This window comes from Pedobacter sp. 22163, assembly GCF_052045595.1.
In the GTDB taxonomy this organism is placed as follows: domain Bacteria; phylum Bacteroidota; class Bacteroidia; order Sphingobacteriales; family Sphingobacteriaceae; genus Pedobacter.
In genome coordinates, this window is sequence record NZ_JBQEPM010000010.1 from 173,015 (window position 1) to 230,685 (window position 57,671).

At 41.0% G+C, this 57,671-nt stretch carries 39 protein-coding genes, 1 tRNA gene and 1 pseudogene (1 of these 41 cut by a window edge); 15 read left to right on the plus strand and 26 right to left on the minus strand.

Translation table 11 applies throughout. The annotated features are described in order from the left end of the window. The 7 genes from katG to ACTJKN_RS23085 form a co-directional block, all read right to left on the minus strand. On the minus strand, positions 1–2,277 hold the full coding sequence (gene katG / locus ACTJKN_RS23055) for a catalase/peroxidase HPI (protein WP_440828054.1): 2,277 nt from the start codon (positions 2,275–2,277) through the stop codon (positions 1–3). Positions 2,278–2,532: 255 nt separating this feature from the next. Next, positions 2,533–3,921: a serine/threonine protein kinase gene (locus ACTJKN_RS23060; RefSeq protein WP_440828055.1), complete on the minus strand. Its 1,389-nt coding sequence runs from the start codon at positions 3,919–3,921 to the stop codon at positions 2,533–2,535. After that, on the minus strand, positions 3,914–4,714 hold the full coding sequence (locus tag ACTJKN_RS23065; RefSeq protein WP_440828056.1) for an FHA domain-containing protein: 801 nt from the start codon (positions 4,712–4,714) through the stop codon (positions 3,914–3,916). Before ACTJKN_RS23065 ends, ACTJKN_RS23060 begins: the two co-directional genes overlap by 8 nt. Before the next feature lie 127 nt (positions 4,715–4,841). After that, positions 4,842–8,945, minus strand: coding sequence for an FtsW/RodA/SpoVE family cell cycle protein (locus ACTJKN_RS23070; RefSeq protein ID WP_440828057.1), 4,104 nt, complete (start codon positions 8,943–8,945; stop codon positions 4,842–4,844). Then, positions 8,932–10,377, minus strand: a complete 1,446-nt coding sequence (locus ACTJKN_RS23075; protein ID WP_440828058.1) for a PP2C family protein-serine/threonine phosphatase — start codon at positions 10,375–10,377, stop codon at positions 8,932–8,934. Before ACTJKN_RS23075 ends, ACTJKN_RS23070 begins: the two co-directional genes overlap by 14 nt. Before the next feature lie 94 nt (positions 10,378–10,471). Further along, positions 10,472–11,425, minus strand: a complete 954-nt coding sequence (locus ACTJKN_RS23080; protein WP_440828059.1) for a hypothetical protein — start codon at positions 11,423–11,425, stop codon at positions 10,472–10,474. Positions 11,426–11,470: 45 nt separating this feature from the next. Further along, the gene (locus ACTJKN_RS23085; protein ID WP_440828060.1) at positions 11,471–12,814 is read right to left on the minus strand and encodes a serine/threonine-protein kinase; all 1,344 of its coding nucleotides are present in this window, start codon (positions 12,812–12,814) and stop codon (positions 11,471–11,473) included. Positions 12,815–13,294: 480 nt separating this feature from the next. Here ACTJKN_RS23085 and ACTJKN_RS23090 point away from each other — a divergent pair, with 480 nt between their 5' ends. Further along, positions 13,295–13,885 carry a GIN domain-containing protein gene (locus ACTJKN_RS23090; protein ID WP_440828061.1) on the plus strand — a complete coding sequence of 197 codons (591 nt, stop codon included), beginning with the start codon at positions 13,295–13,297 and terminating at the stop codon, positions 13,883–13,885. A gap of 181 nt (positions 13,886–14,066) precedes the next feature. On the opposite strand, the gene ACTJKN_RS23095 is transcribed toward ACTJKN_RS23090, so the two are convergent. From ACTJKN_RS23095 to ACTJKN_RS23105, 3 genes are read right to left on the minus strand one after another with little or no spacing between them, the layout of a single operon-like run. Further along, a complete protein-coding gene (locus tag ACTJKN_RS23095; protein WP_440828062.1) occupies positions 14,067–14,486 on the minus strand; it encodes a cupin domain-containing protein in 420 nt (139 codons plus the stop codon). Between the two features lie 19 nt (positions 14,487–14,505). Further along, complete coding sequence (locus ACTJKN_RS23100) at positions 14,506–14,934, minus strand: RidA family protein (protein ID WP_440828063.1); 429 nt, start codon at positions 14,932–14,934, stop codon at positions 14,506–14,508. A gap of 57 nt (positions 14,935–14,991) precedes the next feature. Beyond that, positions 14,992–15,903, minus strand: a complete 912-nt coding sequence (locus tag ACTJKN_RS23105; RefSeq protein ID WP_440828064.1) for an alpha/beta fold hydrolase — start codon at positions 15,901–15,903, stop codon at positions 14,992–14,994. 159 nt (positions 15,904–16,062) lie between these two features. Here ACTJKN_RS23105 and ACTJKN_RS23110 point away from each other — a divergent pair, with 159 nt between their 5' ends. Both ACTJKN_RS23110 and ACTJKN_RS23115 read left to right on the plus strand, forming a co-directional pair. Next, a complete protein-coding gene (locus ACTJKN_RS23110; RefSeq protein WP_440828065.1) occupies positions 16,063–17,475 on the plus strand; it encodes a sensor histidine kinase in 1,413 nt (470 codons plus the stop codon). After that, positions 17,475–18,203: a response regulator transcription factor gene (locus ACTJKN_RS23115; protein ID WP_440828066.1), complete on the plus strand. Its 729-nt coding sequence runs from the start codon at positions 17,475–17,477 to the stop codon at positions 18,201–18,203. Before ACTJKN_RS23110 ends, ACTJKN_RS23115 begins: the two co-directional genes overlap by 1 nt. Before the next feature lie 170 nt (positions 18,204–18,373). Here ACTJKN_RS23115 and ACTJKN_RS23120 read toward each other — a convergent pair whose 3' ends face one another. Continuing rightward, positions 18,374–18,841 (minus strand): Lrp/AsnC family transcriptional regulator, encoded by a 468-nt coding sequence (locus ACTJKN_RS23120; RefSeq protein ID WP_440828067.1) that lies wholly within the window; start codon positions 18,839–18,841, stop codon positions 18,374–18,376. 199 nt (positions 18,842–19,040) lie between these two features. Here ACTJKN_RS23120 and ACTJKN_RS23125 point away from each other — a divergent pair, with 199 nt between their 5' ends. From ACTJKN_RS23125 to ACTJKN_RS23155, 7 genes and pseudogenes are all read left to right on the plus strand, one after another. Next, positions 19,041–20,087 (plus strand): PLP-dependent cysteine synthase family protein, encoded by a 1,047-nt coding sequence (locus ACTJKN_RS23125; RefSeq protein ID WP_440828068.1) that lies wholly within the window; start codon positions 19,041–19,043, stop codon positions 20,085–20,087. A 28-nt stretch (positions 20,088–20,115) separates the two neighbouring features. Further along, a complete protein-coding gene (locus tag ACTJKN_RS23130) occupies positions 20,116–20,565 on the plus strand; it encodes a protein-disulfide reductase DsbD domain-containing protein (protein ID WP_440828069.1) in 450 nt (149 codons plus the stop codon). Positions 20,566–20,581: 16 nt separating this feature from the next. Beyond that, entirely contained in the window at positions 20,582–22,231 is a 1,650-nt protein-coding gene (locus tag ACTJKN_RS23135; RefSeq protein ID WP_440828070.1) for a protein-disulfide reductase DsbD family protein, read from the plus strand. 141 nt (positions 22,232–22,372) lie between these two features. Beyond that, positions 22,373–25,306, plus strand: coding sequence for a M16 family metallopeptidase (locus ACTJKN_RS23140; protein WP_440828071.1), 2,934 nt, complete (start codon positions 22,373–22,375; stop codon positions 25,304–25,306). Positions 25,307–25,536: 230 nt separating this feature from the next. After that, the gene (locus tag ACTJKN_RS23145; protein WP_440828072.1) at positions 25,537–26,304 is read left to right on the plus strand and encodes an SDR family NAD(P)-dependent oxidoreductase; all 768 of its coding nucleotides are present in this window, start codon (positions 25,537–25,539) and stop codon (positions 26,302–26,304) included. Positions 26,305–26,380: 76 nt separating this feature from the next. After that, a complete protein-coding gene (locus tag ACTJKN_RS23150; RefSeq protein ID WP_440828073.1) occupies positions 26,381–27,331 on the plus strand; it encodes a helix-turn-helix domain-containing protein in 951 nt (316 codons plus the stop codon). Between the two features lie 10 nt (positions 27,332–27,341). Beyond that, positions 27,342–28,133: pseudogene (locus tag ACTJKN_RS23155) on the plus strand (alpha/beta hydrolase). Positions 28,134–28,329: 196 nt separating this feature from the next. Here ACTJKN_RS23155 and ACTJKN_RS23160 read toward each other — a convergent pair. From ACTJKN_RS23160 to ACTJKN_RS23175, 4 genes are all read right to left on the minus strand, one after another. After that, a tRNA-Ala gene (locus tag ACTJKN_RS23160) sits at positions 28,330–28,403 on the minus strand. Between the two features lie 121 nt (positions 28,404–28,524). Next, the gene (locus ACTJKN_RS23165; RefSeq protein WP_440828074.1) at positions 28,525–28,731 is read right to left on the minus strand and encodes a hypothetical protein; all 207 of its coding nucleotides are present in this window, start codon (positions 28,729–28,731) and stop codon (positions 28,525–28,527) included. Positions 28,732–28,789: 58 nt separating this feature from the next. Beyond that, positions 28,790–29,446: a CatA-like O-acetyltransferase gene (locus tag ACTJKN_RS23170; protein WP_440828075.1), complete on the minus strand. Its 657-nt coding sequence runs from the start codon at positions 29,444–29,446 to the stop codon at positions 28,790–28,792. Then, positions 29,443–30,138: an HAD family hydrolase gene (locus tag ACTJKN_RS23175; RefSeq protein WP_440828076.1), complete on the minus strand. Its 696-nt coding sequence runs from the start codon at positions 30,136–30,138 to the stop codon at positions 29,443–29,445. The genes ACTJKN_RS23170 and ACTJKN_RS23175 overlap by 4 nt, the downstream gene beginning before the upstream one ends. A gap of 78 nt (positions 30,139–30,216) precedes the next feature. On the opposite strand from ACTJKN_RS23175, the gene ACTJKN_RS23180 reads away from it, so the two are divergent. The 4 genes from ACTJKN_RS23180 (at position 30,217) to ACTJKN_RS23195 (ending at position 33,358) form a co-directional block, all read left to right on the plus strand. Beyond that, complete coding sequence (locus tag ACTJKN_RS23180) at positions 30,217–30,858, plus strand: Crp/Fnr family transcriptional regulator (protein WP_440828077.1); 642 nt, start codon at positions 30,217–30,219, stop codon at positions 30,856–30,858. A gap of 320 nt (positions 30,859–31,178) precedes the next feature. Next, positions 31,179–31,787 carry a hypothetical protein gene (locus ACTJKN_RS23185; protein ID WP_440828078.1) on the plus strand — a complete coding sequence of 203 codons (609 nt, stop codon included), beginning with the start codon at positions 31,179–31,181 and terminating at the stop codon, positions 31,785–31,787. 145 nt (positions 31,788–31,932) lie between these two features. Then, complete coding sequence (locus tag ACTJKN_RS23190) at positions 31,933–32,592, plus strand: hypothetical protein (RefSeq protein WP_440828079.1); 660 nt, start codon at positions 31,933–31,935, stop codon at positions 32,590–32,592. A 139-nt stretch (positions 32,593–32,731) separates the two neighbouring features. Next, entirely contained in the window at positions 32,732–33,358 is a 627-nt protein-coding gene (locus ACTJKN_RS23195; RefSeq protein ID WP_440828080.1) for a carbonic anhydrase, read from the plus strand. Between the two features lie 230 nt (positions 33,359–33,588). Here the strand turns inward: ACTJKN_RS23195 and ACTJKN_RS23200 are convergent, their stop codons facing one another. From ACTJKN_RS23200 to ACTJKN_RS23245, 10 genes are all read right to left on the minus strand, one after another. Beyond that, the gene (locus ACTJKN_RS23200) at positions 33,589–34,353 is read right to left on the minus strand and encodes an SDR family NAD(P)-dependent oxidoreductase (RefSeq protein WP_440828081.1); all 765 of its coding nucleotides are present in this window, start codon (positions 34,351–34,353) and stop codon (positions 33,589–33,591) included. Between the two features lie 101 nt (positions 34,354–34,454). Beyond that, positions 34,455–35,294, minus strand: a complete 840-nt coding sequence (gene kduI / locus ACTJKN_RS23205; protein WP_440828082.1) for a 5-dehydro-4-deoxy-D-glucuronate isomerase — start codon at positions 35,292–35,294, stop codon at positions 34,455–34,457. A gap of 86 nt (positions 35,295–35,380) precedes the next feature. Further along, complete coding sequence (locus ACTJKN_RS23210) at positions 35,381–36,610, minus strand: DUF2264 domain-containing protein (protein WP_440828083.1); 1,230 nt, start codon at positions 36,608–36,610, stop codon at positions 35,381–35,383. A gap of 369 nt (positions 36,611–36,979) precedes the next feature. After that, positions 36,980–38,164: a glycoside hydrolase family 88 protein gene (locus tag ACTJKN_RS23215; RefSeq protein ID WP_440828084.1), complete on the minus strand. Its 1,185-nt coding sequence runs from the start codon at positions 38,162–38,164 to the stop codon at positions 36,980–36,982. Between the two features lie 20 nt (positions 38,165–38,184). Next, the gene (locus ACTJKN_RS23220; protein ID WP_440828085.1) at positions 38,185–40,302 is read right to left on the minus strand and encodes a polysaccharide lyase family 8 super-sandwich domain-containing protein; all 2,118 of its coding nucleotides are present in this window, start codon (positions 40,300–40,302) and stop codon (positions 38,185–38,187) included. A 4-nt stretch (positions 40,303–40,306) separates the two neighbouring features. Further along, positions 40,307–42,601, minus strand: coding sequence for a glycosyl hydrolase family 95 catalytic domain-containing protein (locus ACTJKN_RS23225; protein WP_440828086.1), 2,295 nt, complete (start codon positions 42,599–42,601; stop codon positions 40,307–40,309). A gap of 127 nt (positions 42,602–42,728) precedes the next feature. Next, positions 42,729–44,471: a RagB/SusD family nutrient uptake outer membrane protein gene (locus ACTJKN_RS23230; RefSeq protein ID WP_440828087.1), complete on the minus strand. Its 1,743-nt coding sequence runs from the start codon at positions 44,469–44,471 to the stop codon at positions 42,729–42,731. An 11-nt stretch (positions 44,472–44,482) separates the two neighbouring features. Further along, entirely contained in the window at positions 44,483–47,593 is a 3,111-nt protein-coding gene (locus ACTJKN_RS23235; RefSeq protein WP_440828088.1) for a SusC/RagA family TonB-linked outer membrane protein, read from the minus strand. Between the two features lie 41 nt (positions 47,594–47,634). Next, positions 47,635–49,317, minus strand: coding sequence for a RagB/SusD family nutrient uptake outer membrane protein (locus ACTJKN_RS23240; RefSeq protein WP_440828089.1), 1,683 nt, complete (start codon positions 49,315–49,317; stop codon positions 47,635–47,637). A gap of 122 nt (positions 49,318–49,439) precedes the next feature. Continuing rightward, on the minus strand, positions 49,440–52,499 hold the full coding sequence (locus ACTJKN_RS23245; protein ID WP_440828090.1) for a SusC/RagA family TonB-linked outer membrane protein: 3,060 nt from the start codon (positions 52,497–52,499) through the stop codon (positions 49,440–49,442). A 255-nt stretch (positions 52,500–52,754) separates the two neighbouring features. Between ACTJKN_RS23245 and ACTJKN_RS23250 the strand changes: the two genes are divergently transcribed. Then, positions 52,755–56,885, plus strand: a complete 4,131-nt coding sequence (locus ACTJKN_RS23250; protein ID WP_440828091.1) for a two-component regulator propeller domain-containing protein — start codon at positions 52,755–52,757, stop codon at positions 56,883–56,885. Between the two features lie 227 nt (positions 56,886–57,112). Here ACTJKN_RS23250 and ACTJKN_RS23255 read toward each other — a convergent pair whose 3' ends face one another. After that, positions 57,113–57,671, minus strand: partial view of a HEPN domain-containing protein gene (locus ACTJKN_RS23255; protein ID WP_440828092.1) — the 3' portion only. The gene runs 299 nt beyond the window's last position; only the last 559 of its 858 coding nucleotides appear in the window; its start codon lies off the right edge, out of view — the gene reads right to left on this strand; the stop codon is at positions 57,113–57,115.

The following is a 57,671-nucleotide window of genomic DNA, read 5'->3' on the forward strand; positions in this document are numbered from 1 at the left end:
TTAATTTAAATCAAAACGATCTAAATTCATTACTTTATTCCAGGTGGCCACAAAGTCTTTCACAAATTTACCTTGTGCATCCGAGCTTGCATACACCTCTGCTATTGCCCTAAGTTCTGCATTAGAACCAAATACCAGATCGGCACGGGTCGCAGTCCATTTTGGCTGACCAGTTGAACGGCTGCTTCCGATATAGAGTTCTTTATCTTCTCCGACGGCTTTCCATGCGGTTTCCATATCCAATAGGTTTACAAAAAAATCGTTAGTTAACTGGCCGGGTTTTACGGTTAAGACACCATTTTTCGAACCGTCGAAATTTGTATCCAACGCACGTAAACCACCTACCAACACCGTCAGTTCAGGTGCTGTTAACGTTAGCAACTGTGCTTTATCAATCAGGAATTCTTCAGTAGGAACCGGAGATTTTGAATTACGGTAGTTACGGAAACCATCAGCAGCCGGCTCTAAATAACCAAAAGATTCTACATCGGTTTGCTCTTGTGAAGCATCCATTCGCCCTGGTGCAAAAGGTACTGTAACTGAATGACCGGCAGCAGCAGCAGCTTTTTCTACCGCAGCGGCACCTGCCAATACAATTAAATCGGCCAGTGAAACTTTTTTGCCATCAATTTGTGCTGCATTAAATTCATTTTGAATATCCGCTAATACACCCAATACTTTTTGCAATTGTGGAGGATTATTAATGGCCCAATCTTTTTGAGGAGCCAAACGGATCCGTGCACCATTGGCACCACCACGTTTATCAGAACCACGGAAAGTAGAAGCCGAAGCCCAGGCAGTAGAAACCAGTTCGGCCACACTCAATCCTGAAGCCAGTACTTTTACTTTTAATGCGGCAATATCAGTTTCATTGATCAATGCATGGTTAACAGCCGGTATTGGATCTTGCCAAAGCAATTCTTCCTGCGGTACATCTGGGCCCAGGTAACGTGCCAAAGGCCCCATATCGCGATGGGTTAATTTAAACCATGCCCTGGCAAATGCATCAGCAAACTGATCTGGATTTTCTAAAAAACGTCTTGATATTTTTTCATAAGCCGGATCGAACCTTAAAGAAAGATCGGTGGTAAGCATCGTTGGCAGGTGTTTTTTCGATCCATCAAATGCATCAGGAATAATAGCCTCAGCATTTATAGCTTTCCATTGATGTGCACCGGCAGGGCTTTTCGATAATTCCCACTCAAATCCAAACAGGTTTTCGAAGAAATTATTGCTCCATTGCGTTGGTGTTGTGGTCCAGGTTACTTCTAATCCACTCGTAATCGTATCAGCACCTTTGCCAGAAGCGTAACTATTGTTCCATCCTAAACCCTGGCTTTCGATACCAGCGGCTTCAGGCTCTTTGCCCACGTGATCTGCTGAAGCAGCACCATGGGTTTTACCAAAAGTGTGTCCGCCAGCAATTAATGCGACCGTTTCTTCATCATCCATTGCCATGCGACCAAAAGTATCTCGGATATCTTTCGCAGCAAGAATTGGATCTGGGTTTCCATCCGGGCCTTCAGGGTTTACATATATTAATCCCATCTGCACTGCTGCAAGTGGTTTTTCTAGATTACGGGAGTGAATATCTCCATCGGCATCGTCATCAGTAACCACTACACCATGCGCTTTATGTGCGCCATCAGAACCGTGTGCATAACGGAGATCGCCACCCAGCCAGGTGGTTTCCGAACCCCAATATACCGATTCATCAGCCTCCCAAACGTCCTCACGCCCACCTGCAAAACCAAAGGTTTTAAAACCCATCGATTCTAAGGCGATATTTCCTGTTAAGATCATTAAATCTGCCCACGAAATTTTGCGCCCGTATTTTCGTTTAATCGGCCAAAGTAATCTGCGGGCTTTATCAAGGCTCACATTATCCGGCCAGCTATTCAGTGGTGCAAAACGTTGTAATCCGGCACCGGCACCACCACGGCCATCGCCCACTCTGTAGGTTCCGGCACTATGCCATGCCATGCGGATAAATAAACCTCCATAGTGACCGAAATCTGCCGGCCACCACTCTTGCGAATCGGTCATCAGTGCATGAAGGTCTGCCTTTAATGCGGCTAAATCTAAACTTTTAAAAGCTTCGGCATAACTAAATTCACCATCCATTGGGTTGGATAAGTTAGAATGCTGGCGCAAAATACTCAGTTTTAACTGCTTTGGCCACCAGTCGCCATTTCTGGTACCACCACCACCTACATTACTCTTCATGCTGCCATTATGAAACGGGCACTTGCTAATATCGTTCGATTCTTTTTCCATATATTAATTTGTTAGTGAAATCCGATCCGTTGTTAAAACTTAATCAGATTATTATAAATTTAGAGAATTGAAAGAACTAATCACAATCATTTAATTCTATAATGGAATAGTTAGAATCTATTACTATGCTATATCAGCAATTTAGGAGGATGCCAGGGCTTTGATTCATAAAATTTAACTTTATGTTAATCCTTCCTTAAAATAAAAAGGCCACATTAAGCATTAAATTTCGAAAGGTACGATGTAACTCGCTTCTCAGAATATTCCCAAAAATTTCTTCTTCTTTTTACCGTTCTGTTTCCTGGCTTTTTCTGTTGCTTTTACTTGCTGGGCCCATTGCATTTTTGCTTTCCGGATGCTGTCTTCCCTCGCTGTTTGCAGCACTTGTCTGTATTGCTGATTTGCAATTTCAAATGGTGACCGATATGGGGTTGCCGGAGAGGCTGTGATATTATTATTTTCTGTCTTAGCTAGGCTGTAAACTACAAAGGCAACAACTAAGGCACAGGCGGCAGCGTAACCTAAAAAAGCCTTTCTTGGCGCATGGATGTAATTTTCCTGGTGATACTCACCGGTAGAAGTATTGTATTTTATTCCGGCCTTCAGGGCCAGGGGTTTTAATGTGGCCAGCTCTTTTTCAAGTTTTTCGTTCTTTTGCTGTGTCTCACCATATAAGGCGGCATAACGCAGGGCTTCGTTAGGCATGGTGTTTTCTCTGTCTCTGCTGTCTTGTGGTGCCGACAATATCCCGGCAGTAACTGCCTTCTGCAGTTCCATTCCATTCGCATATCGGTCATCTGGATTTTTTTGCAGGCATCGCCCGATCAGCTCAATCAACCAGTGAGGTATCTGCATTTCCGCATGCAGAATATCATCCTGAAATTTATCTTCCAGATTGCTTTTACGCAGTAACATGGCATCTGGGATTTCCTTTTCGAGGTGTGATATCATGACCGTATTGCGGGCGGTATCGCCTCCTTCTTCGAGCGGAAAAGGAACCCGTCCGGCCAGGAGTTCATACAGGATGATACCGTAACTATAGATATCTGTTTGTAGCAGCATTTCCCCCTCATGCTGTTCCGGTGCCATAAATTCTACAGCCCCGGCATGGCGAATGCTTGTCCTGCGCTGCTCTTCACTCATAATGGCCAGGCCAAAATCCAATAGCACATAATTGGCGGTCTGCGTATTGTACTTCACATTATTGCTTTTAACATCGCCGTGTTTGACCCCAAACTGATGACAGTGTGCAAGTGCCGCAGCCAATTGTTCAGCGACTTTTAACAGTTCTTTTACGGTGAAAACTTTTTGATGCGGAGGCAATAGCAGTTCGCTAAGTTCAGGGCCTTCGATGTATTCCATTTCTATATAAGGAAAGGATCCGCTATCGGTGATCCCTGAACTGAGTATCTTCACCACATTCGGGCTGGGATGGATGTTCACCTGCTGCAGCTTATTCACTTCATTGAGAAAATTCCGGTAGTTTTTATCGCTTTCATCCTCCACGTAGATTGGCGTAGGAATGAGTTTGATGGCAGAATAAACCGGTCCCATGCGCATCCCTTTGTAAACAGATCCCTGTCCACCGGTTTTTAATGCACCGAGGTTTTGTAGCCCTTCTGTAATTGTAAAAATTTTACTCATGATGCTGCGGCTTAAAGCTAAACTCCAGTACGACCGATTCGCCTAAGATAATCTGATCTCCCTCGGCTAATTCTTGCCCGATCTGGGTAGCATGGAGCTTTACGGTCTTTTCGGTAAGCGCTGAACGCAGTTTAACCTTATTTCGGGGTGGTATTCCACCTTCATCTGCGAAGATTACAAATTTGGCTATGCTGGTATCCCATTCGATGTGCGCATGCTGTCTGCTGATGTACTTATTTCGTTCATCATCACTTTCAGATGGAAATGCAATGTGGTTGGTGCGGAAATAACCTTCATCAGACTGTGCCCTTTCATCTCTACCGATATTGTATTTTCCACCCGAGGATGTTATTTCGTAGATTGGCTGTAAAGTCTTGCCGCTAAGTGCTTTCAGGTAAGCTTTAGCCTGTTGCATAACAAAATGGGTTTTGGTTTTAACCAATAGTGCTACCGGCAGATTTTGCATTTGAACCGCGTCGTCCGGAATAGCTTCGTCGAAAGCAACTGTGAGTGACCATCCTGAGGGCAGGTCCAAAGAATAATCATCGCTAATGCGTTGTATTTCGTTTTTTAACTGATCGGGATCCTCGGTAAACACCGCAGCTTCATATACATGGCGCGCTGCAGGGCTGCAGTAGATAAAAATACCCAAACCTTTGATATTTGCGCCTTCTCCTCCCTCCGCTTTTTGCAACTCCTGTTTTATAAATTGTAGTAATGCGTGTCTGATTCCCTTCACATCATCGGGATGTTCCCCACTTGCACTTTTGAAGAGGTCGAATATCATTTTCATCTGTATGTTATGTTAGTGCTTGCTACTGTGTTATTAAAAATGTCGAGTTCAACACCTGCGTTTTTCCTCAATGTGGTGAAGATATACAACTATTGATTGATGGTTTTAGTTAAAATACTTCATTTCTTCAATTAAATTCCGGTATAGCTGCATCTTGATCATTTTTGACCGAAGGAACAATACTTTTAATGTAGCCGCCCTCTTTTAAGAACGGTATTACATGTTTGCCGGCCAGTCTTACAGCATCTGATGATCCTTTGGTAGCCTCAATGCGTATACAGACTACAATATGGCCATTGCCAGTTGCAGTCGGTGCAAAAAACACATACCAGCCATCATTAATTTGCTGTTTTTTCCAGATCCGCTCCGGCGTACCGGTTTTACCGGCTACGGCTAGTCCAAGCGTTTGCACTTTTGGACTGCTCTGTTTGATCATATACTCCTGCATCAACCTGGCGTATGCCGGATTGTTTACTAATTTCGTACCAGTTTTTATCGCCTGTGGCTGATCGCTTACTTTAAGTACAAACCTGTTTGCAATCATATTTCCATTATTTGCAATCCCGGCAGCCATTCTTGCCACTGCCGCTGGGGTTGCAATAAGTGCGCCCTGCCCCCAAGACATTCCGGAAATTCCCTTTGCCCTGGTCTTTCGGATATTGTTGGGATCATACTTTGGTTTGGTGTTAAATTCGGTCCTGCGCCAAAGCTGTTTCCATTTTTCTTCCTGTGCTGCATTTTCGCTGGGCTTATTGTAATAATACCCTCCGGCACCATGTAGGAACATGCCTGTTTTTAAGTACAGCTCGCCCATGTTTTCCTGCAGCTGCTCCTGGTTTGCAAGCTTGATGAAATAGACGTTGTTGGATTTCACCACCGCACGTTCCAGATCAATCCATCCCGTTTCATCAGGCTCGATACCTTTTGTCCGGATACGCTCCCAGGAGGCCACCTGGTATTTTTTTTCGGCAGCGGCCATGCCCAGTTTATTGAAGGATGCCATGGCGGTAATCAGCTTAGCGGTTGAGCCTGGCTGTGTGAAATTGGTAAAGCCAAGGTCAGCGGTCGTTGTCCACCCGGAAAGCTGGTTCTGTTCTGCATTGGTCATGGTTAACCGTTCCCAATCATGTATGGGTGGCAGTGGATATACGGCTGAAGTAAGGACATCACCAGAACTTGCTTCCATGATCACTACAGAAACCCGGTTATCCAATAATGAAGTGTCGCGGGCAATTGACTTTTGGATCTTGGTCTGCAGGCCGGCATCCATGGTTAATTGTACATCGCGATTTTTATTTTTAAAATCTTCAACTTCTTTGCTGCTGATTCCGGCAAGGAGTAATGGAGAAAGTGCGGCGTAATCTTTTTTCACGACCGTCATTTCCTTAACTCCCCGTACCAGGAAACGGTTTTCGCTATATCGCTTTGCAAGAACTGTAAAACTCTTTTGAGGCAGTTTAAAGCCGCGGAGTTCGGCCGCGTGTTCATAATCAGCAAAATAGCCGTTAACACTTCCGTTAAATATGCCTGAATTTGCATCACCTGTCCAAAAAAACAGTTGTTCTTCGAAAGGATAATACCGGTCTAAACGCTGATGTACCGCCGAATCGAGATTGTAATTCGGGATACCTGCACCGATGAGTTTGAAATGTTGCGCCCTCACACTGTCGACATTGCTGGTTGCCATTAAAATTCCCTTGCGGTCGTGTATGGTTCCGGCTTTTAAACGGTTCATCAATATCGCGATACGCGGATTGTAACTGAACATTCTCGCGCCGCTACGGTCGGCTACCAAGGCCGGTTGTACCACCCATTTCCGGTTGTTTAGCACATAACCCGCTACATTAGCGCCCAATAGCAGGATGCCCAAACAGGCAGCAATTAGGGCCGGTACCAGGTTTTTGTCCTGCGCTTTGGCGATATACTGCATCTGTACTTCGCTGCCCCGGACAGCAGATACCGACAATAAAAATCCGGCGGCTAAAAAATTGAGTACAAGAGATGATCCCCCATAACTTTGAAAGGGGAGGGATACCCCCGATAGCGGTAGCGCTCCTGTAGAACCACCTGCGATGAGCAGAAACTGTACAAAGGTAGATACGCCGACCCCTGCACTTAAGTAAAAGAGAAATGGTGATCCGGTTCTCCTCCCGATAATAATGGATCGGTGAAGGTACAACAGGAACAGCAGGAAGATGCACAATATGCCTGTTAATCCAAATTCTTCACCTATCGAAGGTAAGATCATATCGGTATGTGCTTCAGGAATGGTTTTGGCAAAGCCCTGCCCTACGCCCTGGCCAGTTGCACCGCCTGTAGACATGGCCCACAGGCCGTTGGCCACCTGGTCGCCGCCATAAACCTCATTATTCCAGGCATCCTGCCAGATGGCTTTGCGATCTCCCAGGCGCTGCACAGGCCCAGGGAAGACGCGGTCCAGATATGGAATCTGATCAATCGTTAAAAAAGCAGACATGATCACGAGTACCATGATGGCGGACTCACTGAGCTGCCTGCGACCAAAAAACATCAGCATACCGACCAAAAGCAAGGTAATTGCGGTGGATATCCATACATTTTCAAAAATCCATGAGGCTAATACGTACAATATGATAGCGCCTGCCATGAACATAAAATCGCCCCGGGAGAATGAAAATAGTATAATAAAGGTGAAACAAACCACCATCGCCGGACCAAGGTCTCCCAATATCAGAAATAACATGAGCGTTAACAGTATCGCCAATAGGGCAAAGGAGAAAAATGACCATCTTTTTTTCCAGCTCATATATTCACTGATCAGTTTCTCGTTTACGGCAAAAAATCCTGCAAGAAAAAAAATGATCAGATACTTCACCACTTCACTGGGCTGAAATCCGAACAGGTTTACCTTTACACCACTCCCTTCTGGCCCGGTTCCGAATAAGATAGTGAGTGCCAGTAATCCAATAGCGGCCAGGGCCCAGGGCCAGCCGTTTGCGGCTGATCGGATGTTCTTAAATAAAAGCAGGCGATAAACCCAGGTATCGGTATTGAAACGGCGCAGTTTAATGCACAGCATCAATAAGATACCTCCAAAACCCATTAGCAGGTATAAAAGGGAATCTTTAGCTAAAAAACGGTCGCGCAGCGGATCCTGCAAACTCAGCAGCATCAGGAATGATATGCCAGTAAGCATCATCACTACGGGCAATATCACCTGATCAGCAGTACTGAATTTCCATGACAGGATGAAGTGGACAAGTAAAAACCCACCAATCAGGCTTCCGCAGATGATCATAAACCACTTGTTGAATTCTTCAGGCGTTCTGATAATCAGTGATTTTTCCTTTTTGAGAATATTGAAATCCCTGGTAGAAAAAAGCTTTATCGTATGTGGCCGCTGTTCAAATGTAAAGGCAGTATTTTCATCAAGGTTTTGTACACCCTTTGAGGCGCCAAACTGAAAACCTGGTTTTAAAGGCAATACCTTGAATGCCTGGTTGCCAGGCAACTTGGCAAAAGTGAATTCTCCGGCAGTACCGGTACGGGCATAGGCAGTAAGCTGGATTAATTTCCTTTTACCGGCAGTATCCAAAGTATAAACCTTTATAATGCCATTTGCTTTTTCAGTTATATTTTTAATGGTTTCTGTCGGCTCGTCATTGTAAATACTGTCCTGCGGCAATATCATTTCTAAACGAACTAAAACACCTGGCGCAGCTTTTTTATTTTCTACGATTCTCCCACTAATATTGTGCTCGCCCATGCCGAGATTTAGCTGGGAAGAGTAAGGGCGGGGATTACTTTGCTCCTGATCGAATTTAAGCGAATCATCACCGGTATAACCAAGCAATGCCCGGGATGCCAGCACCCTTGTTTTAAATGATTTACCTCCTTTTTCATAGGCCTTATCTGCAGGTAAAAAATACCTGCGTTTATTCACTTCGCCAATGTTGTCGAGTTCTTGGCCATTAGGCGTTGCAGATGCAATGGTTTTTTCTATCAGATCAATATCTCGCCGATCTTCAAAATAGTAACCTTTTTTAAGTAGGTTGCGGATATGTTCGGCAGGTTTTTCGGCATTCAGGTTAACCATTGTACCGGCGTTTAAGCGTGGCGCAACTTCTGCAAACCTTGGCTGAATGATCGCGTATAATTGGTAGAAGAAGAGCGCGAGAACAGTTGCGGTTGCTAATATGAAGATCCGTTCCTGGGTCCGGCTAACTTTGACAGTTCCTTTATTCTGCTCCATTTTTTGAATCTGCGGTTTTAGGGGTGTTACCTTTTAGTGCACCAATCTTCATTAGTGCTGCATTTACCGGTTTCCGGTCAGGGAAGTGGATGCTATTCTGTAAGGGAAGCAAACAATTGGTAAAAGTGACATTTTTGAGTAACAATGCCTGGTTTGAAATGGCGATAGCGGTAGCGAAGCCTTTAAACTGCAGGCTGTCCAGTTTCAATAGCCTGGATTGAGACAGCATCGTTATGGCTGCACCTTTGTATCCGCTATCCGCTTGCAGCACAATGCCCTTTGCGATAACATACAAGGTGTCTTTCCGCAGGCGTAAAGTATCGCTGATGAGTACCGGACTTTTAAAAATCGAGTCAGATAGTACCAGCGTGTCTCCCAGGGCATGGTCAAATGCATCTTGTAGTAACTGCTCCTGGCTGTTTCTCACTTTTTGTTTTGGTGATGGATTTAGTGTTGAAACAGGGGCTGCTGCGTGCTGGCGCTGCAGATACAGAAATACGGTAGTGCCAAGGAGTATAAGGCATAAAATAACCAACGCAGTGAACCAATAATTTCTTTTGGGCGCTGCATGAGTTTCTGGTGGTGGATTTTCAAGCGGCCGTATGGCCTCATTTCTTTCTGCTCCTACTGCTACCTTGGCGTGTTGTGTAAAGTCTGGTCTGGTGGGTTTTACCTCTTGAGGCTTTTTGTTGTTCTGCAGCAGCACAACGGTGATGTTGTCACGCCCGCCGTTTTCATTGGCAAGCGAGATGAGATTGCCTGCTTTTTTAGCAAGTGTATCTCCTTGTAGAAGCAGGGTAGTAATATCCTGCCTGTTTACCATATCGGTCAGCCCATCACTGCATAATAAGAGCAGATCGCCCGGCAGGAAAGGAGATTGACCGGTTTCGATGTAACTCTCGTCGGTAGCAATCTGATCACTGAAACCGATCGCCTTATTAATTTCATTACGTTTTGGATGCTGCATAGCAGCGGCCTCATCCAACCTTCCAGAATCTTCCAGAAAGCCCACAAATGAATGGTCTTTAGAGATTTTGATCAGCGATCCGTCCCGGAGCAGATATAATCGGGTATCGCCAACGTGCGCATAATAAAATTGATTATTTTCAATATCCGCAATTACCATAGTGGCCACACAGGCCATTTCAGAAAGGCCTGCGTCTGTTTGCTTTTTGGCAATAATCACTTCATTTGTATTCCTGAAAGCCATGATCATCTGCGAGATTAGATCGGCCGGACGATCTGAGAATTGCATCGACATCTGTTCCGTAGCAATACTTGCAGCTACTTCGCCGCCATGATAGCCACCTACGCCATCTATTACAGCTGCCAAAATCAATTGATCGTTGGTGAGGGACTTAACAATAAAGCTGTCCTCGTTGTTGTCTCTGGATTTGCCGGTGTCTGTGAGGCCAAAAAAGTGTTTATCCATTTTTATTACGGGAATTTTTAATGTCTTTAAAATGAACGATCATCAGCGCAACGACCAGCGATAACAATAAAATTGATAGCAGTTGCGACATAAGTTAGGATTTAAATAGGTTTATACCGATTATGCCGTTGAGCAACATCCTGGAGTTCAGCGGCAAAGAAACCCATTGTGGCGAATTAATTTCGCTGCGTTGTACCAAAACCTCGTTCAAAGTAGTCAGTTCGCCGAAAGAAGCTAAATAGAAATTACCATCTGTTTTGTTATAGCGGATGTGTAGGTGCGGTGAATTGGCCCATTCTGAGGCGATCTTGAAAATATTGGAATCTTCGCGCTCTTCATCGTTACCCGAAACGATAGTATCTTCTGTTTTAATCAGGAACTCTATTTTTTTGCCCGAAAACTGCTTATCGGGTATGATGGCTTCCAGCCGGCCAAGAACGGCCTGGTCCTTGGATGGGGTCGTATTACCCTCAACATATTCCAATTGCGCATCGTATGGGATTTCCATATAGCCTTCGCTGTAGTAAGTGAAGCCCTTTAAAATATCATTGTTAATATCGAATGTCTGCGCAATACCGGTTTGTCGGGGAATGAATGTTACACGGAGATTTTCCGATTTTTGATTGTTGTCTGGCAACAATTTTCCGATAAAGCCCTTATCGCCCCTTGCGTAATCCGGATGTGATACCAACCGGAATACCCATTTTGAGCCTGATGGCTCTACATTTTTCCCGGCCTGCCGGTGTTCTCTTAAAATTGCATAGAACTTTTTGACAGTTTCCTGTACGATTAAGCCTAAAATCCCTTGTTTATTGTCTATAAATTCACGGTAATCTTCAGCGTTGAAGGTGATAATGAATTCATGATAAAAAACGATGCGATCGGCAAAAGATAATTCCCTGATGGACTCCTTAAATTTATCAACGATAAAGCTGTAGATGGTTTCCGGAGTGAGTTGCGGTGCTTTTTGGTCGCTGCTCTTGTTTTCATCGGTTAGAAACCAATCCTGAATACCTATACGCTGCCAGAAATTTGATTTTGTTTCCATAAGTAAGGGTGCCTATGTGGCGGTTAAGGGCAATTTTTTAAAAAATTAAAACTGTACAGGACTCGCTGCAGTATCGGGGTTAAGGTCTTCTGTGCTATCGGCAGCTTTATCTCTGGCTTTTTTGATCTCCGCATTAATTGCACTATCCACCGCCCGCTTTGTTGCCGCTGCTTCAGCCATCTTGCGCTGATTCGCCATTCTCCTTCTTTCCTGTGCTGTGGTATCAACTGCCGGTGGGATCGAATCGATGGTTTGAACGGCTTGCTGTGCCTGTGGCTCGCTGCGAAACTGTGAATAGCCCAAGAAAGCAATCAATCCGATAATTGAGATGATCATAAACGCAAATGCAAAATGAGGTAACAGTATACCGTTTCTTTCAGGGGCCAGCGCTGTATTTTCCAGAGCTAACACCTGTTTGCGAAGCATTTCGTTCTCCGCTTTGAGCGAATCCATAGCTTTATTGTCTATGGGTAAAACATTGCCCGATAAGCTTCCGCTAAGCACTGCTTCATGCAAGGCCATTCCATCGTTGTATCTGAGCAGAGGATCTTTCTGCAGGCATTTTTCGATCAGTTTTAGGAGCCAATCCGGAACCTGCATCTCCCGGGTTTTCTGTTCCTCGGTCCAGCTCGTGGGTAAGTTTGTCCTGCGCAGGGCAATCACGTCAGGCACTTCGCTTTCCATATGACTAATCATTACCGAATTTCGTCCGGTATCGCTATTTCCAGGCAAAGGAAAGGGAACCTCACCTCCGAGTAATTCATATAAGATGATACCATAACTGTAAACATCGGTTTGCAGAAGCATTTTGCCTTCATTTTGTTCGGGTGCCATAAACTCCACCGCACCTGCGTGCCGGATGCTACTTCTACGCTGCTCCTCACTCATAATGGCGAGTCCGAAATCCAGCAGTACATAGTTTGCTGTGTGCAAATTGTATTTAACGTTATTGCTCTTCACGTCGCCATGTTTTACCCCAAGTTTATGGCAGTGCTCAAGGGCAGCAGCAAGATGTTGTGCAACTTTTATAACTTCGCTTAGTGTAAATATCTTTTGGTGAGGGGGTTGGAGCAGCTCACAAAGGTCAGGTCCTTCTATATACTCCATTTCTATAAATGGGAAGGATCCGCTTTCGGTTATACCAAAACTGAGCATTTTTACAACATTGGGACTGGGGTTCTCATTTACCTTGAGCAACTTTGCCACCTCGTTTTCAAAATTGCGGTAATTTTTATCGTCGCGGTTCTCGGTGTATATTGGAGTAGGGATTAATTTTACTGCGGAGTAAATTGCACCGATGCGTTTCCCTTTATATACCGATCCCTGTCCGCCCGTTCGCAGCGCTCCTAAATTCTCTAACCCTTCTGTAATTGTAAATACTTTACTCATATTTCTCCTTATAACAATAATAGGAATTTTTTGTTGCCAAATAATAATTTAAATGTGATGGGGCATACACAGCCCTTCCTTTTTTTGCCGGGCCGGGAGAAAATTTCTACTGTTGCCGGCATTATCCGATTTATAACATGAGCTGGTTAAAAAAGATGATGATATCCCTAATAACGTGCCCCGGTTTCATATCTTATTTATGGAGCCATTATTATGCCAGAACGGAGTATGTAATGCAACAAGTGGTTAGTGCGATTAAAAAGCAGTTAGTCCGAACTTTTGTCGATTCAACGCTCAGGAAAGAAAACCCTGAAAATTCACAGCGACAACCGTCTTTTTGTCTCTGAATTTCTGGCGTTGGTCGATTAGCTTCCCAGGCTGGTATAATGCTGTGATTTGCGCTGAAACGTTTCCAGTGGTTGCACGTCTTAACATCAGAACAATCAATAAAAACATTATAAAAATTAAAACTCAAAGCATATGAAAACTTTATTCAAAACATTATTCGCATCATCTTTAGCATTGGCATTATGTACTTCAGCAGTATTATCAGCTAACGCAACTGAAACCATCAAACCCGTTTACGCTTCAAAAGCTTTGAGCTTCAAACGCATTCAAGTAAAAGGAAATGTAGAGTTGACGATCATCCAGGGAAAACGTACCGGTATCAGCTACGCAGATGAAAACACCGGCAAAGTTAAGGTTATGCAGAGCGGAGATGGTTTAGAGATTACCTCTTTGGATAACAGCACCGCAAAACTTACCATTTATGTAAATGAGATTTATCGCATCCATGCAATGGATAACGCTAAAGTAAAAACACAAGGTAAAATCAATGCGCAATATCTGCAGGTTTTCTTAAGCGGAAATGCATCACTAGACTTAAACTCACAGACTGAAGGCTTGTATACTGTGATCGAAGATCATGCTGATTTGACCTTAAGTGGTTCAACTGGCGACCATATGCTCGTAATGGGCAAAGGACAAAAGCTGACTATGGATAAATTCGTTGCAGCTAATACAAAAACCAGCTTAAACACGGAAAATGCACTAGCTTCCCTTAGCAAATAAAAAAAGAATTATATTTTGGTTCAGGCGGTCTGTTTACGGACCGCCTTTTTTGTTTAATCGATACAGTTCTGTTCTGGATCAATCTGAAAAAAAGAAAAATGCATGCGTTTCAACACCCGATCGATCTTATCCTTGATCTCGATATGGCAATTCCGCCTATAATTGCATATCCCCGAAATAGTTAAGGTTTCTCAGCTTTCAATGTTAATAGCGGTTTCCCTTTTACTACGATATAAGTTGCCAGTTCAGAGGCTTTTAATTTGCCAATATTCCTGGCGGAATGATTTTTTCCGGCGGGAATGAAAAGTACTCCACCTGCTTTTACTACAACAGGCTTCTCTCCCTCAATTACATATTCCAGCTCCCCTTCTAAAACATTAATAATTTCCTCGCCCGGATGTGAATGCAGGCCAAATGCCTTGCCTGGCTCAAAGTCAACACGTACCTGGATCGCTTCGTATCCCGGCACAGAAAGATCATGCCGTTGAAGATCTGTGCGCTTGATACCAGATTGTTGCGCTATTGCTTTATTTGACATTAAGCAGCTAAGCATGCCTAAAATGGCAATGATGTGTAAGAAGTAATGTTGATAGGTTTTCATTTTTTTTTGGTTTAAAGATTTATTTAGCAAGTGCTATACAATCGATTTCGATTAAAGCACCTAGAGGCAAAGCGTTAATTTGAACAGAAGTTCTGGCGGGCCTTCTTTCTGAAAGGTAACTGGTATAAATTTCATTTACCTCCTTTAACTGTGAAATATCTTTCAGATATATATTTACTTTGATCAAATCTTTCATGTCCGAATGATGCTGTTCCAATAAAATCCTGAGATTATCCATAATTTGCCTGGTTTGTGAATCCAGATCTGGCTGCAGCAATTTTGTTTTTGGATTTATGCCTAACTGGCCCGAAGCGTATAGAATCCCATTGGCAATGACAGCTTTTGAATAAGGCACATTTTCTTCGCTCAAGGCATACCTTACTACACCAGCATACGGTTTACAGGAGCAAACAGATATCACGAGAAATAGCCAAAATACAATTTTCATTTCCTTTAAGGTATTAAGACAGATGTAGAGAATAATTCTACATCTGTCTTATGATATTTACTGTTTAATAAAGCTTAAAAGTTCTGAGTTGAATTTTTCCATCTCCTCGATGAACAGTGCATGGCCGCTTTTTTCAAGAGGGACCAGTTTAGCATTTTTAAGTAGTTTATTCATTTGTTCTGCCAGGTCATAGGAACAGATTTTATCTGATCTACCATGTAAAATCAGTGTAGGTAATTGAATTTTTTTCAGGTCGGCACGCAGATCAGTATCTCTTAACGTCTTAAGCCCTTCTGCCATTGCGTAAGGCGAGGCCTGCGCCTGGATTGTTCCCAACCACGCACCATAACCTGGCGCAACACTTGTCTGGTTTGCGGGAAAAATCTGCCCAAAATTAGTAAGCAATTGTGGCCTGTCGGTGTTATTCAATTTGATTAAACCGTCTACGTCTTCTTTTGTCCAAAGCCCGAAGTTAAAATCCGTTCTTTTTGTCCATATTGGAGCAGCTGCTCCAAATAAGGCCATTTTTGATACATGCGCGCCGTTGTACTTAGCTACATAATGAATCACTGTTGCCCCACCCATCGAAAATCCACCAATTGTGGCATTTTTGATATTTAATTTATCAAGAATAACTTTGATATCATCGGCAAAAACATCGTAATTGTATTTGCCTCCCGGTTTGTCTGAAAGGCCAAATCCCCGTAGCGTAATGCCGATTACCCTAAAGCCTTTTTCTACAAAATAAGCATACTGATACTCGTACATGGCATCGCTTAACGGCCATCCGTGGATCAAGATTAAAGGCTGCCCTTCACCCAGGTCGGTTACGTGAAGTTTTACATTTTTCTCAACTTCTATGTATTCCTCACGCCCATACGCAGCTGCAGGCCTGTTTGTTTGTCCGTAGGCAATAACGCTAGTCAATAATGTGATCAGCAATCCGATTGTTGAAGTTAAATTTTTCATTTTTATAAATAATATTTAAGAATCGTTAATAATGGCAATATGGTTTGCCCTTATCAGTCTGCAAATTTATCCGGCACTTCTTGTAAATCCTGTTAATGAAATCATAACGAAATGTTAATGGAACCAGACCGCTTTAATTTTTTATTATTTTAGCGCAAAATGACCGAGCTCAAAAAGTATCAAACGACTGCCTTCACGGGGTTTATCATCCTTGTTGGGGTGCTGCTGTACCTGATTTATAATACGTTTGAACTGAAGAACAAGCAATATCAGGTCGATTTGAAACAAAAGCTGAAACAGTTTTACTTAAAAAACGTCAGCAAGGAGAGTATTTATGCCGGAGGGTTTTCGCTCCTGGACAGCTATCTCGTTAAAAATATCGAATCCTTAGAAAGTGAATATCTTAAATCCGGTTCCATAAAAAACCAGTACACTGATTCACTTCTTGCAATGATGTTTGAGGAGTTACAAACCAGAAATCCAACTGACTCTCTCATACAAGAGATAAAAAAACAATATAAACTGGATGATCAACTTGAATACCTCATTGTCATCAACAGCATCAGCCTGCGGTTCAGCGATAACAAGCCAATCCCTTTATATCACTATCAGAAAAAATATTCGTATCTAAAAGCAAATCTACAGTCTCCACAGGGCTACATCGTTAGCGGAAAACTTAAGTCTCCCAAACCACAAAACATAGTCACTTCAATGTCCATGGGGCCATCCAGTCCTTATTCCTATGATATTACTGTCACTTTCTTTGCCGATCGCATTGACAGACAAGCTGAAATCTTTAAAAGTGCTATTCCGGTTTTATTGCTTACGCTGTTCGCATTACTGTTAATCTTTTTTGTTTATTATTTTACATTTAAAAGCTGGTCTAAACAAAAAAAGATATCAGACATGAAATCTGATTTCATCAACGGCATTACCCACGAATTCAACACTCCTATTTCGACAATTATGGTTGCGAATCGGGCTATACAGAATGAAAAAGTATTTAAAAGCAAAGAAAGTATTACTGAATTTACTGAAATCATTGCAAGACAGACCAAGCAGTTACAGACCTTGTTTGATCAGGTGATGGACATTACCCGAGTAAATACCGAAATAGAAAAAAAAGAGGTTATTTTCTGCCAACTTTTAGCTGAGGTAATACAGGACTACCGTGTTAAAACGAATGATAAAAATCTCTATTTTTACACTCAGGGTATAAACAACGAAACGCAGGTATGCCTAAATAGATTCTGGGTTACGACAATGTTATCTAATATCTTCGACAACGCTATAAAGTACAGTGATAAAACGCCTAAGGAAATACATATCACCGTTGATGGGACACCGAATGGTTTGAGGATCAGTATAAGAGATAATGGAATAGGAATGGAAGAATACACAGTTAAACATCTCTTCGACAAGTTTTACAGGGGCAAAAATCCTGGTCGGGAACATGTTAGCGGCTTAGGCCTTGGCATGTATTATGTGCAGCAATGCATCCAGATCCATAATTGGAAGTTGGAAGTGCAAAGTAGCATCGGACGGGGAAGCGAAATTTTAATTGTGATCTAATGTCGGCCGTAAAGAGAAAACTACTTTATGTGGAGGATGAAACAGATCTGGGTAATGTAACCCGACAGTACCTTGAACTGATGGATTTTTCGGTGGATTGGTGCTGTTCCGGAGCAGAAGCTATTAGCCTATACCAAAAAAATCACGCTGATTACAATCTGGTTATCATAGATATTAAACTTCCCGATATTGATGGGTTCGGGGTTGCTGGAAAAATCAGGGAACGCAACCCCGATGTATACTTTCTTTTTCTTACCGCACGCAAAGAGAAACCCGACAGGATGAAAGGACTTACACTTGGTGCAGTAGATTATATCTGTAAACCTTTTGACGTTGATGAACTGGTATTAAGAATCCGTAACATTATCTGGCATCAAATCCCTAAGGCACAGCGTGAAAAGCAATTAGTATCTAATATACTGAACATAGGTGACCTATGCCTCAATAAAGACTTGCTGGAATTGAGCATACCTGGGCAAACCCCAATGTCGTTAACACAGCGTGAAGCGGAGTTGCTGGAATATCTAAACAAAAACCGGAACGTAATCACCAAGCGGGAAGAGATTCTGGTTCAGATCTGGGGAGAAAGCGACTATTTTTTAGGAAGAAGCCTTGATGTTTTTATCGTCAGACTACGGAAATTGCTTGCTGTTTCTTCAAATGTAAAAATCAACAATGTTTATGGCGTTGGATTTATATTTTCAGTGGCTGGAATGGAGCAATCCTGACTTAGTTTTCGCACCGCCGCCTTTTCAATTACCTGCCAACCTTAATTACTGAAATTGTTTGTTTTAACGAGATGATTTTTGATAATTAGAATTACATTAAACCGATTACCGGTAACGGCTTCCGGGATTACATGCTCAGGACAAACTTTGTCACAAACTATCGAATGGGATCAGATAGGATATGCCGTTTCGCTTTTAGGTTCTGAGAGGACAAAATAACTTTGAACAGTTGTGATATTGGGCAGTGTAGCGAGTTTATTCCGCAGAAATTCGTGGTAATCATCCATATCCCTGGTAGCGATACGGAGGATAAAATCGTGAGCACCGGTCATCTGCAAACATTCCATTACCTCAGCAAACTTAGAAACTTCTGTTTCGAATTCGATCAGGGTTTTAGCCGTATGTTCTTTCAGCAGTACATGTGAAAAAGCGATCAGGTTTCTGTTGATCTTTTTCCGGTCGAGAATAGCCACAATCCTTTTAATATAGCCTTGTTCCTTTAATCGCCTTATCCGTTCATGGATAGTGGCTATAGATTTATGCAGCTTCAAGGATACTTCTTTATTGGTTAAAGAGGCATCATGCTGCAACAATTTTAGTATTTCTACATCAACCTGATCTAAATCTCCGTGGGTCATAAACGTTAATAAATTGAAAAAAAATATAATGGACATTCAAAAAAAGCGTCAAAACCAAAATAAAGACTAATTTTTTATCAAAAAAGCAGAAATTTTCTGTAAAAAACAACATGTGTTGACATAAAAAATTATAATACTGAATTTTACCGAAATAAAAATCAATCAAAATAGCTATTGCTATCCGATGTAATCAACAGTTATGACCACAATAACAGCAAATAAAATGACTTCTGCCATGGAGGGAAAATTCGAACATTTATCGCTTCTGGTTGGTAACACACCAATGCTTGAGCTCACCTACACCTACCAGGGGAGTGTAGGTAAAATTTATGTTAAATGCGAGCATTACAACCTAACTGGCAGCATTAAAGACCGGATGGCACTTTACACGCTAAAAAAAGCGTATGCCGAAGGTAAAATCAAAGCTGGTGATCGGATTGTTGAAGCCACCAGTGGCAATACCGGGATTGCATTTGCAGCCATCGGTAAAGCTTTGGGCCATCCGGTAACCATCATTATGCCAAATTGGTTGAGCAAAGAGCGCATGGATATTATTAAAAGTTTAGGTGCAGAGATTATTCTGGTGAGCAAAGAAGAAGGCGGTTTTATCGGCAGCATTAAACTTGCAGAACAGATGGCAGCAAGCGATCCAAATATTTTCCTGCCTAAGCAGTTCGAGAATATCGCCAATCCGGAAGCACATGAACATACCACTGGGAAAGAAATCTGGGAGCAGTTGCGCTTGAAAAACCTTTCGCCCGATGCTTTTGTTGCCGGAGTAGGAACCGGGGGAACTATTATGGGGGTAGGAAATTTCTTAAGAAAGCAAAATCCGGCCACTAAGATACATCCGCTGGAGCCTGCAGAATCGCCGACCTTAACTACTGGTTATAAAGTAGGTAGTCATAGAATCCAGGGCATCTCTGATGAATTTATCCCCGAAATTGTTAAGCTTAACGAACTTGATGAAGTGCTACAGGTAAACGATGGCGATGCCATACTGATGGCACAAAAACTGGCCGAGAAACTTGGTTTAGCCGTAGGCATATCATCAGGCGCAAACGTAATCGGCGCCATAAAGCAACAACAAAAAATGGGCACAGAAAGCTGTGTGGTGACCATCTTTTCGGATAGCAACAAGAAATATTTAAGTACCGATTTAATGAAGGTAGAACCTGTTAAAACCGGATACATTAGCCCTGAAGTAGACTTTATCGACTATCAGGCCTTTAGCAGATTACATTAATCAAAATAATCAACAAATAAACCACAACATGAAAAAAACCACCATTTTATGCTTTGCCATATGCCTGATCAGCCTTAGCGCATACAGCCAGATTTTAAAACCTGTAACCTGGAGTTACGCAGCAAAAAAAACCGGGCCTAATACGGCCACTGTTTTCATTAAAGCCACTATAGATCAGGGCTGGCACCTTTATTCGCAATTTGTTAAAGATGGCGGTCCGGTTAAAACAACCTTTAGTTTTCCAGCATCGGGTGCTTATACCCTAGTTGGAAAAACCATCGAACCAAAAGCCATAACCAAATTCGAATCTACTTTTAAAATGGATGTAAGCTATTTTGAAAAATCAGTAGTGTTTCAACAAAAAGTGAAGCTAAAAGGCAAAACCGCAACCATTAAAGGCAATGTAGAGTTTATGGTATGCGACGATAAACAATGTTTACCGCCAGAACAGGTAGATTTTAGCATTCCTGTAAAATAATAGCGTAACAAAGCATATGATATCCTTAAAGAAAATCTGTCTCGGTTTGCTGTTCTGTTGTGCAATATCCTTAAATGGATATGCTCAGGACAGTACAAATACGGAAGAGCTGACTTTTACAGAGATTAAGCCAGAAGCGGTTGACAGCACAATTAAAGCAACTGATACTGTTGCTAAAATAGCTGCTCCTGCTGTTACTCAAAAAACTATTGCCCAACCGAAAGAAGAACAAAAAACCTTGTGGGGAATTTTTATTGCAGGTTTTGTTGGCGGTTTAGCAGCTTTGCTGATGCCCTGTATCTTCCCCATGCTGCCCCTTACAGTAAGTTTCTTCACCAAGGGATCAGAAAAAGGAAGGGCTTTTCGGCGTGCGGCACTGTATGGTTTTTTCATTATCCTCATTTATGTGGTGCTTGGGCTTTTGGTAACGGTAATTTTTGGTGCCGATGCGCTGAACAGCCTGTCCACCAATGGTATTTTTAACTTTTTCTTCTTCTTATTGCTGGTTGTTTTTGCAGCTTCGTTTTTAGGGGCATTCGAAATTACCCTGCCCTCTTCCTGGGTAAATAAAATGGATGCCAATTCTGATAAAGGCGGCATTGCAGGATTATTTTTCATGGCCGGAACTTTAGCCCTGGTATCTTTCTCCTGCACAGGCCCTATCATCGGCACACTACTGGTACAGGCAGCAACAACAGGCGCTTTATTAGGTCCTGCAATAGGCATGTTCGGTTTTTCCCTTGCCCTGGCCATTCCTTTTGCACTGTTTGCACTCTTTCCATCGGCAATGAACAAACTGCCGAAATCTGGTGGTTGGTTAAACAGCGTAAAAGTAGTATTGGGTTTTCTTGAACTTGCATTCGCATTAAAGTTTTTAAGCAATGTAGATCTGGCCTACCATTGGGAGTGGTTTGATAGGGAAATATTCTTAAGCCTGTGGATCGTTATTTTCGGGATGATGGGCATGTATCTTTTGGGCAAACTGAAATTTTCGCATGATAGTCCGCTGGCATTTATCTCTGTACCAAGGCTTTTTCTGGCAACAATAGTTCTTTCCTTTACCATTTACTTAATCCCTGGTATGTGGGGCGCACCGTTACACAGTGTATCGGCTTTTCTTCCACCACAGGAAACACAAGATTTTGACCTGTACACCACTGGGTTACTGGCAGGAAAACAAACGTCAACAAATGATGGCCCGCATAAATATGCGGATAAGTTCCACGCGCCGTTAAAGCTGAATGCTTATTTCGATTATAACGAAGGTTTAACTGCAGCAAAAAAACTAAACAAACCTGTGCTGATTGATTTTACCGGCCATGCCTGCGTAAACTGTAGAAAAATGGAAGCTAATGTTTGGCCAGACAAGGATGTGTACAAAATGATCAACGATGATTATGTACTGATCCAGTTGTATGTAGATGATAAATCGGAACTGGCACCAGCAGATGTAGTAATTACACCGGAGGGAAGAAAACTCAATACCATTGGTAAAAAATGGAGTGATCTGCAGGCCAGGAAATTCCAGTCTAACTCACAGCCTTTTTATGTATTGCTCGATCCCAAAACAGAAGCACTACTGGCACAACCACAGGGTGCAGATTATGAAATTACAAATTATAAAAAATTCTTAGAAAGCGGATTAAACGCTTTTCATAAGAAATAAAAAATACTGGTCATTGTAGAAGTATGGCTAGTAGTTAGTGATAGTTAAGACGACGATATGGGCATTGCCGGATGGCATGCCCATTTTACCACCAGATGCGTGTGATAAGACACACCTAAATCCCACCTTAATACCTAAACCATGAAACTTAAAATTTTTGTTGCCGCTGTATTATCAATAGCAAATACGGTTGTCAACGCACAGTCCCTTTACCAGTGGAAAACGGCCAGCAGTGGCGGTTATACCTATAAGTATGTAACAAATGATCCGACCCGTTCCCGATTTTATACGCTCAGTAATGGGTTGACTGTAATACTGTCCCAAAACAACAAAGAACCAAATATTGTGTATAAAATGGCCGTTAGAACAGGCAGCAATACCGATCCAAGAACCAATACCGGTCTGGCACATTATCTTGAGCACCTTTTATTTAAAGGCACAGATAAATTCGGCACACTGGACTACGCCAAAGAAAAGCCGTTGCTTGATAAAATTGAGAATCTGTATGAGCGTTACAATAAGACCAAAGACGGGCCGACACGAAAAAAGATCTATCAGGAAATCGACAGCGTATCTGGCGTAGCCTCCAATTACGCTATTGCCAATGAATACGATAAAATGATGAAAGCGGTGGGTAGCCAAAGCACAAATGCCCACACAACCAGCGAAGAAACTGTTTACGAAGAAAACCTGCCATCCAACGCGGTAGAAAAATTCCTTGCTGTACAGTCAGAACGTTTCCGCATGCCAGTGTTCCGTATATTCCACACAGAGCTTGAAGCAGTTTATGAAGAAAAAAACAGAGGGCTTGATGATGACGGCACCAAAATGTACGAAGGCATGTTGAATGCGCTCTTCCCAACCCATAACTATGGTCAGCAAACTACCATCGGAACAGTTGCACACCTAAAAAACCCTTCCCTGGTAGAAATCAGAAAATATTACAACAGATATTATGTACCCAATAATATGGCGCTGATTATGTCTGGCGATATTAATTATGATGCGCTAATTAAGGTCATAGACAGGAATTTCGCTTACATGGTTTCCAAACCATTTGCGCCATATGAGCCTGCTCAGGAAAAAGCATTGACAAAGATTCAAAAAATAGACATAAACGGCCCAAGTGCAGAAAGTTTATATATTGCTTACCGGGGTTTTCCGCAGAACAGTCATCAGAGTTTATTATTGGATCTGATTGGCAGCATCTTATCGAACGGGAAAGCAGGGATGCTTGATATAAATCTGAACAAACAACAAAAGGTTTTAAAGGCCAATGCCGGATACAACCAAATGAAAGACTATGGTATGTTCATATTGTCGGCATCGCCAAAAGCAGGACAAAGCCTTGAGGATGCTCAAAAGCTTTTGACCGGGCAGATCGAGCTGCTAAAAAAAGGTAGTTTCGATGAAGGGCTTATTAAAGCAACCGTTGCAAACATCAGGCTGGGCGAGTTACAGGCTTACGACAGCAACGATGTACGTGCAGATGCAACCATGACAGCATTTATCTTAAACCGTGGTAAGGAATGGGACAAGATGCTTTCGTCGACTGATGCCATGGCCAGGATAACCAAGAAGGAGATTGTTGATTTTGCAAACCGGTTTTTCATCAACAACTATGTAATCGTGCTTAAACATAAGGCCGAGGACAAAAGCATTGAAAAAATGGAGAAACCGGTGATTACAGCGGTAAAAACCAATGCAAACGAAGTTTCCAATTTCGCAAAGGACATCATATCCTCAGCAGTTAAACCCATTGCCCCGAAGTTTCTAGATTACAAAAAGGATTTGGCGCAGGGCAAAGTGGGTATCGCCGACCTGATGTACGTACAGAATACCGATAACAGCATTTTCCGCATGGGTTACCGCTTTGAAATAGGCTCATACCATTCCAAACTTTTGCCTTATGCCGCCCAGTACCTATCCTTTTTGAGCAGTGACGAATATACTGCTGAAGATATCAGCAAAGCATTTTACAATATCGCCTGCAGCTACAGCGTAAATGTTGGTACAGAGGAAACCATGGTTTACATCAGCGGTCTACAGGAGAATTTCAACAGGGCAGTAAGCTTGTTAGAACATCTGCTCTCCACGTGTAAGCCGAATGAAGGCGCCCTTGAAGATTTTAAGGCCCGCCTGCTGAAAACAAGGGACAATGCAAAACTAAACAAGAACTCCATACTTTCAGGACTGATGAGCTATGCGCAGTATGGCAAGGAAAATCCATTTAACTATGGGCTGAGTAATGATGAAATCAAAAATTTGAAGTCGGCCGAACTAATTGATATCCTGCATAAGCTGGGAGACTTTAAACACACCATCATCTACTATGGACCCAAACCAATGGCTGACCTTACAGCGCAGATAACAAAGCTGCATAGGTTACCCGGGTCTTTCAGCGACATCCCTTCCATCAAAAAATTCAACTATGAACCTACCAATGCCAACAAAGTGTACTTCGCCGATTATGATATGGTTCAGGCAGAAATCCGATGGATCCGTAATGCTGGATTGTACAACCCGGCCCAAAAAGCGAAAATCAGTTTATTTAATGATTATTTCGGCGGAGGTATGGGCTCTATCGTATTTCAGACAATCAGGGAATCAAAGGCTTTAGCCTACTCTACGTTTGCCATGTACTCCTCGCCTAAAAGTAGAGATAAACAAAATTCGGTAGTAGCCTATGTAGGTACACAAGCCGATAAAATGAATGAGGCAATTGCTGCGATGAACGAATTACTAAGCAGCCTGCCTGAATCGCAAAAAGCATTCAGCCTATCAAAAAACAATGCATTGAGCGAACTGGAGGCTGAAAGAATTAGTAAAGAAGGGATAATTTACACCTATCTCGCGGATAAAAAACTAGGCTATGACTATGATTCAAGAATAGATGTCTATTCTGCACTGAAGCCGCTGGGTTTCGATGACCTCAAGCATTTCCATGAGCAGAACATTTCTGGCAAAAACTATAATTACTGCGTTGTGGGTTCAGAGAAAACCATCAAAACGACCGATCTTGAAAAACTCGGCACATTGGTTAAGCTGGATTTATCTACCATTTTTGGTTACTAAAATTAAACAATAAACTGAAGTCCCAAGGTCGTTTGATCGTTGGGACTTCTTCATTTAGTTATACGGCCTGCGGGCCATATAAAAAGCCAAAGGATGTGTCCCCACGGTAAACTTTTACGGGAGTAGTATTTATCCGGTACGATATATGAGAAATATATAATTCTTACCCTTAAATGTATAAGCGGGCAGCGATTTGATGATGGAACTTTGTGTAATCAAAAATTAAAACAATGAACACAACAGATCAACAATCGAAAATCGTCCTGGTAACCGGCGGTAGCAGGGGAATAGGAAAAAGCATTGCATTGAATGCAGCAAAACGCGGCATTGGCGTACTCCTCACTTACAATAGTCAGCCCGAACACGGACAAGCGGTGGCTGATGAGATCAACCAAAATGGTGGTAAAGCGGTTGCATTGCAGCTCAACTCAGCCGATACGGGATCATTCAGCGATTTCGGCAAACAGGTAATGCAAGTGCTTAGAACAGAATGGGGCCGGGAAGACTTCGACTATCTCGTTAACAATGCGGGAATAGCTCAACGAACACTTATTAAAGATACAACCGAAGAACTGTTCGATCAACTGGTAAACGTCAACTTTAAAGGTGTATTTTTTCTGACACAAAAGCTGCTTCCTTTCATCGCTGACGGCGGCCAGATCATTAACATTTCTTCCGGGCTGGCAAGGTTCGCGTTTCCTGGTGTGGCGGTGTACGGTGCACTGAAAGCCGCTACTGAAGGTTTAACCCGATACTTCGCTAAGGAATATGCTGACCGGAATATCCGGGTGAACAGTGTTGCGCCCGGTGCGATCGACACCGAGTTTGGCGGTGGAAAAGGCGATGAGGACCATAGGCATCAGATTGCAGCCGGCATAGCCCTGGGGCGCCTTGGTGTAGCTGATGATGTAGGTCTTTTTGTTGCATCGCTATTATCGGATGACAGCAGGTACGTAAATGCCCAGCGTATAGAAGTGGGCGGTGGTATAATGATATGACCAATTATTAATAGCAAACTTATGCCTCTCCTTATTCAAACGGGAAAATGAAATATGAAACAGCAAAATGCCAGGTATGTTTACTAAATTTGAATCAGGGTTAGACAACGGTTGTATGGATTATATAGATATCAAATCAATTGCTGAACTGCATGTTTTTTTTCATTACGATAAACCGCTGCACCCGCTTATTTCTGTTATAGACCTGGCCAGGGTTGACCGCTCGAACAGAAAACCGGGAGCTTCTTACCGGCTTGACCTGTATTCCATAGCCTGTAAAAAGATCGAAGGTATATTTAGATACGGTCGGACCAGTTACGATTTTTCAGCGGGTTCGTTAATGTTTACCGCCCCTGATCAAGTACTAACCCCAGGAGCCGAAAATAAGGTGGAGGGCTGGGCAATTTATATACACCCTGATTTTTTAAATGCGACCACCAGAGGCCGTAAATTGTCCGAGTATTCTTTCTTCGGTTATGACACCAATGAATGCCTTCATATTTCAGATGCTGAAAAGGATGTTTTGGAAGATTGTTTGCGCAACATTGGTAAAGAAATTGGAAACAACCTTGATAAACATTCGCATAATTTGATCCTGACCAACCTTGAACTGCTTTTATCTTACTGTTCAAGGTTTTACGACAGGCAGTTTTTTACCAGGGTAAAAGCAGGAAATGATATAGTTGAAAAATTTGAAAGACTTTTGAATGATTATTTTGCTCAAGGCTCCCTGATTGACACCGGCATTCCGGATGTAAAATTTTTCGCTTCGCACTTAAATTTATCTGCCAATTACCTATCCGACCTATTAAGTAAATACACCGGCAAGTCAACACAGGAACAGATCCATTTGAAATTAATTGATAAAGCAAAGCATTTACTATGGAGTACAGAAAGCGCGATCAGCGAGATTGCTTATGGACTCGGCTTTGAGCACCCCTCTCATTTCACCAAAATTTTTAAAAACAAGGTCGGGCAGTCTCCGAAAGAATTCAGGAATCTGAATGGAGGAGAACAACGGCTATAAATAAAAAGCTATGAAAACGTTAAATATCCATCATCAGGCAAAAGCAATCTGGCCGCTTTTGCTGTTCGTATCATTTATATTTTCCATTCCCGTAGAAGCGCAGGATACCACGCACATCCGGAATGTGGTGCTGGTTCACGGTGCTTTTGTAGACGGGTCTGGCTGGCAGCCGGTTTACGAAATACTTACAAAAAAAGGATATAAAGTGAGTATAACACAACATACGCTTACCGCTTTTGAGGATGATGTAGTAGCGGTAAAGCGAATAATTGATCAGCAGGACGGACCCTGTATCCTGGTTGGCCATAGCTATGGAGGAGCCATTATCACGGTAGCCGGCAATGATTCAAAAGTGACCGGCTTGGTATATATCGCTGCGCATGCCCCTGATGATGGCGAGTCGGAGGCAAATAACGGCAAGATGACTCCTTCGGCTTATAAGTCGCTGATCAAAGGAAAGGATGGCTGGGATTATATTGATCCGAAATTCTTCGCTGCCGATTTTTCAGCAGATCTACCAGCATTAAAGGCTGATTTTATGGCCAACTCGCAAACGCCAACAGCAGATTCCGTATTTCATGCCATTATCCATAACCCTGCCTGAAAAACAAAGCCAAGTTGGTATATGGTAGCTAAGTCAGACCGGATCATCAATCCGGATCTGGAAAGGATGTATGCAAAGCGTGCAAAAAGCCAGGTAATAGAAATAGAAGGTGCCAGCCATTCGGTTTACATCTCGCACGCTAAAGAAGTAGCCCAACTCATTATTGCTGCAGCCAAAGGTAGAATACAAAACAAATAACTGTTTGAATATACAATTATCTTTATTTACTGACGCAAACAGCTTGGCTACTCAGGATTTCCACTAATTTATCAGGATTTTCACTCATGATATTGTTTGCACAATGCACAGTCTCTATGTTCCAATCGCCTGAATTTTCAAATTACGGAATAAAAAAAAAGCTCTTAAATTAAATTTAAGAGCTTAATAATAAGGGTGGAGAATATCGGATTCGAACCGATCACCTCTTCACTGCCAGCGAAGCGCTCTAGCCAAATGAGCTAATCCCCCAATTTTTAATATTCAATAACCAAAAAATTAAATAATCATTCAGTAATTGAAACAAGCTTCCTGCCTGAGCAGCAAAAATAGCAAATACTTTCTCGAATGCAAATCATAATTCATTTTTTAATTAATCTTTAGGTTTAAAAGCAAATATGGCCATTAAACAGATTACCGTAAAAGCCGATTGCATAGGATAATTGATGAACAGAAAAAGTACAAATGTGGCAATAAGTAACAGCACAAAAAACATAATGGCCTTAAAAACGGTATCCATAAAACACATGGCTACAATGGCCAAAAGATAAAAAGGAATGATTACGGCAGCTATAAACATCACCGAAAATAAATTCCTAATATTAACCGAACATTAAATATCCTTTAGGTTTAATTCCTTAAAGTTTTGAATTACTATATTCCTTAACCTCTTTTTTGTTTAGCAGCTGCTGATAAGCATCTACAAACTGTGCAACGTTATAACCATCCATCAAAGCATGGTTTACATGTATAGAAACCGACATTATTTTTCTTCCGTTTTCATCTTTTACCTTGCCAAAAGATATTTTAGGGCAGCTGTCCTGATAAGCAAAATTGCGGGCATGTGATAAGGATGTGAAGTTTAACCAGGGCATTGCCGAATAGTGGATCACATTTTCGCCTGATGAGGAAGGGATTAAACCCGTACCTGCCTGTACCTTTTCGATCTCCTTATTGGCTGCTGTTCTAAAATCTTCAAAATCCCTGTAGAAATCCATATAGCCAAATCCGAATGTGCCATTTGGTCTGTTAATGGTAGCTGCAGCATTCACGCTATCGTATTTCCAAACTTCGCCATCAATAATGCGGTAACTAAAAGGCTCTACCTGATTTGCAGCAACCAGCGATTTGTGCAGATAAAGCAGGAAAAAAGAAACGTTATGTTCTTTTGCTTCTTCGTAGGTAGCAGTACAGTCTACCTCTACGGTTACGCCAAAGAAAGGTTCTTCAAAGGCGCTAAAAAATTTAAAATGATCTTTTCTGATCCAGGTGTTTATATCTATTTTTTCTTTCATTCAATTAATTTTGGTAAAACCTCAGATAGACTTTCCATCTGATAAAAATTTGCATGTTCAATGGTATGGTCGATACTTTCATGTACCCATGTGGTATGGAAGGGGATGTGAACGGCATGTCCGCCAATATTCAGTACCGGTAAAATATCCGATTTTAAGGAGTTGCCCAGCATTAAAAACTCCTCAGGTTTACAATCCAGGTGTTTGATCAGTTTTTGATAATCTTTTTCCTGTTTATCGCTCATAATTTCAATATGGTGAAAATAGTGATCAAGTCCTGATTTGGTGAGCTTGCGCTGTTGATCGAGTAGATCGCCTTTCGTCGCAACCACTAATCTGTATTTTCCGTGAAGGGCTTTAAGTACCTCTTCTACCCCATCAAGCAATTCGACTGGTTTATTGAGCATTTCCTGTCCAAGTGTTATCGCTTTACTAATCACAACAGGGGCTATTTTACCTTCAGTTATTCTTAAAACTGTTTCGATCATGCTCAGAACAAAACCTTTGATCCCGTAGCCGTAAAGTGGCAAATTGGCAATCTCAGTTTTGTAAAGTTCAGCCAGAATGCTATGATGAGGCATAAAATCTTCTAAAAGACCTGCAAACTGTTCTTCCGTTTCGCGGAAATAAGGTTCGTTTACCCAAAGGGTATCATCAGCATCAAAAGCAATTACGGTAATTTGATTTTTCATTGTTATGCTTACTTTTAATGCGACAAAAGTAACGCAACCAAGACTTCTAAAAAAGGACATTTGTCCTGACTGAAAAATATGCTACGGACCAATCTTACTTTCTTATCCTTTATCGAACGTTTTTGTACCGAAAGTGAAGGGGGAACCATAACACTTAAAAACTTTAAAGCGGGGTATAGATTTATTGAACAGGGAGAAAAAATCAGCAATATCTACATTATTAAAGACGGAATAAGCAAGTGTTTCATCTCTGAGGAAAACGGTAAGGATTTTATTATCGAATTTTTAGGTAAGGGCGAAGTGGTTGGCGAATTAGAAGCTTTAAAAAAGATTGATTGTTTGTGCAACGTAGCCGCAATAAGTGATGTTACAGCTTATGTTATTCCCGACCATCTATTCCTTTCCTTGATTACTAAAAGTAGTGAATTTACTACAATCTTACTCCAGGAACTGTCTACCAGAATTATACAAACCAGTACACGGGCATCCTTTCAACAGCTATATACCTTAGAATATGCACTTTTGAAATTGCTCAAACTACAGGCTGATGAGCATATTTCCATCTCCAAAGAAGACATGGCTGCCTATCTGGGCATCTCCGTAAGAAGCTTTAACAGAAGCTTAAAGCAGGTGATCGATAAAGGTGGTTTTGATACGCCCGAATTTAAAAACATCCTACAGCTAACCAACATGAAAACGCTGCTGGAAAGATTAAAATAATCAACGTATTTGTGGTATAATTATTGCTTTGAAGATATTTTTACAATTAGCTGTAACGTTTCGATAATTCGACCCGTTTATGTAGAAAAAAATTAAGCGCTCTTTTTGCGCATCTGATGACACACAAATAACCATATATATACAAATGAAAAACTACAACCACCAATTCACTTTGAGATTTCCAAGTTAATCAATATTGAGGAGTGGCATCCATTTAGAATGGATCACTCTGCAATGTAATGATATCCTTAATTATCATTTAATAAAGCCTGTGGCAATTGCCATTTGCGATAATTGATTTCAGCTAATCTTAACAAAACATGAGTGCTTATATAAACATTTACACCAATTCATTAACAGACGATCTTATCCCAACAATTTTAAAACGTTTAAATGAACATGAAAATGTTCTGGATATTAATTCCTCTTTTTCATTTAGAAATCCGAATGGAAACTTGCCAATCGTTTTTAAATGGGACAAACCCAGTTTGGAAATATTTAACGAAAATAACCTAAAACTAAATTTTGGCGTATCCCTTAAATCATTCGACCTTAAGGAGTACAAAAAAAAGCTCTTTAAAGACAAAATTATCAAACAGAGTTTTGTACAAAAGATACTGGGATTATTTAAAAAGAAAAAAAGAAAGGTTGCAAAACCTATAAAACTGAGCGCAGCGGTTGAAGCTCAGCTTCAAAATTATAACAAAGTATTTTCCTTAAAATATCATTCGGGCGATGTTTTCGAAAATCACTTTGCAACCTTAATAGGTGCAATTATTACCGAACTAACCAATGGCGTTTGTCATTTTACCCAGGAAAATATCTGGTATGATGCTAAAAATGTATTAAGAGAATCATTGGTTAACTTATACACACTTGAAGAACTGCCTAACCACATTAACAAGAATGCGGTAGCAGTTGCCAGTTAAAAACATTTTTAAAGCCAATGTTAATCTGCGTTAAACAATAACGGTGATTGATATTGGCTTTTATTTTTCTTCATATTTAAATTTAATCGTGACTATAAAAATCAGATTAAATGGGATATATTCGAACAGATTAACTGCTCGATAAATGAATACATTTGAAGAAACAGGTGGTGTTAGAATAGGCGGCTTTAAGGCAACCTGGCCTTTTGCCACTTTAAAAGTAAGCGAATTTAAACTCGAACTTAATGCATCCATCAGGGGTAATTTTGTTTTTAAACGCTCAGATATTATCGCCATTACGCCCAACACTTCTCTGTTAGGTAGTTCAATTAGGATTACCCATCGTGTTGAAAAATATAATAAAGACATTTTCTTTACCTTTCTGGGAAATGCAGAGGAGCGGATGACAGAGATCATAAAAACCGGTTTTCTTAATGATACCGAACCTACTCCAAATTACATTGACCAAGAGATCAGCCAGCTTCAGGCTCAAACTGGTTTCCCGATTAAAATTCCAGTTGCCGTAGGTGTAGTGGCAATCTGGAACTTACTTTTCCTATCCGATTTTTTCAACATATTTTACACCAGAAAAGAGACAGAAATATTTGGTATTGGGGTTGGCTTAGCGCTTGCTTTCGTATTTTTAATTTGCATATCATTGCTCACTTCACGCTTGGCCAGGCAACTGATGCTAAAGAATGGTAGCAGTAACGATGGCCTTAAGCCTTTTTTATTTTTCACAGCCTTTATTACATTTATACTATTTATTGCTGGTTTTCTTCCACAATATCTCTCAAACCACTAAACATTTAACAGAAAAAGTTGTTAGTTAAGCTAACGAAAAGGAAGACCAAGAAATGAGAGAATCTTTTTTAGTTTTACAGCACAATAAATGCTCAATTTACCAATATAACATATCCCTAAATTCTATTTAAAGCAAAAGCATGAATGTAGAAGAAGTTTTTAAGAACAACGAAAAATGGATCGCCGAAAAACTGGCCATTAATCCTGATTATTTCACTGAATTATCGAAAGGTCAAAGCCCTGAGTTTTTGTACATCGGCTGTTCAGATAGTCGCGTTACAGCAGAAGATTTAATGGGTATACAACCAGGGCAGGCTTTTGTGCACCGAAATGTGGCCAATCTGGTAAACAACGTAGATTTAAACGTAATGACCGTTTTAAATTACGCCGTACGCCATTTAAAAGTAAACCATATTGTGGTTTGTGGCCATTACAATTGCGGTGGCGTTAAAGCAGCCATGCAACCTGCAGATTTGGGCATATTAAACCCTTGGTTAAGAAACATCCGCGATGTATACCGCATCCATAAAGATGAGCTGAATGCCATTGGAGATGAAAGCCTTCGTTATAATAGATTGGTGGAGCTTAATGTGCAGGAACAATGCGTAAACTTGTTAAAAACCGCAGCAGTGCAAGAAGCGATTACTAATCGCGGATTAACCGTTCAGGGATGGGTATTTGATATCCACACCGGCCGGTTAATTGACCTGAAAATCGATTTCGAAAAGATTTTGAAAGATATTAAAGAGATTTATAACCTTTATTAATAGCTGGGCGTTTGGCGTTGAGCGTTTGGAGTCCAAAGTGAATAAAAAAACCAGTAGGTTTTAAAAAGTTTGGCGTTACGCGTTTGGAGTCTAAGGCGCATAAAAACTAGCAGGTTATTTAAAATAAAGAAGTCAAGTTTTCAAAACTTGACTTCTTTGGTATAACCCTCACAGGTTTTATCGTCTTAAATCATTGACTTAGGACTATGGACTCCAGACTAAGGACTACCCTATCGTCCCATCCAACCGCCGTCAACGGTCAAAATTGTTCCATGAACATAATCGCTGGCAGATGATGCCAAAAATAATGTTGGTCCTTTAAAATCTTCTGGTGTTCCCCATCTTCCGGCAGGAATACGCGATAAAATAGACGTGCTTCTATCCTGATCTTCGCGTAAAGCTGTAGTATTATCTGTTGCAATATAACCTGGTGCGATCGCATTTACATTCACGCCTTTTGATGCCCATTCGTTTGCAAACGCTTTGGTTAAAGATGCTATTGCCCCTTTACTCGCTGCATAACCGGGAACAGTAATTCCACCTTGAAATGATAATAGGGATGCAGTGAAAATTACTTTTCCGCTTCCTCTTGCTATCATTTCCCTTCCGATTTCGCGGGTTAAGATAAATGGCGCTGTTTGATTCACCGCAATTACTTCATCCCAATATTCATCCGAATGCTCAGCAATCGGCTGACGTAAAATCGTTCCGGCATTATTTACCAAAATATCGATAACGGGATGATCGGCCTTAACCTGAGCTGCAAATGCCAGGGTATTTTCGCGTTTACCAAAATCGCACTGATAAGCATAAAACTTTCTACCCAGTGCTAAAATTTCTTTTTCTATAGCGCTACCCTGCAGTTCAAGACTTGCAGAAACACCGATAACATCGGCACCAGCTTCGGCTAAAGCTAAAGCCATGGCTTTTCCTATTCCTCTTTTACAGCCGGTAACTAATGCAGTTTTACCTGCTAAATTGAATATGTTTGACATGTTTTTATTCTATGATGCATTTAAAAGATCTCGCCATTTCGTTACCGATCAGAAATCGGTACCCGATCCGATAGTTCTAGGACCGAGATAACGATAAGAATTTATTTCAGTTCAGTAATGGCGCAATGATCCATATCGCCATAATCTAAGTTTTCGCCAGCCATACCCCAAATAAAGGTATAGTTGCTTGTACCTGCGCCTGAGTGGATAGACCAGTTTGGCGAAATAACCGCCTGATCGTTCTGCATCCAGATGTGTCGGGTTTCCTGTGGTTGCCCCATAAAATGACAAACACTCTGCCCTTTTGGAACTTCGAAATAGAAATAAGCTTCCATCCTCCTATCGTGCGTATGCGCAGGCATGGTATTCCAAACACTGCCCGATTTTAACTCGGTCATACCCATTTGTAATTGGCAGGTTGGCAAAACACTGTTCACCAACAACTTATTTATTATTCTATGGTTCGCTGTTTCAGGCGTGCCCAATTCTACAATCTCTGCTTCGGCCTTGCTTACCTTTTTATTAGGGTAAGTATGGTGTGCAGGGGCAGAATTGATGTATAATTTAGCTGCTTCACCTGGTGTGGCAGATTCAAAAAATACTTCTTTTGTACCCTTACCAATGTATAAAGCTTCTTTATAATCCAATTCGTATTTTTCGCCGTCAGCAGTAACTATTGCTTTTCCACCAACATTGATAATACCCAGTTCCCTACGCTCTAAAAAGTAGGTTGCTTTTAAATCATCAGGGTTTGGAAGTGCTATTTTCTGATCAACAGGCATTGCACCCCCAACAATATATCTGTCAAAATGAGATAAGGTTAGGTTTACCTGGTTGGCCTCAAATACGTTTTCGATCAGGAAATTATCCCGCAAAGCTGCGGTATCCATTTGTTTAACTTCTTTAGGGCTTTGCGCGTAACGGCTTTCGAATTTGTTCATTGGTTAAAAATTGAGTTTTGCGATGGGTCCTGAACCGATATCAGATCCTATCCGCAAATATATTTATACGATACTTATTATTTGTATTAATACTCAACTTTATAATCCTTTTTTATGGTTTCTCCGCTCCAGGCTTTTAAACTGGTCCAAGGTGCAGGTGCATCTGTCCAAAATTTATTATCGGCAGGTAAACCCAGGGTTAAAAAGCCTAAGGTGGCCATGTATAAACTTCCGGTAGAAGTATAGGTATCAGCCACTTCTGGTTGATGACCATTAAAACCCAGTACCAACCATCCTTTATCATCAAAATTCTGGTTTCCATCATACAGTTTATGCATAACTGCGGTTAAGCCGCCACGAACTTGTGATGGTTTTACATATTCTGGCAGTTTCTCCATTAACGCTGCTTGCGCCAGGGCCTGAAAGGCCGCCGTACGGTAAGTGATTGAACGGCCATAGGCAGGATAAGTGCCTTCCGGTGAAATGATCCTTTCCAGATATTCAGAATAACGTACCATCCTTTTCAAGGCTATATCATAATCGGCCTGAGATGCTCTTTTTTTATCGGCCAATACCTTTAAAAGATCAACCAGCATAGGGTGGATCACATATGAATTGTAATAATCCATGCTAAATTTTTCGCCATCACTGTACCAGCTATCGCCCACATACCATTCTTTCATTTTATTGATCGAGAACTGAACACGGGCAGGATCGTACTGTTCACCAATGCTCAGTAAAAACCCTTCAGTTAAGCCCGAAAACAATAACCAGTTGTTGTAGGCACCACTTCTGGTGCGCAACGACTTAAATTCTTCTATAAATCTTTTTTTGGTGATTTCATCAAGCGGCTCCCAGAGCGCTTTTGGCGCACGCAAAAAAGCATGTGCAACATAAGCTGCATCAACAATAGGTTGGCTTTCAGACCTGTAACTAATATAATCAGGACTTTCGGGGTTTACTGAATTGGCCAAACCTTTTAAAAGCTCGGTACGCATGGTTTTTCTAAGTTTACCTTCCGCAGAGTTGTCATCAGGCAAAGCCAACCATGGTGCAACTCCTGCAATGGTACGGCCCAAGGCTTCGAGGTAAGTAACTTTGGCTACGTTTAAGCCGTAGCCAGGGGCTTTTTCTAATGGCATGTTCTTTTTTAAAGTTTCATTGGCCAGGTTATGGATCACCGGGTAGGCAATGCGGTTTAAGGTTTTAACCCAAAAAGCACGGTCTTCGGCACCAGTTGCAGGTTTCTTTTGTGCGTTTGCCAACTGAGAAAAAATCAGCAGGGCAGAAAAAATCAGTTTATATTTCATTTTCATTATATATGTGAGTGTTAAAACTCAATGTTAGATAAATTATTTGGAGAGCGGGTTTCTGTGCTACGATTCAGGTTTCTTTCCGCTTTCCGTTTTATCCTGATGAAGGATCAGGATGCTCACTCCATCCGATAGCTATCGGATCAGGTCTAGGTGGTACGGCAGGCATTACTATTATTGGCAGTCCTTGCACAAGCCCCAGTTCATAAACCCGTAGTAGCGAGCATCCCGATTATTTTCTATCGGGATAAAGCGAATAACGGGGCTGCTGCCTCCGAAGCACTAAGAACTTTCATTTCCAAATAAAAAACTAAGATTTAATGTAAGTTTTGGCTAATCTAAACAGCATCTAAATCTCATGTTTAATATTTTCTATAAATACCATTTTTTATACCTGGCCAATGCTTCCAAATAATAATAATCGGCATAAATTAAAGGTACATCTATTTCGCTGTTTAATGGGTAAGCGCCTGTGCTGTGCATTAGCAAAAAGCCACCGTTTTCGCCTAATTTAGCATGATAAGCACTGCTCGAAAGCGAATAGATCATGGTTTCGGCCGCAGATTTGAATGCTGTTTTTTCGCTCCCCGAAGTGTACTGACCAAGCTCTAACAATGCCGAAGCCATCAGTGCGCCTGCAGAAGCATCGCGTTTGGCAAAGGGAATCCCCTGTGCATCAAAATCCCAGAAAGGAATTTTATCGGCGGGTAAATTTGGATGGTTCAATATAAAGTGCGCAATACCTTTTGCCTGTTTTAAATAGATGGGATTTTTGGTAAAACGGTACATCATGGTGTAACCATACAAAGCCCAGCCCTGCCCACGCGACCATGCAGAACAGTTTGCGGCACCCTGCCAGGTAACTTTTTTAATGACCTTACCAGTTTGAGGGTTGTAATCAACCACATGATAAGAGCTGAAATCAGGGCGGAAATGATTTTTTAAACTAGTATTCGCATGGATAACCGAAATTTCTTTATACTTCTTATCACCTCCATTATCGCTTGCCCAGTTCATCATTTCAAGATTCATCATATTATCAATAATTACCGGGCACTCCCACATTTTGCTTTTATTCCACGATTGGATAGATTTTACAACAGGGCGGTAACGCGTCGCCAAAGATTCTGCCGAACGCTGAATTACGGCCTTATATTCTGGCTTCCCGGTTAAGCGGTAAGCATTGCCAAAGCTGCAGTACATCATAAAGCCTAAATCGTGGTTTCCTGTATAGGTCTGGTTTGGCTCTATTACCTTTAAAGCTTTCTCAGCCTCTTGCTTAATCTCCGCATTTTTGGTCTGTTCGTATATGTACCACAAACTGCCAGAATAAAAGCCGCTGCACCACCACTTAATGTCATAATTGATGGATTTACCCTTATCGAAACTTTGAGGTGTTTTACCTTCAGGTATATTTTTAGCGAGTATTTTATATTGATCAGCTGCGAATTTAAATTCATCGTTAATTAACTGAGCCATTGGCTTTTTCTCGGTCTGCGCAAATGAAACTGAACTGCCAAGCATCAGCAATGCGACAGCGAAATTGATTTTTTTCATAGTTTAATAGTATGTGTGTATTATTCTTTAATTTTAAAACTCGCCGTAGCGCCTGCAAAGGCGCCAGCCGACAGATTACAATCTATACTTTTTGGTTTCGATAATCCAGGCAGCTTTAACAACACGCTTATAGTTGCATTTTCCTGTGCGGGATCTGCGATATATAACGTAGGGTTTTTACCGTTTAAATCTTTAATGTAAACCGTACATGGCTGATCTACCTGAAGCGAAAGACCATTGGCAGCCAGTGTTCCCGCTTTATAAAAAACGGCCTGCAACATATCCAGTCCGGTATGTTTTACAGCCTGCAGTTCATCCGTATTTTTTAATATCTGTATCATCGATCGGTTGTATTTTTTTAAACCCGCAGCGTTAATTCCCGGTACTACGATGTATTGATAGCTGGCATTCTGAGGATTTATACCATGATTTAACCAGATTTTAAATACGTTATGTTTAAGTTCAGTTTTACGCTGAAAATGGTTGATGCGGTACCAGTTTCCGGTTTGTGCTTTACTGCTGATTTCTAAATTCCCACCCTGTGGAAAAATATACCCAATACTATCATGAACTGCCCAGCGCTCGCCTTTAGCATTGGCATGCGCTCCTTTGGGAGAAAGCACATCGCCCCTTAACCAGGCCTGATTGACTGTTGTGGTGATATTTTCTTTTGTACTGCTCTTAATCCCAGCACCCAGGCACACCACTTCCCTATCAAAAAAGAACCATGCTTTTTTTGCCTGAACACTGTCGTAATTTAAATCATAACATGAAACGCCATAAATACCGTCGCTAACTCCCCCAACAAATTTGGTTGTACCCGGAATTCCCCATTCCTTTAATACTGTTGCACCATTATCATCAGGATAATCTCTACTGGTGGTTCCAGGGATTTTATCCCATTCCCAAACAGGCATGAGGTTGGCATACTCCGATCCGCTGCGCTGGATATTGGTTGCCCCATCGGGGAGAAATTTCCCCAATATGTTTTCATTGTTACCGCGTTCTGTCCGTAAAGTTCTCGTTGATGCCGTTTGCACGCTAAAGGTATAAGCAGGGCGAAGGTGCAGGGTGTAACCACTTTTCCAATATTGGTTATGTGAAGCTGTTATCCCATAATCAACAGGTTTTTTCCCTGATGTCCTTAATGTTGAAGCATCCCAGTAAGCCGCATTTCCGGGATTAAATAGTTTAATTTTTCCTACCATCCCCCCCATTCCACTACTTAACGAATCTTTACGACTAATGCCTCGCCCCCGTACATTAAAATCGTAAAACGAACCTCTTATGGTTTTTAAGAAAGTATTTTTAAGGTAATTTACCAAAATAGCCAGTTGATCTTTCGGTAAAGCATATGCTGTTCCACGCAAATAGAAGGCCGCATTTACCGAATTTCCGGTAAACACCCTTCCATAACTGGCAATGGCCTGCTGTTTTCCATGCTGATAATAACTACCATCTACCTGGACACCTTCCTTGCCATCGGTTATGGCAATGGGTTCGAACAGGTATTTTGCAGCAGAATCGAGCGTTGCCTTATTCTGCGTTAAGCAGGCACGATATAAATAATGTAGTGCTTCATCAGAGGTGTTGGCACCATCGCCAGTCTTTAATTTTCTGATCATCCTTTTAATCAACGCTTTTTCTAACTCAGAAGGAAGCCCTTCCTTTGCACTTCGCATTAATATTAAGGTTTGCCCAATCGCTTGGGGGTAAAAAATATCATTGTACCACCAATTTTTGTTCTTCGGGTTTTTATCCAGCCAGTTCCGTAAAGATTTAACAATGGCACTGTGTAGCTCAGCGTTATTATAAAATTTATTCGATGTGCGGATGTATACCGTTGCCATATCTTTGATCCGTTTTAAAGGATCATACTGCGCATCGGTATAATTAACATCCTGCCAGCTGCCATCGGCATTCAGATTTTTAAGATGACTGGTAACCTCTTCTGCTAAGGCTTTATCTTTAACAAAAGTCTGCAAATCGTTATTAACACGTTGCAGGATGACATTAAAAGGTTCATTTTGGGCATTTGCCGATATTACCATCAGCATCAGACCTCCTACCAAAAATCCAAGTCTAACCTTTCGGTGAACCTTTATTTTGCCGTTTGTTTTTTTATTTACAGGAAACATCCTTTTATTTTTTATTTAAGCCCCAAAACCAGTTCTGATATTCACTATAAGGAAAAGCCGGCGCTTGTTTTTCTTCAAAACTTGTAGAAACCAGTTGTAAGGTTTCTCCGATTATGGTTTTACTGATTTCAATTTTGATTTTTTCGCCTTCTTTATCCTGCTGATAATCTATTTTACTCCGCTTATCCGATCGGATGGAAAATTTATCCATATTGCTCACCAGCGTTAAGGCTCCTCCCTTTAAACTGGTTATTCTAATATTTTTTGTCTGCCCGTTTTGCATATCTGCACTAACCAAAAAAGCGCCTTCTGCCCTAAGTTGTTTAAACGATACATCTTTCCAACTGGATGGAATGGCCGGGAAAATCCTGATTTTAGCTCCCCAACTTTGGATCAGCATTTCCTGTATTGATGTTGCTGCTGCCAATGGCGTTTCGATCACTGGTCCCGATTCGCGATAAAGGGTATTGGGCTGCATAAAACGATCGAACAGTTCGTTTAACCATTGGTAGGCCATATCACCGTTTTCCATACCTGCGTAAATAGAAGCCGCGCCACTGAAAGAAAATCCTGCAAGCGCATTCTTGTACATAAGCCAGTTTTTCAGAGACAAACTGATCAGTTCCTTATTTTCTGGCTGTTCCCAATTCACCAGGTTATATGGATAAATCATCAGTAAATGTGAATAATGCCTGTGTGAGCTATTTAATGGCACATCTTTACCGATTAAAAAACCAGTATCTCCTACAGGAAAAGATGCCAGGTTTTTCAATATCGGGCTCCATTTACCGGCATCTGCATCTTTCAATTGTTGCTCCCCATTCACCTTAATTAAGGTTTGCAGGGCCCAGCTTAAACTCGATAGGGCATAGTTTGCATCTTCTACGTTTTTGTATTCAGGAGAGTGAGACATTGGAAAATGATAAATCCCTTTCTCATCCTGTTTAAGCTGATGGATTAAAAAATTTGCCGATCTTTTCAGTAAAGGGTAAATTTTAGTACGGAGCGCCTGCTCATCTTTGGTATAGGTGTAATATTGGTAATAATAATATAACATCCAGGTAAGGTTTGCAGGCTCAAAAGTCCCCTTGTTTATTTCTGCTTCAGTTATTGGACTTACCAGATCGTAAGAAGAGCTCCTGCCTATGGCAGCAGCATCATTACGCCATTGCACCGGAACATTATTGATTAAACTTTGCCGATGAACATTTAAAGTTTTAAACAGCGATTCGCCGAGTTCTAAATGGTTGGCGGTAAAAATTGGAGAATAAGTAAGCTGGGTATTTAAATTCCACCAGATGGCCGGCCAGGGCGTTGCAGCTGTCCACGGCCCCATTAAGTCGGCAATGGGTTTATCTGCACGGGTAATGGAGGCGAGTTTATAAAGCTGTATCCAATAAAAATTTTCCATGCGTTTATCGGGCAGGGCAACAAAACTCTGCTGATAATAACGGTGCCACCAATTGCGGTGTGCAGCAATACTTTCTTTATCGGTGTTAAAGTTTTTAAGGTTATTTAAAGCTTCCTTGGTTTCATCGAGACTATTATACCCATCATAACCTACACTTACGAGCAGTTTGCCCGCGCTGTTATTACCTTTAATTTGATAAGCCGTGGTATAACCACCATTATTGAGTAAGGGTTGATTACAAAAGGTATAACCGTTATCAATAGTTACTTTTACAGGAGGGTTTTCCCGATAATTTGCAGGCTTATCTGTTGGGTAGGCCTGAAGGTACCTCGGGCTTATACTTTTACCAGGGTTCCATTTCCAGGCTGAAACCTTTTCTTGCTGGGTTGCATTAAGCGACATGCTAATTATATTTTGATTGGCTGCAACAAAGGCTGTAAACGAGATTGTTCCCTTTGTAGTGAATATACTTCCTTTAGCTTCGGCATTGTAAATATCAAGTTCTATTTTAGCACCTGTTATTTTACCCTCAGTTTTAAGCGTAAAATAGCCAATAGGCAGGCGTGACTGGGTATACAGTTTACCAGCGCCGGGCATTAATTTCTCACGGTGATCCACTACATCGCTCCTGCCGATATCGAAGCGGATCAAACTGTCGTTTTCTTTATAAATATTGGTACCAAGCAGCCCGTTACCCAGGATAATACCACTGTAATAATCTTTACCAAGACTATCCCACTTTAAATTTTGCCTGGCCATAAAAATGGGCCAATTTACCTTACTGGCTGGTATTTGAGCCGCACAAATAATGAACTGCAATACTAAAAAAGGCAGCAGCAGGCATACTTTCAGCATACTGCAGGTATATTTTAACTTGTTAAACGACATTTTCCATTTGATTTCGTTTCAATAATAAATTTTAACCTTAAAAAAGCCACCAAGCTAGGCAAGGTGGCCCCAAACTAACGATACTAACCATTTTTTTTACCAGATCGAACGGATGTTTCTTTATTTTCTACCAGCCTGGATTTTGGATCAAAGCTGTATTTTTTGCTATTTCTGAAGCCAACATTGGGAATAAACCATAATTGGCAGGAAAATGATGTTCGCGCACATCTACATATTCGTAACTATAGGCATTACCCGTTTTAGTTATTTTAACGCCCCGTATTGGCTTTTCAAAATCAACCACAGCTGTTTTCCATCTTCTCGCATCCCACATACGGTGTTCTTCCATAAACAATTCTATATCACGTTCTTTTTGAATAATGGTCCGCATTTCATCTTGTGTTGCATCGGCCTTAATTCCATAATTACCATCTGTACCTGCGGTAATACCAGCACGTTCTCTTATTTTTCTTAATTGGGCATATACTTCAGGTACTGGTCCGCTGTATTCGTTAAGTGCTTCAGCATAGTTCAATAAAATTTCTGCATATCGAATCAGTCCCCAGCATCGCTCACCGTTTCCTGTAGAGTTTTCTAAAAGATATTTACGGGGAAAGTAGCCTGTATTAAACCCAAGCGGTCCACTCACAGCATCCGTTGTACCAGAACCTACATAAGTATTTACCGGAGCAGCATTATTACCACTTAAAATCCATGGGGCACCATTATAAATTACAGAATTGGCAAAACGGGGATCACGGTTGGCGTAAGGATTGGCCGGATCGTATAAAGAACCCACTTCATTAATGGCTTTCCCGTTAATCATCGGAAACTTATCTACCGTTTGCTGACTTACTGTAAAGGCATAACCACCAGATCTGCTTTGTGGCAATAAAAAAGATTCAAACTCACGTTGTGCACCCCTCATTGCAGCAAACAGGTATTCGCTGTTTACCCGCATCTGAAAAACCTTATAAAAACCATATCCGTTTCTATTGGTTGTACCGCTTGGTGCACCGTTATCTACATATAAAGAATAGTTACCCGTATTGATGATATCTGATGCGCCATCCGCAGCTTTTTTCCAGCGTTCTTTATCGTAAGCAGCATAACCTGTTAAATCGTGTAGTTCGCCAGATGAGGCTAATTGGCCACCGTTAAATAAAGGGCTTGCAGCATATAATAAAACACGCGATTTTAATCCCATGCAAGTTCCCTGCGTAATACGCCCGTAATTTTGAGGCAAAATGGTTACATTGGTTGGTAAATCTGCTTTGGCAGCTTCGCATTCTGAAACGATATAATTTACGCACTCCTGGTAGGTAGATCTTTTTAAATTAAAATCCTCGGTAATATCATAAACCTTATCGCCCAGTAATGGTACACCTCCAAATGCCCTGATCAATAGGAAATAATACCAGGCCCTTAAATATCTGGCTTCGGCAATCATACCTTTTTTAGTTGCAGCACTCAACGGTGCACCCCCAATATTTTGCAGAAGCACATTTACCCTTCTGATATTTTGATAAGGAACCGACCACATGCCGGTAAAATCGCTGTTGGTTGAGCTTTTAGATATCAGCCCAAAAGCAATAACTACTGCCGAATTTTGGGTACCGTTGTAACGGCCCGCAACACCTTCATCAGCCGCACCTGCATGCCCCCCGGCATCCAGGTATTGAATATCGTATTGAAAACCAACCTGCTGATAAATACGCGTTAAAAACGCCTGGGTATTAATACTATCGGCAAAAGTGGTTTCTTCGTTTAAGGTAGTTAATGTACTCTCGTCCAATAAGCCTCCTTTTTTACAGGAATAGCTGATGATGATGAGTGCAAATAAGGCTATGATAGAAATTTTCTTCTTCATGATCATTTTAATTAAAATGTAACATTTAATCCAAGATTATAAATACGCTGTGTTGGATAAACACTGATTACCGTAGTGGTACTGTTTCCATTTTCGGGGTCTACCTGGTAAAGGTCAGTTACGTTGGTCCAGGTAAGCAGGTTGTTTCCATTGGCATATAGTCTTATCGCCGAAAGACGAAGTTTCTTAGCCAATGCGTTTGGAAACAGGTAACTGATTTCTGCCGTTTTTAAACGCACATAATAATTGTCTCTTGTCCAAAAATCAGAGAAATTATTTGTGGCATTTGGAAAATTGGTTACCGCATTGCCACCCAATCTCGGAAAAATAGCTGTAGCAGCTGTTTCCGGCGTCCAGCGTTGCAAATGTATCGGTTGATAGTTCGAGTTTCCTGGCGTAATAGTCTCTGAGTGAAAACGGGTACTATAACCGTAAGAGCCTTGAAAAAATACATTCAGGTAAAAGTTTTTATACCCGAAATTAAAATTTGCACCATAGGTAGTGTTTGGCAGATTTGGTTTGCCAATTACTCCTTTATCGGAATCGTCAATGATTTTATCACCATTCAGGTCCTGATATTTCATATCGCCGGGTCCAACAGCCGTTGTTGGTTTGGCCACATTGGGATCTGCAATTTCTGCTGCAGTATAAAAGCCTAAAAAATGCCAGCCAAAATACTGTCCAATCGGATTGCCTGTTGCCGCTAACCAAGGGTAAGCAGGCTGTGCTTCATCCTGATAGAGGATTTTATTCTTGGCGTAAGAGAAAGTTAACCTTACACCTGCTGAGAAATCGTTAATTTTTTCGTTGTAACTTACCTCGCCATCAAAACCTCTGTTGTTTACCTTACCCAGGTTAACTGGTGGTAAACCTACCCCAATAGTAAAGGGAACACTTTGTCTGGTGGTTAAAATATCGTACCTGTCATTGTTGAAATAATCGGCAGTAATTTTAAGTTTACCTTTAAACATATTCAGGTCAATACCTACGTCAAGTTTCTTTTCCTTTTCCCAGGTTACATCCAGGTTTCCTAAACTACCTTCGGTAATTCCGTTATATGAGGTGCTTGTTGTACCAAAATTGTAAGAACCAGAGCCTAAAGTATATAATTGAAGAAATTTTTTCGCACCACCAATATCATCTGATCCCACCATACCATATGATGCCCTGATTTTAAACAGATCTATAAATTTCATATTGTCTGAGAAAAACTTCTCTTCAGAAATATTCCAACCTATCGATGCCGCTGGGAACCAGCCTTTGGTTTTAGAACCGGTAAAACGGTCAGTACCATTGTAGGCAGCGTTAAATTCAATCAGATATTTGTTTTTGTAATCGTAACCACCCCTCAAGGTCGTCCCTGTAATTACTGTTGGTACACCCGGGCCCTGATTGGCATCAGCCGTTGTGGTTGAATTAATTACACGGTTATCGTTATATAAAACCAAACCATATACACGGTGGTCGCCAAAATTACGATCGTAGTTTAAAGATGATTGTGTACTTAAGGTACGGAAAATACTGGTATTGCTATACCCAGCTGCAAATGGTGGTGTACGGTATTGCGTAGCGTTTAATGGCAGATAAAGCCCTGTAGCCGAATTATATAAATAATATGGCAAAGCAGTTCTACTTGCACTTACACTATAACTTTGTGCACTTGCGTACGATAATAATACTTTTGCTGCTAATCCAGGCGTTATAAAATCTAACTTCTGACTGGCGCTCGAAACAATATTCAGGTCATTATCAAAAGTTCTCGAATATCCTGACTCTGCTAAACGGCCGATAATACTGGTATTTGCATTGGTTAATAGAGGATTATATGGATAAGAGCCATTTGGATTGGTAACCGGGAAAGCCCAGGGCGGTAAATAACCACCGCTATAAATTTCGCCAACAATACCGTTTCCATTTGCATAATAAGCGTTGCCCTGTTGCGAATTAAAAGGCTGGTTGGTTTCGCCGAAACGTCCGGTTAAATCTAAGCGGATACTTAAGGTTTTCGTTGCCTGAATATCTAAGTTCGATCTAAAATTATAACGTTTGTAATAGAAATTACTGTTTACACCGTTATCCGAGCTAAAATCCCTGACATTACCGTTCTGCCATAAATAACCTGCCGATACAAAATATTTTACACTTTCTGTACCGCCCTGAAAATCGAGATTTTGCCTGGTAATCATCGCGCCTGGTTTAAAAATAGTTTTCCACCAATCAATATCTGGGTGTCCGTATGGATCGGTATGATCCCGGTAAGCGGCCAAATCTGCCTCGGTTGCGAAAGCTTTGTTGGTTAAATCGCCCGAATTCCTTAGTGCTTCATTGTTCAGTAATTTGGCCTCGTATGAATTTAAGAATTCAGGGGTATTTACATCCATCTGATAACCTGCCTCTGATTTTAAATTAATCCGTGGTTTACCTGCTAATCCTCTTTTGGTCGTAATTACCAATACACCATTAGCACCTTTAATACCGTAAACGGCAGTAGTTGAGGCATCTTTTAAAATGGAAACAGTTTCTACTTCATTAGGATCGATATCAGAAACCTGGTTATAATCATATTCCACATCATCGACAATAATTAAAGGAGAGGTACTCCCCGCGTAAGTGCTTACACCCCGGATAAAGAAAGCAGCTCCATCTGCCCCTGGCTGGCCACTTCTTTGTTGTGAAGTAAAACCTGGTAACCGGCCTGCAAGCGTATTCTGGATACTCGCACTTGGGTTTTGCTTAATCTCTGATGCCGAAATAGAACTGATTGCCCCCGTATTGGTAATTTTCTTTTGCTTACCAAAACCAACAACCAAAACTTCATCTAAGCCTTTGGTATCGGCCTTTAAATTGATGGATACTACTGTTTTTCCAGCTACGTTAACCTCCTGGTTTAAATATCCGATCGATTTAACAATAAGGGTTTTTGAGGTTCCCTTTAAGGTAAATTGAAATTTGCCTTCGCCATCGCTCACGGCACCATTATTGGTTAAGCCTTTCTCTACAATTGTAGCGCCGGGCAAGGGCCCTGAATTGTCGACTACAGTTCCTCTAATAACCGTTTGCGCCAAAGAAATACCGGGCAAGAGGATAAAAAGGATTAATAATTTATATAATATTTTTTGCATAACATGTATGGTTATCATTTAACAATTTTTAAAATCTCCAATTACCAGCCTGGATTTTGCGTTAAGTTTCTGTTCTTGTTCACCTCGCTGGCTGCAATTGGATAACGATACATTTTAGAAGCATCGAAAGATACATTGAGGGCATTTGTTTGGGTATAAGAGAATGAGCCATTTGCATTTTTAATAATCTGCATGCCATGCAAAGTGCCATTCAGTACCGTCCCGGCAATTTTCCATCTGCGTATATCCCAAAAACGCTGCTCCTCGAAAGCCATTTCCACCCTACGTTCGTGCCTGATGGCCTCCCTCATTTCGGCCTGGGTCATGGTAGCTTTTAGTCCATGTTGATAACCTACTGTACTGCCTATTGCAATACCCGCCCTTAACCTTAAAGCTTTCAATTGGTTAAAAGCTTCAGTCCTGTTTACGGCATTATCTGCCGCTTCGTTCATGGCCTCGGCATAATTGAGCAAAATCTCTGCATACCTGAAAATGGGGAAGTTGTGTGTTTGATTGCTGTAAACTGACGCACTTTCAAAAGTTTCGTTCAAAAATTTACGCATGTAATAACCAGTTCGGGTTTGTACGTTTACCGCACTTCCTGGTCTGTCTAAACCGCCATCATAAGTTTGGATTATCCTATTTAACCATTTTGCGTTGTTATGAAAAATAGTCCTGTAAAACCTCGGATCTCTGCCTGTGTAAGGATCTGCAGCGTTATAACCCGATGCCGGATCGCTAATTGCTCTTCCGTTGCTCATATCAAATGCATCAACCAGCTCTTGGGTTGGGCTAGTGTAACCAGCGCCCGATGCATTGGTGGCGGTATAACCCACCGGAGCATTCCTGGTCTCCAGATCGAAAGTTACCGCCCGCTGGTAGGCAAGAATAACCTCACTATTTTTTCGTGTGTTAAAAACTGAAGTATAAGCCGTAGTTAATGAAAATATATTCAGGTTCATTACATCTTTAGCGGCTTGCGCTGCCGAAGCCCATTTGGTTAAATCGTTTGTTGGATTGTTCAATGGACTGGCATCGTATAATAAAATCCTTGCTTTTAAGGCAAGTGCAACACCCTGGGTAACTCTCCCGTAATCTTCATCAGCAGCCAGCGTATTATCAGGTCTGGCGATAGCCTTTAAAGCATCACATTCATCAACCACATATTTAAGGCATTCGGCGTAGGTATTTCTTGGCAGCTGAATATTATCATCCAAACCTAAAACCCTGTCACCCAATAATGGCACCCCTCCAAAACGTTTAATCAGTTCGAAATAGGCAATTGCCCTGAGTATTCTGGCTTCTGATTTCCAGTACACTTTTAATCCTTTTTGATTTAAAGGAACCACATCAATATTGGCCAGAAATATATTGGCTTTCCTAATGGTTCTGTAATTATTGTCCCAAGAGTTATCTACCGTAGCAACCGCAGAAATACGGCCGTTAACAAAATACTCGATGGTACTTGCCGGCGATGAACTAATCGCATCATCAGATGCAGCATCTAATACATCATTGCCAATTCTATTGTATCCATTTGGCAGATAGGAATAAATATCAGCCAAAAATGTTTTAGCCTGTATCCCCAGCGAGTCTGTTTTATCGAAAACGTAAGTAATATCCTGACTGGTCGGCTCTGTTTCATATAATGGTTTCTTACATGCCGAAAAACCAATGATGGTAATGGCTAAAACACCAACTATTTCTTTTATCTTAATTTTCATCTGTTTATAATTTGTTTTTAATGGTGATGGTTGCCAAAGGCATCCCTTTAAGACGATCATGATTGCAGAATTTCCCTGAACGCGGTCAACTTATCTTCATGATTTTTCATATCAACCCAGCATTAAAATTTAACATTTAAACCAGCGTTAACTACCCTTTGCAGCGGGTAACCGTTTCCATAAACCTCAGGATCTACCCTATCGTAACCCGATAATGTAACCGCGTTTACCGCATTTACAAAGAAGCGGATAGAAGCAAGTTTTAGCTTATTGGTTAGTGGCTTGGGCAATGTATACCCTAATTCAATATTTTTTAATCGTACATAACTTCCATCGTGCAGCCAGTATGATGAGGTGGCCTCGTTATTCGGATTTGAACCAATAGTTAAGCGCGGCTGCGTGGCAACGGCCGCTGTAGCAGGTGTCCATCTTCCAAGGTTTTGTTCAAAGGCCTGCCCTAAGCCATTGTTCTGGAATGCCCATTCTGTAGAACCCGACACATAAATGTAGCGGTTTTGAACACCTTGTAGCAATGCAGAAAAATCGAAACCTTTATAGCTGAATCCTAAATTTAAACCATAAAACCAGATTGGATTATTGTTTTTGAGCGACTGTATATCAAGTTCGTTGATAATGCCATCATTATTTAAATCTTTGTATTTAATATCGCCTGGTACCGGGCTGTAACCTTGTATTTTGGCACCAGCGTTAATCTCGGCCTGGTTCTGAAATAAACCATCGGCTATATAACCAAAGGTCTGATCTTCGCGCTGTCCGGTTCTAGCCATCCATGGATATGGCCTATCGATCTCATCCTGATATTGAATGATTTTTTGGAGTGAGAAAACATTTGGCGCAATGTAATAATTAAAGTTGCCCACATTGTTGCTGTATTTCAGATCAAACTCTACACCCGAATACCTGCTTATTCCTATATTTTCTGCAGGATAGGCAGTGCCCAATAATGCCGAACTTCTTCCCCTGGTTTGGATCAGATCAAAATTCTCATTATTGAAATAATCGGCAGCTATAGACAGCTTGTTGTTAAACAAAGTTGCATCAATGCCCAGGTTATACTGGTTTGCCTTCTCCCAGGTAATTTTTGGATTGGCCAATGTACCTTCTATTGTTCCGGTAATTGCCGTTGGCGTAGTACCATAATTGTAAGAGGCACCTGTTACGTAATATTGTTTATAAGCAAAATAACCAGCATTTGCATTACCGGTATAGGCATAATTAGCTCTTACTTTAAGTGCATTTAACCATTTGGTATCTTTTAAAAAATCTTCTTTAGCAATATTCCATCCCAAGCCAAAGCCATAAAAGAAACCAAAACGGTTGCCCTCCTCGTATCTATTTAAGCCGCTATAACTTAAAGCAACCTCGGCTAAATACTTTTCTTTATAGTTATAATCTACCCTTCCCGATAAATTACTGAAGATCATCGGAATCTGGTTAGCCGTTTGTGCACTTTGCGAATTGTATTTTAAAAGTGCGTTAATGCTATGGTTACCATAGGTTTTATCCAAGCCTGCAGAAAAATCAACAAATAAATTTCTGCTCTGACCAGAATTGGTAGAAAGGTTGATCTGCTGACCATCTACACCAAATTTCTGATATACATCAGGGTTGGTACCCGCCAGCTTATAAACAGCATATTGTTTCGTACGGATAATGTTTTCTGATACACTCGTATTAAAACTGGCCAGGGCTTTTACCCATAAACCTTTGGTCAAATTATCCAGCGTTTTCCGTAAAGAAATATCAGCAGAAACATCGCGTGTACTGTTGTAAAAATAGCCTGAGCGTGTAGTTGCGCCCCACAAATTAGTTTGATAATCGGAACTACCGGCCAGCGAGCCATTGGGGTTAAAAACAGGATAGGCATTATTTGGCGTAGCTGCCAATTGTGCAAAAATATTATTCCCGCCAAAGTTTGACAAGGTTGTTCCAGTAGTAAAAATGGCTGTATTGGCACCTGCTCCACCCGGCTGATTACCATTTTGGATGCGACCAAATAAGTTTAAGTTTAACAAAGTGGTTGGCGTAATATCAATATCGATATTGGTACGGACCAAATACCTTTTGTAATCGGTATTGGTGCTGTAAGTATTTTGATCATCCTGTTTAAGAATGCCACTCTGATTAAGGTAATCTACATCAAGAAAATACCTTGTTGAGTTGCCCCCTCCGTAGGTATTTAAATTATAGCGGCTAAAAACAGTATTTGGTTTTAAAATGGTTCCGTACCAATCTACATCGGGATGAAATACAGGGTCTGATCCGTTTGCCCAGGCATTTAAATCAGTCGCGCTATAACGTGGTGCTTTACCATCATTCGCCAGGGCTTCGTTGTACAAAGTAGCATAATCAAAAGCACTGAGAGGTTGAGGCAATTTAATAGCCGATTGCAAACCCGCCTGAGCCGTTAGCGAAATCCGCTGCTTTCCAACCTCCCCTTTTCGTGTGGTTATCATCACTACACTGTTAGAAGATTGCTGTCCTAACATTACTGTTGATAAACCATCTTTTAGAATGGTAACCGATTCTATTTCTTCAGGATCGATAGAAGAATAATCTCTCGGCACGCCATTTACCAAAACCAATGGTGTATTACCCCTAACGGTAATACTTGTTCCATCGGCACCTGGCCTACCGCTGCTTTGTAGCGTATACAAACCTGCAAGCCTACCCGATAGGGCATTATTTATTCCTGCTACCGGAACCTTAATCAAATCGTTGTTATAAACGGTCGAGGTAGATTGCAGATTGGTTGTTACGCTTTGCTCCCCATACAATACTGGTGTGGTAGCCTGGCGTTTCTGGCTTTCGCCTAAACTAATGTTCAATAAAGCCTGGTTTGCCTCTACTTCTTTTACTAAATAGCCGTTAAGTGTAAAGATTAAGATATCGCCTTCTACTGCGCTAATTTTATACTTCCCATTCTTATCGGTAGAAACACTGGTACCGGTTTCTTTAATCGAAACCCTTACCCCAAATAATGGATTCCCAAAATTATCGGTCACCGTTCCCGTTACTTCCAACCTATGGTTTTTAGTAAACCCAATTTTGCCAGTTACATGGCTTTTGACTCGTATGGTATTTGCATTGGCCACACTTGGGCACACAGCATATACGGTTAACGAAAAAAGCATTAATTGCTTAAAGTAAGTTTTCCTCATATTTTCTTGTTTGTTGGCTGGTTGTTTGTCCGTGGCTAAGGAATGACAGAATACTCCCTTTGCGTGCGGGTTAATTTTGGCTATTAAATATCTGGTTATCGCGATGCAATCAGTTACAAATGCATAATGCCAAATCTATTTAGAAGAGAAAAAAAGAAGGGGGTAAAATCCTAAACAAATAGGTGTAAAATCCTAAATAAAAGCAGAAAAAAGCATTAAATAGGGCAAATGAGCGGATAAAATATTAAAATTGCCGTGCCAAACGTATTTGATTTTATAATAGAAACATTTTGTACTTTTAATCAGGTAAAAGCTAACCATCCCTCACTTTGTGCCAACATGAAATACCTGCTAACATTTACTTTAGTATTTTTTATCATTGTAAGTAATGCCCAAAACAAATATGCTTTTAAACACCTCAATGTAGAAAACGGACTTTCGCAGAGTTCGGTACTCTCTATTGCGCAGGATGCCAGAGGTTTTATCTGGTTTGGCACCCGGTTCGGGTTAAACAAATACGACTCTCAATCTTTTAAAGTATATAATCACGACAATAACAATGAGAAAAGCCTGAGTAGCCCGGCGTATCTTTCTTCCCTTTTAGCCTTAAGGGATGGAACATTACTAGTTGGCACCCAACAAGGGCTAAATAAATATAATGAAAGTGAAGATAACTTCGACCGCTATGCACACAATAACAAAGATCCGAACAGCATTAGCAGTTCCAATATAAGCTGTATTTATCAGGATAAAAAGGGCCGTGTGTGGATCGGTACAACGAGTGGTTTAAATTTACTCAACAGCAACGGAAAATATAAATTTAAGCGCTTTTTATATGGGCAAAAGCAACGTCAACAAATTTATGCCATAACAGAAGATCATAATGGAACATTATGGCTAAGTACCACTTATGGCTTGATGAACATGAGCTTTAATGAAGGAAAAATACATTTCAGGTATTTTAAAGACTTTAGCGAAGAGTTAAACAAAGCGACAGATAACCACATTACCACCATGGTTGAAGACCGTGAAAATAATTTATGGATCGGCACCAAACAAACCGGTGTAAGCAAGTTAAACCTCAGCACCGAAGACATTACAAGCTACAGATACTCCAGTCTTAACAAAGAGGGCATTAGCAGCAATAATGTCCGCAAAATTATGATGGACCAAGAAGGTCAATTATGGATCGGAACATTACATGGTATCAACATTTACAATCCCGCCACCAAAAATTTCAGCTCCTTACATAATATTCCCGAAGATCCTTCCAGCCTAAGCCAAAACTCAGTTTACGATATTTATCAAGATCGACAGGGAATAATATGGGTAGGTACATATTACGGCGCCATTAACATGGCTTACCCCAACTACACGCCCTTTAAGGTTTACAGAAGCACTACTGCAACAAATGGCTTAAGCAGTAATGTAGTCAGCTCCATTATGGAAGATCAGCACCAAAACCTTTGGATTGGTACCGAAGGCGAAGGGCTTAATTATTACGACCGGAAAAACAACACTTTTACCCGATATAAAAACAACCCGAACGATCCCAAAAGCTTAAGTGCAAACCTGGTAAAATCGGTTATACGGGATAAAAAAAATAGAATTTGGGTTGGAACCCATTATGGAGGATTAAACCTTTTTCAGCCAGAAACCAAAACTTTTGTCAGATATACCAGTAGCAAAAACGATACCTCATCTATTAGCAGTGATGAAATTACGACCGTTTTTGAAGATAGTTACAGGCGCTTTTGGGTAGGTACCAACGGTGGCTTAAACAGATTTAATAGCGCTACAGGTAAGTTTATCCGTAATCGGGTAAACGGGTTGAATAAAGCTATACGTTATATTTTTGAAGATGACAAACAAAACCTGTGGGTGGCAACCGACTCAGGCCTTTACCAGTTAAAAAAAGGTAATCAACAATTTGTGAGCCGTGTTGCTGCCGATCCTGAAATTTTAAAATATAACGAAATCACTTGTTTAACTGGAGATAAAGAAGGGTACTTACTCCTGGGTACCATGCGTAATGGTTTATTTAAGCTCAACCCCGATCGCCATAGTTATACCAGAATGACCACCTTTAATGGCTTGCCCAGCAATACCATCATGGGTATACTTGAAGATGATTTTCATAACCTATGGATAACTACAGACAAAGGTTTATGTAAATACAACCCCAGGCAGAAAACGTTTAAAACCTACAACGTTAAAGATGGCCTGCCGGGCAACGAATTTAATTACAAATCATTTTTAAAAGACAGTAAAGGTGCCTTTTTCTTTGGTGGATTAAGTGGGATGGTGAGCTTTTTCCCCAACGAGATTAAAGAGAATAAAAATACGCCGCCTGTTATTTTTACCGGATTAAAATTGTTTAATAAACCAATAGCCCTAAATACCGACGATGGTTTACTTAAACAAAACATCAGCACGATTAAATCAATTACCTTCGAATCAGACCAGAATGTATTTTCTATTGATTTTACCCTGCTTAACTTTATAAAATCTGATAAAAACCGGTTCGCCTATAAACTAGACGGTTTCGAAAAAAACTGGAACTATGTAGATATCCCATCAGCAAGCTATACCAACCTATCGCCCGGAAACTATACCCTTATGGTAAAGGGAAGTAATAACGATGGCCTTTGGACCAAAGAAACGAGTACACTAGCTATTCAGATTTTGCCCCCATTTTATAAAACCTGGTGGGCCTATCTGTTTTACTTTTGTGCTTTTGCAGCCATCTCTATTGTATTTATACGCTATTTGTTAATAAAAGCTGTACTAAAAAAAGAAAAGGAAATTAATGAGCACAAGCTCGAGTTTTTCACCAATATTTCGCACGAAATCCGCACACCTTTAACCCTCATTGTGGGTCCGTTGGATAAATTGATCGAAAACGCAAAAGATGATCCTGCCCTGAACCGGGATCTGCAACCTATAAAAAATAATGCCGACCGTTTAATGAACCTGGTTACCGAACTGCTCGATTTTAGAAAGGCAGAAAGCGGAAAAATGGCACTGCATATAAGTCCTGGTGATGTGGTAAAATTCTGCCGGGAAATATTTCTGGCTTTTCAGAACATGGCCATTTCCAAAAACATCGATTACCAGTTTGAAACTGCACAAGCAGAAATTGAGCTTTATTTTGATAAGGTACAGATGGAAAAAGTACTGTTCAACCTGCTTTCTAATGCCTTTAAATTTACGCCTGTAAGCGGAAAAATCAGCCTAAAAATAGAAACAGAAAAACAATTGCTTCATATTAAGATATCTGATAACGGCAAGGGTATTCCTTTAGAGAACCAGGCTAATTTATTCACTAATTTTTATCAGGCTAATGCCACTACAACTATTGGTACAGGTTTGGGCTTATCGTTCTCTAAAAGCATTGTAGAACTGCATCATGGCGAGATCAGCTTCGAAAGTATACCAAAAAACGACAAAGCCTTTGGCAATACGGCTTTTACAGTAAGTTTAAAAACAGGGAAAGCACATTTTAATCCATCCGATTTTATTCCCGATTATGTTTATTATGATGATGCGGCAAATTATAATATACCCACTTTGCAAGAAACAGAATCATTAATAGAAGAACTTGCCGAAGCGGCACCAACAGTAGAAAAAGAGAAACGCAGCATCTTACTCGTAGAAGATAATGAAGATGTAAGAACCTTTATTAAACAAGCTTTAAGCCCCTCATACCAGATTTACGAGCGAGAAAATGGAGCTAGCGGGCTAGATTGTGCATTAAATCTGATTCCTGATCTAATCATCAGCGATGTAATGATGCCCATAATGGATGGCCTGGAATTATGCCGGAAACTTAAAACCGATGAACGGACCAGCCACATACCGGTCGTTTTATTAACGGCAAGATCGGCTTACGTTCACCAGGTAAATGGTTTCGAAAACGGTGCCGATGCTTATATCATGAAGCCATTTAACTTAAAAATATTGGAGCTGAACATCCATAACCTGTTAAATGCCAGAGAAACCATTAAACAAAAGTTTGCACAGGTAATTACGCTCGAGCCTAAAAACATGGTGATAAACACCACCGAGCAAAACTTTTTGAATAAAATTATCCAGATTATCGAAGACCGGATTGCCGATCCCGATTTTGATGTACCCACACTATCTTCAGAAATTGGCATGAGTCAACCTGTACTCTACAAAAAAATAAGGGCACTGACCGACCTTTCGGTGAACGACTTTATTAAATCGTTACGGATAAAAAGAGCAGCCCAATTACTCAAGCAAAATTCAGGCAATATTGCCGAAATAGCATATGCAGTAGGTTTTAACGATCGGAAATATTTTAGTTCGGAGTTTAAAAAACATTTCGGTAAAACCCCGAGCGAGTTCATGAGCAATGATTAGTTTGCAAGCGCTTTGCGAAGCATTTAAACCGTTTCTTTAACAGGGCTATCGTTCACGTATTATTAGCAAATGAAATGCACAAAATGTCATTCATATTGATTTCATCCCATAAATTAACCCTACCATTCACCGGCTCCAATAAAAAGATCGTCATTTCGACCGAAGCACCGCGGAGTGTTCCAAAGGAACTCCTTCAGAAGAGAGATCTTTGGACTACAGATGGCCAGTTATTTAGAGACCAGCTTCGGCTTTAAAAACATTTCAACAACCTGCTGATCAAAATGATTGTTCATAATCCCCTGATAAACCTGTTCTGCAACACAGTACAATAAATCTATTTTTTCAAACAGTCGCATCACATCCGGCTCACTGATTGTATAATCGTTTTCGTAGCGAACGGCCAGGTAGGCTTCATCAAGCAAATGCAACAGGCAAAGTTCTTCTTCATCATTAAACAACTCAGAAAGCGGTTTTACATAGGCTTTAACATACAATTGATGGGCACTGATGCGGTGCGTTTTTTTATCCTTTCCCATTACCAAAATTTCAACGGCTCTGTACATTAAATCGAAAACCTGGTGCAGCATAAAAGCACAATGCTCGAAATTTCGCCGTTTAAAATAGAAATTAGCTCCCGCCAGAAATTTGTTGGCCTTACTAGTTTCGTGTTGATAGATGCTGCTCACCCGATCTGCAACGAATTCAGGTGCCCCACATTCAAGAAAACTTCCAGATTTACTAAATAAGCAATTTTGAGCTGCTGTAGCATAGTAAAAAAACAAACTC

What these genes read in the sequence shown, in the direction of transcription:
- katG (WP_440828054.1), bottom strand. Translation starts at nt 2,277, where the DNA reads ATGGAAAAAGAATCGAACGATATTAGCAAGTGCCCGTTTCATAATGGC.
- ACTJKN_RS23060 (WP_440828055.1), bottom strand. Translation starts at nt 3,921, where the DNA reads ATGAGTAAAATTTTTACAATTACAGAAGGGCTACAAAACCTCGGTGCA.
- ACTJKN_RS23065 (WP_440828056.1), bottom strand. Translation starts at nt 4,714, where the DNA reads ATGAAAATGATATTCGACCTCTTCAAAAGTGCAAGTGGGGAACATCCC.
- ACTJKN_RS23070 (WP_440828057.1), bottom strand. Translation starts at nt 8,945, where the DNA reads ATGGAGCAGAATAAAGGAACTGTCAAAGTTAGCCGGACCCAGGAACGG.
- ACTJKN_RS23075 (WP_440828058.1), bottom strand. Translation starts at nt 10,377, where the DNA reads ATGGATAAACACTTTTTTGGCCTCACAGACACCGGCAAATCCAGAGAC.
- ACTJKN_RS23080 (WP_440828059.1), bottom strand. Translation starts at nt 11,425, where the DNA reads ATGGAAACAAAATCAAATTTCTGGCAGCGTATAGGTATTCAGGATTGG.
- ACTJKN_RS23085 (WP_440828060.1), bottom strand. Translation starts at nt 12,814, where the DNA reads ATGAGTAAAGTATTTACAATTACAGAAGGGTTAGAGAATTTAGGAGCG.
- ACTJKN_RS23090 (WP_440828061.1), top strand. Translation starts at nt 13,295, where the DNA reads ATGAAAACTTTATTCAAAACATTATTCGCATCATCTTTAGCATTGGCA.
- ACTJKN_RS23095 (WP_440828062.1), bottom strand. Translation starts at nt 14,486, where the DNA reads ATGAAAACCTATCAACATTACTTCTTACACATCATTGCCATTTTAGGC.
- ACTJKN_RS23100 (WP_440828063.1), bottom strand. Translation starts at nt 14,934, where the DNA reads ATGAAAATTGTATTTTGGCTATTTCTCGTGATATCTGTTTGCTCCTGT.
- ACTJKN_RS23105 (WP_440828064.1), bottom strand. Translation starts at nt 15,903, where the DNA reads ATGAAAAATTTAACTTCAACAATCGGATTGCTGATCACATTATTGACT.
- ACTJKN_RS23110 (WP_440828065.1), top strand. Translation starts at nt 16,063, where the DNA reads ATGACCGAGCTCAAAAAGTATCAAACGACTGCCTTCACGGGGTTTATC.
- ACTJKN_RS23115 (WP_440828066.1), top strand. Translation starts at nt 17,475, where the DNA reads ATGTCGGCCGTAAAGAGAAAACTACTTTATGTGGAGGATGAAACAGAT.
- ACTJKN_RS23120 (WP_440828067.1), bottom strand. Translation starts at nt 18,841, where the DNA reads ATGACCCACGGAGATTTAGATCAGGTTGATGTAGAAATACTAAAATTG.
- ACTJKN_RS23125 (WP_440828068.1), top strand. Translation starts at nt 19,041, where the DNA reads ATGACCACAATAACAGCAAATAAAATGACTTCTGCCATGGAGGGAAAA.
- ACTJKN_RS23130 (WP_440828069.1), top strand. Translation starts at nt 20,116, where the DNA reads ATGAAAAAAACCACCATTTTATGCTTTGCCATATGCCTGATCAGCCTT.
- ACTJKN_RS23135 (WP_440828070.1), top strand. Translation starts at nt 20,582, where the DNA reads ATGATATCCTTAAAGAAAATCTGTCTCGGTTTGCTGTTCTGTTGTGCA.
- ACTJKN_RS23140 (WP_440828071.1), top strand. Translation starts at nt 22,373, where the DNA reads ATGAAACTTAAAATTTTTGTTGCCGCTGTATTATCAATAGCAAATACG.
- ACTJKN_RS23145 (WP_440828072.1), top strand. Translation starts at nt 25,537, where the DNA reads ATGAACACAACAGATCAACAATCGAAAATCGTCCTGGTAACCGGCGGT.
- ACTJKN_RS23150 (WP_440828073.1), top strand. Translation starts at nt 26,381, where the DNA reads ATGTTTACTAAATTTGAATCAGGGTTAGACAACGGTTGTATGGATTAT.
- ACTJKN_RS23165 (WP_440828074.1), bottom strand. Translation starts at nt 28,731, where the DNA reads ATGTTTATAGCTGCCGTAATCATTCCTTTTTATCTTTTGGCCATTGTA.
- ACTJKN_RS23170 (WP_440828075.1), bottom strand. Translation starts at nt 29,446, where the DNA reads ATGAAAGAAAAAATAGATATAAACACCTGGATCAGAAAAGATCATTTT.
- ACTJKN_RS23175 (WP_440828076.1), bottom strand. Translation starts at nt 30,138, where the DNA reads ATGAAAAATCAAATTACCGTAATTGCTTTTGATGCTGATGATACCCTT.
- ACTJKN_RS23180 (WP_440828077.1), top strand. Translation starts at nt 30,217, where the DNA reads ATGCTACGGACCAATCTTACTTTCTTATCCTTTATCGAACGTTTTTGT.
- ACTJKN_RS23185 (WP_440828078.1), top strand. Translation starts at nt 31,179, where the DNA reads ATGAGTGCTTATATAAACATTTACACCAATTCATTAACAGACGATCTT.
- ACTJKN_RS23190 (WP_440828079.1), top strand. Translation starts at nt 31,933, where the DNA reads ATGAATACATTTGAAGAAACAGGTGGTGTTAGAATAGGCGGCTTTAAG.
- ACTJKN_RS23195 (WP_440828080.1), top strand. Translation starts at nt 32,732, where the DNA reads ATGAATGTAGAAGAAGTTTTTAAGAACAACGAAAAATGGATCGCCGAA.
- ACTJKN_RS23200 (WP_440828081.1), bottom strand. Translation starts at nt 34,353, where the DNA reads ATGTCAAACATATTCAATTTAGCAGGTAAAACTGCATTAGTTACCGGC.
- kduI (WP_440828082.1), bottom strand. Translation starts at nt 35,294, where the DNA reads ATGAACAAATTCGAAAGCCGTTACGCGCAAAGCCCTAAAGAAGTTAAA.
- ACTJKN_RS23210 (WP_440828083.1), bottom strand. Translation starts at nt 36,610, where the DNA reads ATGAAAATGAAATATAAACTGATTTTTTCTGCCCTGCTGATTTTTTCT.
- ACTJKN_RS23215 (WP_440828084.1), bottom strand. Translation starts at nt 38,164, where the DNA reads ATGAAAAAAATCAATTTCGCTGTCGCATTGCTGATGCTTGGCAGTTCA.
- ACTJKN_RS23220 (WP_440828085.1), bottom strand. Translation starts at nt 40,302, where the DNA reads ATGTTTCCTGTAAATAAAAAAACAAACGGCAAAATAAAGGTTCACCGA.
- ACTJKN_RS23225 (WP_440828086.1), bottom strand. Translation starts at nt 42,601, where the DNA reads ATGTCGTTTAACAAGTTAAAATATACCTGCAGTATGCTGAAAGTATGC.
- ACTJKN_RS23230 (WP_440828087.1), bottom strand. Translation starts at nt 44,471, where the DNA reads ATGAAGAAGAAAATTTCTATCATAGCCTTATTTGCACTCATCATCATC.
- ACTJKN_RS23235 (WP_440828088.1), bottom strand. Translation starts at nt 47,593, where the DNA reads ATGCAAAAAATATTATATAAATTATTAATCCTTTTTATCCTCTTGCCC.
- ACTJKN_RS23240 (WP_440828089.1), bottom strand. Translation starts at nt 49,317, where the DNA reads ATGAAAATTAAGATAAAAGAAATAGTTGGTGTTTTAGCCATTACCATC.
- ACTJKN_RS23245 (WP_440828090.1), bottom strand. Translation starts at nt 52,499, where the DNA reads ATGAGGAAAACTTACTTTAAGCAATTAATGCTTTTTTCGTTAACCGTA.